General features: G+C 69.5%; 48 protein-coding genes and 1 other RNA gene (2 of these 49 cut by a window edge). 20 read left to right on the top strand and 29 right to left on the bottom strand.

What is annotated here, in order from left to right; all coding sequences use genetic code 11:
- From FZO89_RS16390 to FZO89_RS16370, 5 genes are all read left to right on the top strand, one after another.
- Positions 1-106, top strand: the final stretch of a protein-coding gene (locus FZO89_RS16390; protein WP_187471231.1) for a metallophosphoesterase. 782 nt of this gene lie to the left of the window's left edge; the window shows 106 of its 888 coding nt (coding positions 783-888); its start codon lies off the left edge, out of view; its stop codon occupies positions 104-106.
- Between the two features lie 9 nt (positions 107-115).
- The gene (locus tag FZO89_RS16385; protein WP_149104499.1) at positions 116-1240 is read left to right on the top strand and encodes a GNAT family N-acetyltransferase; all 1125 of its coding nucleotides are present in this window, start codon (positions 116-118) and stop codon (positions 1238-1240) included.
- 137 nt (positions 1241-1377) lie between these two features.
- Positions 1378-2124 (top strand): leucyl/phenylalanyl-tRNA--protein transferase, encoded by a 747-nt coding sequence (gene aat / locus FZO89_RS16380; protein WP_149104498.1) that lies wholly within the window; start codon positions 1378-1380, stop codon positions 2122-2124.
- Positions 2125-2231: 107 nt separating this feature from the next.
- On the top strand, positions 2232-2450 hold the full coding sequence (infA, locus tag FZO89_RS16375; protein ID WP_112926214.1) for a translation initiation factor IF-1: 219 nt from the start codon (positions 2232-2234) through the stop codon (positions 2448-2450).
- A gap of 127 nt (positions 2451-2577) precedes the next feature.
- Complete coding sequence (locus tag FZO89_RS16370) at positions 2578-4440, top strand: DUF885 domain-containing protein (protein WP_149104497.1); 1863 nt, start codon at positions 2578-2580, stop codon at positions 4438-4440.
- Positions 4441-5013: 573 nt separating this feature from the next.
- Here FZO89_RS16370 and clpA read toward each other — a convergent pair.
- Both clpA and clpS read right to left on the bottom strand, forming a co-directional pair.
- Entirely contained in the window at positions 5014-7296 is a 2283-nt protein-coding gene (clpA, locus tag FZO89_RS16365) for an ATP-dependent Clp protease ATP-binding subunit ClpA (protein ID WP_149104496.1), read from the bottom strand.
- A 77-nt stretch (positions 7297-7373) separates the two neighbouring features.
- The gene (gene clpS, locus FZO89_RS16360; RefSeq protein ID WP_149104495.1) at positions 7374-7694 is read right to left on the bottom strand and encodes an ATP-dependent Clp protease adapter ClpS; all 321 of its coding nucleotides are present in this window, start codon (positions 7692-7694) and stop codon (positions 7374-7376) included.
- A gap of 109 nt (positions 7695-7803) precedes the next feature.
- Between clpS and FZO89_RS16355 the strand changes: the two genes are divergently transcribed.
- From FZO89_RS16355 to hflD, 4 genes are read left to right on the top strand one after another with little or no spacing between them, the layout of a single operon-like run.
- Positions 7804-8283, top strand: coding sequence for a hypothetical protein (locus tag FZO89_RS16355; RefSeq protein ID WP_149104494.1), 480 nt, complete (start codon positions 7804-7806; stop codon positions 8281-8283).
- Between the two features lie 16 nt (positions 8284-8299).
- On the top strand, positions 8300-8779 hold the full coding sequence (locus tag FZO89_RS16350) for an NUDIX hydrolase (RefSeq protein WP_149104493.1): 480 nt from the start codon (positions 8300-8302) through the stop codon (positions 8777-8779).
- A complete protein-coding gene (gene mnmA, locus FZO89_RS16345) occupies positions 8776-9948 on the top strand; it encodes a tRNA 2-thiouridine(34) synthase MnmA (protein ID WP_149104490.1) in 1173 nt (390 codons plus the stop codon). The genes FZO89_RS16350 and mnmA overlap by 4 nt, the downstream gene beginning before the upstream one ends.
- The gene (gene hflD / locus FZO89_RS16340) at positions 9945-10547 is read left to right on the top strand and encodes a high frequency lysogenization protein HflD (protein ID WP_149104489.1); all 603 of its coding nucleotides are present in this window, start codon (positions 9945-9947) and stop codon (positions 10545-10547) included. The genes mnmA and hflD overlap by 4 nt, the downstream gene beginning before the upstream one ends.
- A gap of 48 nt (positions 10548-10595) precedes the next feature.
- On the opposite strand, the gene FZO89_RS16335 is transcribed toward hflD, so the two are convergent.
- The 4 genes from FZO89_RS16335 to FZO89_RS16320 form a co-directional block, all read right to left on the bottom strand.
- Complete coding sequence (locus FZO89_RS16335; RefSeq protein WP_149104488.1) at positions 10596-10916, bottom strand: DUF3817 domain-containing protein; 321 nt, start codon at positions 10914-10916, stop codon at positions 10596-10598.
- A gap of 158 nt (positions 10917-11074) precedes the next feature.
- Positions 11075-13666, bottom strand: a complete 2592-nt coding sequence (locus FZO89_RS16330) for a bifunctional aconitate hydratase 2/2-methylisocitrate dehydratase (protein WP_149104486.1) — start codon at positions 13664-13666, stop codon at positions 11075-11077.
- Positions 13667-13708: 42 nt separating this feature from the next.
- Positions 13709-14140, bottom strand: coding sequence for a type II toxin-antitoxin system VapC family toxin (locus FZO89_RS16325; protein ID WP_149104484.1), 432 nt, complete (start codon positions 14138-14140; stop codon positions 13709-13711).
- 9 nt (positions 14141-14149) lie between these two features.
- Positions 14150-14395: an AbrB/MazE/SpoVT family DNA-binding domain-containing protein gene (locus FZO89_RS16320; protein WP_149104483.1), complete on the bottom strand. Its 246-nt coding sequence runs from the start codon at positions 14393-14395 to the stop codon at positions 14150-14152.
- Positions 14396-14561: 166 nt separating this feature from the next.
- Between FZO89_RS16320 and acnA the strand changes: the two genes are divergently transcribed.
- The gene (gene acnA, locus FZO89_RS16315; RefSeq protein ID WP_149104482.1) at positions 14562-17342 is read left to right on the top strand and encodes an aconitate hydratase AcnA; all 2781 of its coding nucleotides are present in this window, start codon (positions 14562-14564) and stop codon (positions 17340-17342) included.
- A gap of 340 nt (positions 17343-17682) precedes the next feature.
- Here the strand turns inward: acnA and FZO89_RS16310 are convergent, their stop codons facing one another.
- Positions 17683-18102, bottom strand: a complete 420-nt coding sequence (locus FZO89_RS16310) for a nuclear transport factor 2 family protein (RefSeq protein WP_149104480.1) — start codon at positions 18100-18102, stop codon at positions 17683-17685.
- A 223-nt stretch (positions 18103-18325) separates the two neighbouring features.
- On the opposite strand from FZO89_RS16310, the gene FZO89_RS16305 reads away from it, so the two are divergent.
- Both FZO89_RS16305 and FZO89_RS16300 read left to right on the top strand, forming a co-directional pair.
- The gene (locus FZO89_RS16305) at positions 18326-19999 is read left to right on the top strand and encodes a long-chain fatty acid--CoA ligase (RefSeq protein ID WP_149104479.1); all 1674 of its coding nucleotides are present in this window, start codon (positions 18326-18328) and stop codon (positions 19997-19999) included.
- Positions 20000-20175: 176 nt separating this feature from the next.
- Positions 20176-21105 carry a crotonase/enoyl-CoA hydratase family protein gene (locus FZO89_RS16300; protein ID WP_149104478.1) on the top strand — a complete coding sequence of 310 codons (930 nt, stop codon included), beginning with the start codon at positions 20176-20178 and terminating at the stop codon, positions 21103-21105.
- Positions 21106-21147: 42 nt separating this feature from the next.
- Here the strand turns inward: FZO89_RS16300 and FZO89_RS16295 are convergent, their stop codons facing one another.
- From FZO89_RS16295 to prfB, 4 genes are all read right to left on the bottom strand, one after another.
- Entirely contained in the window at positions 21148-23298 is a 2151-nt protein-coding gene (locus FZO89_RS16295) for an ATP-binding protein (protein ID WP_149104477.1), read from the bottom strand.
- A complete protein-coding gene (locus tag FZO89_RS16290) occupies positions 23291-24349 on the bottom strand; it encodes a response regulator (protein ID WP_149104476.1) in 1059 nt (352 codons plus the stop codon). The genes FZO89_RS16295 and FZO89_RS16290 overlap by 8 nt, the downstream gene beginning before the upstream one ends.
- A 265-nt stretch (positions 24350-24614) precedes the next feature.
- Positions 24615-26138, bottom strand: a complete 1524-nt coding sequence (gene lysS / locus FZO89_RS16285) for a lysine--tRNA ligase (protein ID WP_149104475.1) — start codon at positions 26136-26138, stop codon at positions 24615-24617.
- Between the two features lie 239 nt (positions 26139-26377).
- A protein-coding gene (gene prfB / locus FZO89_RS16280) for a peptide chain release factor 2 (protein WP_149104474.1) occupies positions 26378-27506 on the bottom strand; the annotation gives its coding sequence in 2 pieces (ribosomal slippage) (positions 26378-27430 and positions 27432-27506; 1128 coding nt in all).
- Between the two features lie 83 nt (positions 27507-27589).
- On the opposite strand from prfB, the gene FZO89_RS16275 reads away from it, so the two are divergent.
- Positions 27590-29482 (top strand): GGDEF domain-containing protein, encoded by a 1893-nt coding sequence (locus FZO89_RS16275; protein ID WP_149104473.1) that lies wholly within the window; start codon positions 27590-27592, stop codon positions 29480-29482.
- 65 nt (positions 29483-29547) lie between these two features.
- Here the strand turns inward: FZO89_RS16275 and FZO89_RS16270 are convergent, their stop codons facing one another.
- The gene (locus FZO89_RS16270) at positions 29548-30426 is read right to left on the bottom strand and encodes a LytTR family DNA-binding domain-containing protein (protein WP_149104472.1); all 879 of its coding nucleotides are present in this window, start codon (positions 30424-30426) and stop codon (positions 29548-29550) included.
- Positions 30427-30576: 150 nt separating this feature from the next.
- Between FZO89_RS16270 and FZO89_RS16265 the strand changes: the two genes are divergently transcribed.
- The gene (locus FZO89_RS16265; protein WP_149104471.1) at positions 30577-31803 is read left to right on the top strand and encodes an acyltransferase family protein; all 1227 of its coding nucleotides are present in this window, start codon (positions 30577-30579) and stop codon (positions 31801-31803) included.
- 88 nt (positions 31804-31891) lie between these two features.
- Here the strand turns inward: FZO89_RS16265 and recJ are convergent, their stop codons facing one another.
- From recJ to carA, 5 genes are read right to left on the bottom strand one after another with little or no spacing between them, the layout of a single operon-like run.
- A complete protein-coding gene (gene recJ, locus FZO89_RS16260; protein WP_149104470.1) occupies positions 31892-33634 on the bottom strand; it encodes a single-stranded-DNA-specific exonuclease RecJ in 1743 nt (580 codons plus the stop codon).
- On the bottom strand, positions 33631-34578 hold the full coding sequence (locus FZO89_RS16255; protein WP_149104469.1) for a phosphoglycerate mutase: 948 nt from the start codon (positions 34576-34578) through the stop codon (positions 33631-33633). Before FZO89_RS16255 ends, recJ begins: the two co-directional genes overlap by 4 nt.
- Before the next feature lie 7 nt (positions 34579-34585).
- The gene (gene greA / locus FZO89_RS16250; protein ID WP_187471230.1) at positions 34586-35050 is read right to left on the bottom strand and encodes a transcription elongation factor GreA; all 465 of its coding nucleotides are present in this window, start codon (positions 35048-35050) and stop codon (positions 34586-34588) included.
- A 27-nt stretch (positions 35051-35077) separates the two neighbouring features.
- Positions 35078-38329, bottom strand: coding sequence for a carbamoyl-phosphate synthase large subunit (carB, locus tag FZO89_RS16245; protein WP_149104467.1), 3252 nt, complete (start codon positions 38327-38329; stop codon positions 35078-35080).
- Entirely contained in the window at positions 38329-39465 is a 1137-nt protein-coding gene (carA, locus tag FZO89_RS16240; RefSeq protein ID WP_149104466.1) for a glutamine-hydrolyzing carbamoyl-phosphate synthase small subunit, read from the bottom strand. The genes carB and carA overlap by 1 nt, the downstream gene beginning before the upstream one ends.
- Positions 39466-39647: 182 nt before the next feature.
- Here carA and FZO89_RS16235 point away from each other — a divergent pair, with 182 nt between their 5' ends.
- Complete coding sequence (locus tag FZO89_RS16235; RefSeq protein WP_149104465.1) at positions 39648-40139, top strand: hypothetical protein; 492 nt, start codon at positions 39648-39650, stop codon at positions 40137-40139.
- Positions 40140-40145: 6 nt separating this feature from the next.
- Here the strand turns inward: FZO89_RS16235 and dapB are convergent, their stop codons facing one another.
- The 6 genes from dapB to hrcA all read right to left on the bottom strand — a co-directional run bounded on the left by dapB (position 40146) and on the right by hrcA (position 47282).
- Positions 40146-40859, bottom strand: coding sequence for a 4-hydroxy-tetrahydrodipicolinate reductase (gene dapB, locus FZO89_RS16230; RefSeq protein ID WP_149104464.1), 714 nt, complete (start codon positions 40857-40859; stop codon positions 40146-40148).
- 62 nt (positions 40860-40921) lie between these two features.
- Entirely contained in the window at positions 40922-42229 is a 1308-nt protein-coding gene (locus tag FZO89_RS16225; protein WP_187471229.1) for a sensor domain-containing phosphodiesterase, read from the bottom strand.
- Between the two features lie 168 nt (positions 42230-42397).
- Positions 42398-43519: a molecular chaperone DnaJ gene (gene dnaJ / locus FZO89_RS16220; protein ID WP_149104462.1), complete on the bottom strand. Its 1122-nt coding sequence runs from the start codon at positions 43517-43519 to the stop codon at positions 42398-42400.
- 123 nt (positions 43520-43642) lie between these two features.
- A complete protein-coding gene (dnaK, locus tag FZO89_RS16215; RefSeq protein WP_149104461.1) occupies positions 43643-45562 on the bottom strand; it encodes a molecular chaperone DnaK in 1920 nt (639 codons plus the stop codon).
- A 107-nt stretch (positions 45563-45669) separates the two neighbouring features.
- A complete protein-coding gene (gene grpE, locus FZO89_RS16210) occupies positions 45670-46176 on the bottom strand; it encodes a nucleotide exchange factor GrpE (protein WP_149104460.1) in 507 nt (168 codons plus the stop codon).
- A gap of 44 nt (positions 46177-46220) precedes the next feature.
- The gene (hrcA, locus tag FZO89_RS16205) at positions 46221-47282 is read right to left on the bottom strand and encodes a heat-inducible transcriptional repressor HrcA (RefSeq protein ID WP_149104459.1); all 1062 of its coding nucleotides are present in this window, start codon (positions 47280-47282) and stop codon (positions 46221-46223) included.
- 249 nt (positions 47283-47531) lie between these two features.
- On the opposite strand from hrcA, the gene recN reads away from it, so the two are divergent.
- Complete coding sequence (recN, locus tag FZO89_RS16200; protein WP_149104458.1) at positions 47532-49202, top strand: DNA repair protein RecN; 1671 nt, start codon at positions 47532-47534, stop codon at positions 49200-49202.
- A 137-nt stretch (positions 49203-49339) separates the two neighbouring features.
- Here recN and FZO89_RS16195 read toward each other — a convergent pair whose 3' ends face one another.
- On the bottom strand, positions 49340-49744 hold the full coding sequence (locus FZO89_RS16195; RefSeq protein WP_149104457.1) for a Fur family transcriptional regulator: 405 nt from the start codon (positions 49742-49744) through the stop codon (positions 49340-49342).
- Positions 49745-49862: 118 nt separating this feature from the next.
- Between FZO89_RS16195 and FZO89_RS16190 the strand changes: the two genes are divergently transcribed.
- A complete protein-coding gene (locus FZO89_RS16190; protein WP_262378766.1) occupies positions 49863-50252 on the top strand; it encodes an outer membrane protein assembly factor BamE in 390 nt (129 codons plus the stop codon).
- Here the strand turns inward: FZO89_RS16190 and FZO89_RS16185 are convergent.
- The gene (locus FZO89_RS16185; RefSeq protein WP_149104455.1) at positions 50249-50518 is read right to left on the bottom strand and encodes an RnfH family protein; all 270 of its coding nucleotides are present in this window, start codon (positions 50516-50518) and stop codon (positions 50249-50251) included. The genes FZO89_RS16190 and FZO89_RS16185 overlap by 4 nt on opposite strands.
- Position 50519: 1 nt before the next feature.
- Positions 50520-50948, bottom strand: coding sequence for a type II toxin-antitoxin system RatA family toxin (locus FZO89_RS16180; protein WP_149104454.1), 429 nt, complete (start codon positions 50946-50948; stop codon positions 50520-50522).
- Between the two features lie 40 nt (positions 50949-50988).
- On the opposite strand from FZO89_RS16180, the gene smpB reads away from it, so the two are divergent.
- A complete protein-coding gene (smpB, locus tag FZO89_RS16175) occupies positions 50989-51483 on the top strand; it encodes an SsrA-binding protein SmpB (protein WP_149104664.1) in 495 nt (164 codons plus the stop codon).
- A gap of 272 nt (positions 51484-51755) precedes the next feature.
- Here smpB and FZO89_RS16170 read toward each other — a convergent pair whose 3' ends face one another.
- Positions 51756-53972, bottom strand: a complete 2217-nt coding sequence (locus tag FZO89_RS16170) for a CHASE domain-containing protein (RefSeq protein WP_187471228.1) — start codon at positions 53970-53972, stop codon at positions 51756-51758.
- Between the two features lie 125 nt (positions 53973-54097).
- On the opposite strand from FZO89_RS16170, the gene ssrA reads away from it, so the two are divergent.
- Positions 54098-54450, top strand: a transfer-messenger RNA (tmRNA) gene (gene ssrA, locus FZO89_RS16165).
- Between the two features lie 355 nt (positions 54451-54805).
- Complete coding sequence (locus tag FZO89_RS16160) at positions 54806-55573, top strand: hypothetical protein (RefSeq protein WP_149104452.1); 768 nt, start codon at positions 54806-54808, stop codon at positions 55571-55573.
- 72 nt (positions 55574-55645) lie between these two features.
- On the opposite strand, the gene FZO89_RS16155 is transcribed toward FZO89_RS16160, so the two are convergent.
- The gene (locus FZO89_RS16155) at positions 55646-56353 is read right to left on the bottom strand and encodes an SAM-dependent methyltransferase (RefSeq protein ID WP_149104451.1); all 708 of its coding nucleotides are present in this window, start codon (positions 56351-56353) and stop codon (positions 55646-55648) included.
- A protein-coding gene (locus tag FZO89_RS16150) for an APC family permease (protein WP_149104450.1) crosses the window boundary here: on the bottom strand, positions 56350-57671 show its 3' portion. 40 nt of this gene lie beyond the right edge of the window; 1322 of the gene's 1362 nt are visible here — the last part of the coding sequence; its start codon lies beyond the right edge, outside the window — the gene reads right to left on this strand; it ends in the stop codon at positions 56350-56352. The genes FZO89_RS16155 and FZO89_RS16150 overlap by 4 nt, the downstream gene beginning before the upstream one ends.

Genomic DNA, 57671 nt, shown 5'->3' with positions numbered 1-57671 from the left:
GGATGGCGAGGTTCGCGTCTTCACCACCGCCGGGGTCGGCGAGATCGGCCTGCCGATGCGCCTGTTCAACCCACCCACGATCGACGTGCTGCACCTGCGTCCCTGACCTCCGACCATGGCCGCCGTCCGACTGCTCGACACGCTCGCCACCGTCGCGCCCCGGGACTGGGATGCGCTGCGCGGCAACGACGATCCCTTCGTGTCGCACGCCTTCCTGCACGGCCTGGAAGCCCATGGCTGCCTGCGCGAGGACTGGGGCTGGAACCCGCACCATCTCACCCTGTGGGAGGGCGACGCGCTGGTGGCCGCGGCGCCGGCGTACATCAAGACCAATTCGCACGGCGAGTTCGTGTTCGACCACGCCTGGGCGCACGCTTACGCGCGGCACGGGCTCGACTATTTCCCGAAACTGCTGTGCGCGGTGCCCTACTCGCCCGTCACCGGTCCGCGACTGCTTGCGCCCGATGCGGCGCGACGGCGCGCGCTTGCCGATGCGCTGGTGGCGGAAACCCGGCGACTGGACCTGTCGTCGGCGCACGTCAATTTCCATGGCGCGGCCGATGACGACGCCTTCGGCGAGGACTGGCTCGCGCGCATCGACCTGCAGTACCACTGGCGCAACGAGGCCGGATGGCGCACGTTCGACGACTACCTCGCGGCGATGGACCACAAGCACCGCAAGAACATCCGCCAGGAACGCGCGAAGGTGTCGCGCGCGGGCATCGCACTGCGCACCGTGCACGGTGCCGACGCCAGCGAGGCGGACCTGGCGACGATGCACCGCTTCTACCTGCAGACCTTCGCCGAGTACGGCAACTCGCCGGCGCTGACGCTGCCGTTCTTCCGGCACCTGGCCAGGGCGCTGCCGCGGCAACTGGTGATCTTCCTCGCCGAACTCGATGGCGAGGCGATCGCGGGCGCGCTGTGCCTGCGCAGCGGCGACACGCTCTACGGACGCTACTGGGGCGCGGCCGTGGTCGCGCCCGGGCTGCATTTCGAAACCTGCTACTACCAGGGCATCGACTACTGCCTGCGCGAAGGCCTGCGCGCGTTCGAGCCGGGCGCCCAGGGCGAACACAAGATCGCGCGCGGCTTCCTGCCGACCCTGGTCCGCAGCCGCCACTGGATCGCCGATCCGCGGTTCCGCGAGGCGCTGGCGCCCTGGTGCGCCGAGGAGCGGGGCGTGGTCCAGCGCAACCAGGCCTGGCTGGACCAGCGCTCACCGTTCCGGGAGCCGTAGCGACACCTCCAGGCGCAGTCCGGGACGTCCGGCGAGCGGAACACAGCCGCACTCGCTCGATTCCGGCATCACTCCGCCCTGCTCCTTTCGCGAGGCAGGCTTACGCCCGGGCCTGAAGGCGCTCCTACAATGCGGAGATGACCCTCCGCGTGCCGCGACTGGATGCAGACCCGAGCGCCCCGTTCCCGGCGGCCGACAGCGCATTGCGCCGTCCCGACGGCCTGCTCGCGCTGGGCGGCGACCTGTCGCCCGCGCGGCTGCTCAACGCCTACCGCCACGGCATCTTTCCCTGGTACTCGGAAGGCCAGCCGATCCTGTGGTGGTCGCCGGATCCGCGGCTGGTGTTCCGCACGGATGGCGTCCGCCTGTCTTCCCGGTTCCGCCGCACGCTGCGCGGCTCGCCCTGGGTGGCGCGCGCCGATACCGCGTTCGCGCAGGTGGTCGAACGCTGCGCCGCCGCGCCGCGTCGCGGGCAGGCCGGAACCTGGATCACCCCGGCCATGCAGGCAGCCTACCGGCGCATGCACCAGCTGGGGCATGCGCACAGCGTCGAGGTGTTCGATGGTCCGTCGCCCGATGCGGCGCTGGTCGGCGGCATCTACGGCGTCGCCATCGGGCGGATGTTCTTCGGCGAAAGCATGTTCAGCGATGCCTCCGGCGGCTCCAAGGCGGCGCTGGCCGCGCTCGCGCACTGGCTGCATGCGCGCGGCTGGCCGCTGGTCGACGCGCAGGTCGAGAACGCGCACCTGGTCGGCCTGGGCGCGGAGCGCATGCCGCGCGCCCGCTTCCTGGGCGAACTCGCGCCCCTGGTCGCGGCGCCGGCGGATCCCGGCCCGTGGACCGGGGCCTTCGGCATGCTTCCGGTCTCGCGCCTGTCTGAATGACCCGAGGGTCGGCCTGCCGGCTTTTTGCATCGGCCCGGGCTGCGTGGCAGAATGGTCTGCTTCATTGCGGCACAACCGTCGCACCCTCCACACCGGCAACAGGACGCATGGCGAAAGACGACGTCATCGAATTCGAAGGCACGATCTCCGAGACCCTCCCGAACACCATGTTCCGGGTGAAGCTGGAGAACGGCCACGAAATCATCGCGCACATCTCCGGACGGATGCGCAAGAACTACATCCGCATCCTGACCGGCGACAAGGTCAAGGTCGAGATGACGCCCTACGACCTGACCAAGGGTCGCATCACCTACCGCATGAAGTAGGTCGCGCGCGGGCGCGCCACGCCGCCCGACGCCCCGCCCGGCCCGGCCCGGCGCATGTGCTGATCTTCACATGCGCGACCAACGCAACGGACCTATCCTTCGGGCACCTGAGCCCGGAGATTCCCGAATGCGCGTTCCCGTAGCCGCCCGAACCCTCGCCCTGTCCATTGCCCTCGCACTCGCGGGCGGCGGCGTCCTGGCGCAGGATGCGCCTGCTCCCACGCCCGCTGCGGACAGCGCCACGTCGCAGGCGCAACGCCTCGATGCCTGGTTTGCAGAGAAATACCAGGAGCAGTTGCGCTTCAGCCCGATCACGATGACCTTCCTCGGCCGCAAGGAGCTGTACGACCAGCTCGACGACATGTCCGAGGAGGCCGAAGAACGACAGCTGGCCTGGCGCAAGGCCAGTGTCGAGGAGCTGGAGAGGAGCTTCGATTACGACACGCTCGACGACGAGGCGAAGCTGTCCTACGACCTGTGGAAGCTGCAGTACGAGGTGGCCCGCGACACCGCGCAGTTCCGCGACAACGTGTACGTGTTCAACCAGATGCAGGGCGCGCAATCGTTCCTGCCGACCTTCCTGATCAATTTCCACAAGGTCGAGGACGAGTCCGACTATCTCGCCTACCTCAAGCGCGTCGAGGCGGTGCCGCGCGCCTTCGGCCAGATGCTCGAACGCGCGAAGCGCAACGCCGAAGCCGGCTACCGCATGCCGCGTTTCGCCTACGACGGCGTGCTGACCGAGGCGCGCAAGGTCGTGAGCGGGGCGCCGTTCGGCGAGGGCGCGGATTCCGCGCTGTGGGCGGACCTGCAGACCAAGGCCGACGCGCTGGTCAAGGCCGGCAAGATCGATGCCGCGCGCGCGGACGAGCTCAAGTCGCAGGCCCGCGCCGCGCTGGTGGCGCACGTGCAGCCGCCGTACGCCGAGCTGATCGCCTGGGCCGAAGCCGATCGCAGCAACGCGGCCGAGAACCCGAGCGGCGTCGGCAGCACCCAGCCCAATGGCGCCGACTACTATCGCCATCAGTTGCGCATGCACACCACCACCGACCTCACCGCCGACCAGGTGCACCAGATCGGCCTGGATGAGGTGAAGCGCATCCACGGGGAGATGGAGGCGCTGAAGGACAGGGTCGGCTTCGACGGCGACCTGCAGGCGTTCTTCGCCCACATCTCGACCGACCCGAAGTTCAAGTTTCCCGACACCGACGAAGGCCGCCAGGCCTACATCGACGAGGCCACGGCCGCGATCGGCAACATCAAGAAGGTGCTGCCGCAGTACTTCGGCCTGCTGCCGAAGGCGGACCTGGTGGTCAAGCGGGTCGAACCGTTCCGCGAACAGCCGGGCGCGGCGCAGCACTACTTCCCCGGAACGCCGGACGGCTCGCGCCCGGGCGTGTACTACGCGCACCTGGCGGACATGAACGCCATGCCCAAGCCTGAGCTGGAGGTCATCGCCTATCACGAGGGGCTGCCGGGCCATCACATGCAGATCTCGATCGCGCAGGAGCTGACCGGGATCCCCGAGTTCCGCACCCAGGCGCGCTCGACCGCCTATTCCGAGGGCTGGGGCCTGTATTCGGAATGGCTGGCCAAGGAGATGCCGGGCACCTACCAGGACCCCTACTCCGAGTACGGCCGGCTGAGCTCCGAGCTGTGGCGCGCGGTGCGGCTGGTGGTCGACACCGGCCTGCACGCCAAGGGCTGGACCGAGCAGCAGGCGGTGGACTACTTCAAGGCCAACACCGCGATCCCGGAAGCATCGATCCGCTCCGAGGTCCAGCGCTACATCACCTGGCCGGGCCAGGCGACGGCCTACAAGATCGGCATGATCCGGATCCAGGAACTGCGCCGGAATGCGGAATCGGAACTGGGCGAGCGCTTCGACATCCGCGGCTTCCACGACGCGGTGCTCGGCGGCGGCGCGCTGCCGATGGAGCTGCTGGAACGGCGCGTGGACCAGTGGATCGAGGCGCGGAAAAAGGCCTGAGGCGTGGACGGCGCCCGGGCTTTTTCTCGGGCCCCTGTCCCGGGTGCAGTCTGAAACGCCGGAGCCGCGGCGTCGGATGGGCCGCAGCGCCCCGCCCCAGGGTCGCGCACCGCTCGGGCAGACGTCCTTGTCCGCACTCGCGGCCGCGGCACATCCCTGTACCGCTTGCGCGACCCTGGGGCGGGGCGCTGCGGCATGGCATTTAAGGCACACCTCCTTCGGCAACAAGAGCGATGCTCCTGACTTGAAGTGGCCTCAGGTGACCCTCGTCGAAAATCCAGGGAGCCGGGATCTACGCCTCGGCGGTTTGTAGTGGGAGACGCCGGAGACGCGCAAGCGAATCGGCGATGAGACTCGTTCCGGCGGCAGGGGGCCGCGACGAGCGCGCCATGGATGGCGCGCGCCCGAGTCAGGGCAGGAGCCCTGACCGAGGGAAAAGCGGCCCCCTGTCGCCGGAACGAGGCGTCAGCCCGGCGCCACGGATAGGGGTCGACGCAGCTGGATGCTGCCAAGACACGCCCGGAATCAAAATGGGCGGCCAGCGGCCGCCCTTTGCCTATCGAAAGAGACGCGTTACTCGACGGTGGCCGGCAGCAGCTTTTCCGGCTCGGCGAACGCCTCGACGACCAGTTCGTCGTCGCGCACGTCCACGGTGACGCGGCCGCCGTTGACCAGCTTGCCGAACAGCAGCTCGTCGGCCAGCGGGCGCTTGACCTTGTCCTGGATCACCCGCGCCATCGGCCGCGCGCCCATCAGCGGGTCGAAGCCGTGCGCCGCCAGCCAGTCGCGCGCCGCCGGCGTCGCCGACAGGCTAACGTCCTTTTCGTGGAGCTGCGCTTCGAGTTCGATCATGAACTTGTCCACCACGCGCAGGATGTGGTCCATGCCCAGCGCCTGGAACTGCACGATCGCATCGAGCCGGTTGCGGAACTCCGGCGTGAAGCCCTTGCGGATCACTTCCATCGCATCGGTGCTGTGGTCCTGACGGGTGAAGCCGATCGAGCGCCGCGCCGCCTGCGCCGCACCGGCGTTGGTGGTCATCACCAGGATCACGTTGCGGAAGTTCGCCTCGCGGCCGTTGGTGTCGGTGAGCACCCCGCGGTCCATGACCTGCAGCAGGATGTTGAAGATGTCCGGGTGCGCCTTCTCCACCTCGTCCAGCAGCAGCACGCAGTGCGGCGTCTTGACGATCTTCTCGGTCAGCAGGCCGCCCTGGTCGAAGCCGACGTAGCCCGGGGGCGCGCCGATCAGGCGCGACACCGAATGCGGCTCCATGTACTCGGACATGTCGAAGCGCACCAGCTCGATCCCGAGCTGCAGCGCGAGCTGCTTGGTGACCTCGGTCTTGCCCACGCCGGTGGGGCCGGCGAACAGGAAGTTGCCGATCGGCTTGTCGGGATTGGCCAGCCCCGAGCGCGCGAGCTTGATCGCCGAAGTCAGCGTCTCGATCGCGGGATCCTGGCCGAAGATCACCATCTTGAGGTTGCGCTCGAGGTGCTCGAGCACGTCCTTGTCCGAGGCGCTGACCTGCTTGGTCGGGATCCGCGCCATCTTGGCCACGATCGCCTCGACCTCCTCGACGTCGATCAGCGTCTTGCGTACATCGTCGGGCAGCAGCCGCTGGCGCGCACCGGCCTCGTCGATCACGTCGATCGCCTTGTCCGGCAGCAGACGGTCGCCGATGTGCTTGACCGACAGATCGACCGCGGCGCGCAGGGCATCGTCCTCGTAGAGCACGTCGTGGTGCTCTTCGTACTTGCCCTTCAGGCCGCGCAGGATCTCGTAGGCCTCGCCCACCGTCGGCTCGACGATGTCGATCTTCTGGAAGCGGCGCGCCAGCGCGCGGTCCTTCTCGAAGATGCCGCGGTATTCCTGGAACGTGGTCGAGCCGATGCAGCGCAGGTCGCCCGAGGCGAGCGCCGGCTTGATCAGGTTCGAGGCGTCCATGGTGCCGCCGGAGGCAGAACCGGCGCCGATGATGGTGTGGATCTCGTCGATGAACAGGATCGCGCCGGGATGCTTCTTGATCGCGCTGAGCACCGCCTTCAGGCGCTTCTCGAAATCGCCGCGGTACTTGGTGCCGGCGACCAGCGCACCGAGGTCGAGCGAATAGATCGTCGCATCGGCCAGTACTTCCGGGACTTCGCCGTCGACGATGCGCCGCGCCAGGCCTTCGGCGATCGCGGTCTTGCCCACGCCGGCCTCGCCGACGTAGAGCGGATTGTTCTTGCGCCGGCGGCATAACACCTGGATGGTGCGCTCGATCTCCTCGGCGCGCCCGACCAGCGGATCGATGCGCCCTTCGTTCGCCAGCGCATTGAGGTCGGTGGCGTAGTCGCCGAGGGCGTCGCCCTTGGCCTCGCCCTCGGCGCCCTCGCCGCGCGCGGCCGCGTCCTCGCCGGGATGGCCCGGGTCTTCGCCGCCGCTCTTGGCGATGCCGTGCGACATGTAATTGACCACGTCCAGCCGGGTGACGTCCTGCTGGTTGAGGAAATAGACCGCGTGCGAGTCCTTCTCGCCGAAGATCGCCACCAGCACGTTGGCGCCGGTGACCTCCTTCTTGCCCGAGGACTGGACGTGGTAGACCGCCCGCTGCAGCACGCGCTGGAAGCCGAGCGTGGGCTGGGTGTCGCGGCCGTCGTCGTCGGGCAGCTTCGAGACCGAAGTCAGGATCGCCTGCTCGAGGTCGCTGCGCAGGCGGTGGAAGTCCGCGCCGGTGGCCTTGAGCACGGCTTCGGCGGACGGGTTGTCGAGCAGTGCAAGCAGCAGGTGCTCGACCGTCATGTACTCGTCGCGCGCCTCGCGGGCGCGCTTGTAGCACTGGCCGATGCTGTACTCGAGATCCTTGCTGAACATGGGGAGGCAACCTCCGGGGAACTGCGACCTAGATGGGGCCGCGTTCCGGCTTTTCCATGCCCCGGCCTGGCTCCCTTTTAGGCCTTTTCCATGGTGCAGAGCAAGGGGTGCTGGTTGAGCCGGGAATATTCGTTCACCTGCGCGACCTTGGACTCCGCCACCTCGCGGCTGTAGACCCCGCACACCCCCCGCCCCCGGGTGTGGACGTGGAGCATGACCTGGGTGGCCTTCTCCAGGTCGAGGGCGAAGAACCGGACCAGGACGTCGACCACGAAGTCCATCGGGGTGTAGTCGTCGTTCAGCAGCAGGACGGAGTACAGCGGCGGCCGCGCCAGTTCCGGCTTGCCGGTTTCGACGACGGTGCCGTGTTCGTGTTCGGGGGCGTGCTTGCGGGTCATCGGCCCATTATACGAAGGGCGCATGAGCGGGGGTCCACGCCGCATGGCATGGACGATCCGGCGTCCGGCGCGAGACAATCCGCGCTCCAAGACCCTGGGGATCCCATCGATGCATCGCCGCACCCGACTGACCGCCTGCTGCCTGCTGCTGACTGCCCTGCCCCCCTTCCAGGCCTGGGCCGAGGATCCGGCGGTCGCCTCGCGGCTGGACGCGCGCGGCATCCAGTACACGGTCGACGAGGATGGCGACTACCGCGTCACCTACAACTACGCGGACGAAGGCCGGACCCAGCTCGCCTTCGTGGCCGGGCGGACCGAGAGCATCGCCGGCTTCCAGGTCCGCGAGGTGTTCGCCCCCGCGGCCTGGGTGGGCAAGGACGGGATCGACGGCGCCCGGGCGCTGGCGCTGCTGGAAGAGAGCCGGCGGCAGAAGTACGGAAGCTGGGAGATCGGCGGCGACGTGCTGTATTTCGTCATCAAGCTGCCCGACAACGTCGACGCCACGCAACTGGAAGCGGCACTGGACATCGTGGCCGAGGTCGCGGACAACAAGGAAATCGAGCTCAGCGGCGACCGGGACGAGCTGTGACCGGATACCGGCCCGGATGAGCTACCGCGAAGGCCGCTTCTGGCAGCCCGACGTCACCGTGGCCACGGTGGTAATCGACGACGGCCGGCTGCTGTGCGTGGAGGAACGCGTCCAGGGCCAACTGGTGCTGAACCAGCCTGCCGGCCACCTCGAGCCTGACGAGACATTGCTGGATGCCGCGCTGCGCGAAACCCGCGAGGAAACCGGCTGGGACGTACGGCTGACCGCGTTCATCGGTGCCTACCAGTGGAAGGCGCCTGCGCGGCCGGGGGAAGACGAGGGGCGCCACTACCTGCGCTTCGCCTTCGCCGCCGAGCCGCTGGCGCATGATCCGGCGCAGCCGCTGGACGAGGGCATCGTGCGCGCGGTGTGGATGACGCCCTCGGAACTGCGCGCCGCCGCCGACCGCCACCGCAGTCCGCTGGTGTGGCGGGCGGTGGCCGACCACCTGGCCGGGCGCCGCCACCCGCTGTCGCTGGTCTCGCAGCTGGAATGAGCTCGCCGGAGGTCATCGTCGGCATGTCGGGCGGGGTTGACTCCTCGGTCGCCGCCCTGCTGTTGCGCGATGCCGGCGAATCGATCGCCGGCCTGTTCATGCAGAACTGGGCGGACGACGATGCGCAGGACAGCGCGAGTGCCGCCGCAGGCAGGACGCCGAAAGCGGCCGGCAGCGGCGAGTGCCGCGCCGAGGACGACCGCCGCGACGCGGTCGCGGTCTGCGGCCGGCTCGGCATCCCGATCCATTTCCGCGATTTTTCCTCCGAGTACTGGAGCGGGGTGTTCGAGCATTTCATCGCCGAATACGCCGCCGGGCGCACGCCCAACCCGGACGTGCTGTGCAACCGCGAGATCAAGTTCAAGCACTTCCTCGAGGCCGCGCGCGGTCTCGGCGCGGAGCGCATCGCCACCGGCCACTACGCGCGCATCGCGCACGCGGACGGGCGCTGGCAGTTGCTGCGCGCGGCCGACCGCGGCAAGGACCAGAGCTATTTCCTGCACCAGCTCGGCCAGGAGCAGCTGGCCGCGACGCTGTTTCCGCTCGGCGACCTGCCCAAGGCCGACGTGCGCGCGATCGCGCGCAGGGCCGGCCTGCCGACGGCGGACAAGCGCGATTCGACGGGCATCTGCTTCATCGGCGAGCGCGATTTCCGCGAATTCCTGTCGCGCTACCTGCCCGCGCGCGAGGGCGAGATGCGCGCGCCCGACGGCCGCGTGGTCGGGCGCCATCCCGGCGTGTTCTACTTCACGCTCGGCCAGCGCGAGGGCCTGCAACTGGGCGGCGTGCGCGGCTTCGACGCCGCGCCGTGGTACGTGGTCGGCAAGGACGTCGAACGCAACGTGCTGGTGGTTGACCAGGGCAGCGACAGCCCCCATCTCATGTCGACGCGGTTGTGGAGCGAGCCGGCGCACTGGATCGGCGGCACGCCGCCGGCGCGCAGGTTCGAGTGCACCGCCCAGACCCGTTACCGGCAACCGGAGGAACCCTGCCAGGTGAGCATCGATGAATCCACGGGACGTCTCGCGATCGTGTTCCGCAATCCGCAACGTGCGGTGACCCCGGGCCAGTCGGTGGTGCTGTACGACGGCGAGGCCTGCCTCGGCGGCGCTGTCATCGCCGAAACCGACGCCCCGCTGGAACGGCAACTGCGCGGGGCGGCGGCATGAACGACGACCGCGTCCTCGCCCTCGCCGGCCTCGTGCAGGCGCTCAAGCAGGTGCGGCGCATCGCCGAAACCGGACAGGCCGACGCAACCGTGCTGACCACCTCGCTCGAGAGCGTGTTCCGCATCGACGCCGCCTCGCCCGAGGAGGTCTACGGCGGCGCGTCCAATGTCCGCCCCGGCCTGCTGCTGCTGCGCGACTACCTCGACAACCAGGGCGACGACCCGCAATTGCCGAAGCTGGCGCTGTCGGTGACCCAGCTGGAACGCCGCTTCGTGGCCAGCGAAGCCGTCGCCGACCGCGTGCACGAGGGCATCCTCGAACTCAAGCCGAAGGCCGACCAGCTGGGCAGCAGCCACCCGGAGGTGTTGTCCGCCCTCGGCAGCCTCTACGCCGAAACCGTCAGCCACCTGCGTCCGAAGGTGATGGTCCAGGGCAATCCGCACTACCTCGGACAGGCCGGCGTGGTCGCCGAGATCCGCGCCATCCTGCTCGCCGCCCTGCGCTCTGCGGTGCTGTGGCGCCAGCTCGGCGGCAGCGTGTGGGACCTGTTCCTGCGCAAGCGCGCGCTGCAGCAGTCGATCGAGGGCTGGCTGGACTGAGCCAGCCACTCGCCGGCCACTCGCCGGCGACCGCAACGGCTCGACCGCTCAGGAGTCCGACAGCAGCCCCCGGCGGCGGAACCAGTACTCGACGGGCAGCGTCGCCAGCGGCGGCACCGCCGCCGCCAGCGCCACCAGCAGGGCCCAGAGCGGCCAGCGCAAGCGCAGGCCCGCGACGACGGAGACCCCCACGTAGAGCATGAAGGCTGCGCCATGCAGCCGGCCGAACAGCCAGACACCGAGATCGGTGGTCGCGGTGACGTACTTGAGGAACATGCCGAGCAGCAGGCCCGCCCATGTCGCGGCCTCGATCAGCGCGACGGCCGCGAAGGCCTTTCCGGCCGGTGAGAGCGCATGTATCGGCTTCATGGGTCCTGGCGTGTTCCGCGACGAGGGCGGCATGGCAACCCGTACGCGCCGCTGTGGTTCTTGCGTCACCGGGCGTCGGGGATACGCAGGCAGCGCGTTGGCGGGCGACGGCGAGGCGAATGGCCGGGAAGCGCCTTCGCTTCCCGGCCCGGTGCCGCCTACGCGGCGGCAGGCTCGGCGGTGCCGCGATACTCCTCGATCTGGTCGAAGTTCATGTAGCGGTAGATTTCCGCGCCCTGGTCGTTGATCACGCCGATGTCGGCCATGTACTCGGCCCTGGTCGGGATCCGGCCCAGGCGCGAGCAGATCGCCGCGAGTTCGGCCGAGCCGAGGAACACGTTGGCGTTGCGGCCCAGCCGGTTCGGGAAGTTGCGCGTGGAGGTGGAGAACACCGTCGCGCCCTCGCGCACCTGCGCCTGGTTGCCCATGCACAGCGAGCAGCCCGGCATCTCCATGCGCGCGCCGGCGCTGCCGAAGGTGCCGTAGTGGCCTTCCTTGGTGAGCTCGCTGGCGTCCATCCGGGTGGGCGGCGCGACCCACAGACGCGTGGGAATGTCGCGCTTGCCTTCCAGCAGCTTCGCCGCGGCGCGGAAGTGGCCGATGTTGGTCATGCACGAACCGATGAACACCTCGTCGATCTTCGTGCCCGCGACCTCCGACAGCGACTTCACGTCGTCCGGATCGTTCGGGCAGGCCAGCAGCGGCTCGTGCACGTCGGCCAGGTCGATCTCGATCACCGCCGCGTACTCCGCGTCGGCATCAGGTTCGAGCAACTGCGGGTCGGCCAGCCACTCCTCCATCTTCGCGATGCGGCGCGCGAGTGAACGCGCATCCGCATACCCTTCGGCGATCATCCACTTCAGCAGGGTGATGTTGCTGGTCAGGTATTCGATGATCGGCGCCTTGTCCAGGCGCACCGTGCAGCCGGCAGCCGAACGTTCTGCCGAGGCGTCCGACAGTTCGAAGGCCTGCTCCACCTTCAGCTGCGGCAGGCCCTCGATCTCGAGGATGCGGCCGGAGAAGACGTTCTTCTTGCCCTGCTTGGCGACGGTGAGCAGGCCGGCCTTGATCGCGTAGTACGGGATCGCGTTGACCAGGTCGCGCAGGGTCACGCCCGGCTGCAGTTCGCCCTTGAAGCGCACCAGCACGCTTTCCGGCATGTCGAGCGGCATCACCCCGGTGGCGGCGGCGAAGGCGACCAGCCCCGAACCTGCCGGGAACGAGATGCCGACCGGGAAACGCGTATGCGAGTCGCCGCCGGTGCCGACGGTATCGGGCAGCAGCATGCGGTTGAGCCAGCTGTGGATCACGCCGTCGCCGGGACGCAGCGAGATGCCGCCGCGGGTGGAGATGAATTCCGGCAGGGTGTGGTGGGTCTTCACGTCCACCGGCTTGGGATAGGCCGCGGTGTGGCAGAACGACTGCATCACCAGGTCCGCGCTGAAGCCGAGGCAGGCGAGGTCCTTGAGTTCGTCGCGGGTCATCGGGCCGGTGGTGTCCTGCGAACCGACCGACGTCATCCGCGGCTCGCAGTAGGTACCCGGGCGCACGCCCCGCCCTTCCGGCAGGCCGCAGGCACGTCCGACCATCTTCTGCGCCAGCGAATAGCCCCTGCCGCTGTCGGCAGGCGGCTGCGGCTGGCGGAACAGATCCGTGGCGGGCAGGCCCAGCGACTCGCGCGCCCGGGCGGTCAGGCCCCGGCCGATGATCAGCGGAATTCGGCCACCGGCCCGGACCTCGTCGAACAGCACGTCGGACTTGACCTGGAACTCGGCGATCACCGCGCCGTCCTTCAGCGCCTTGCCCTCGTAAGGACGCAGCTCGACGACATCGCCATGTTCCATCCTCGACACGTCGAGTTCGATCGGCAGCGCGCCGGCGTCCTCCATGGTGTTGTAGAAGATCGGCGCGATCTTGCTGCCCAGGCAGACGCCGCCGTAGCGCTTGTTGGGGATGTACGGGATGTCCTGCCCGGTCCACCACAGCACGCTGTTGGTGGCCGACTTGCGGCTGGAACCGGTGCCGACCACGTCGCCCACGTAGGCCACCAGGTGACCTTTCTCCTTCAGCGCCAGGATCTCGCCGATCGGGCCGCGCCGGCCGTCCTCCTCCGGCACGAACGGTGCGTCGGGACGCCGGTTCTTGAGCATCGCCAGCGCGTGCATCGGGATGTCCGGGCGGGTGGTCGCGTCCGGCGCGGGCGACAGGTCGTCGGTGTTGGTCTCGCCCGGCACCTTGAACACGGTGATGGTGAGCGACGCCGGCACTTCCGGCTTGCCCGTGAACCATTCGGCCGCGGCCCAGCTCTCGAGCACCGCGCGGGCGTTGGCGTTGCCGGCCCTGGCCTTCTCCTCGACGTCGTGGAACGCGTCGAACACCAGCAGGGTGTGCTTCAGGCCCTCGGCCGCCACGGGCCCGAGTTCGGCATGGTCGAGCAGTTCCACGAGCGGATGGATGTTGTAGCCGCCCAGCATCGTGCCCAGCAGTTCGGTCGCGCGCCGCGGCGTGATCAACGGGGTCTTCTCGGTGCCGAACGCAACCGCGGCCAGATACGAGGCCTTGACCTTCGCGGCATCGTCCACGCCGGCGGGCACGCGCTGGCTGAGCAGCTCGACGAGGGCATCGCCCTCGCCCGCGGGCGGCTGCTTGACCAGTTCGATCAGCTCGGCGGTCTGCTGCGCTGACAGCGGCAACGGCGGGATGCCGAGCGCGGCGCGCTCGGCGGCATGGTGGCGATAGGCTTCCAGCATGATGTGGTTCTCCGGATAAAGGGGGCGGGAGTCAGTTGGCAATCAGGCGGCGGGCTTGGGCGCGATCACCTTCAGGCCCTTGAAGTAGTCGCGGAAGAAGCCGGCGTCGCGGGTGATCAGGCCCGCGCATTGCAGCAGCGCGTGCGCGCCGACGATGAAGTCCGGCACCGTGCGCGGCGATACCTGCCCGCCCTGCCCGGCCGCGCGTCGCCGCTGGTTGAAGCGGCGCTGCATCTCGCCGGCGCGGATCGCGGCGCGGCGCTCGACCGGCAGGTAGCGCATGCCCATCTCCTCGACCACGTCCATGATGTCGGTACCGTGGCCGAGGCCGGCGGTGATTTCGCTCACCACCACGTCGCAAAGCACCACCGGGCCCTGTGCCAGCGCGTCGCGCACGCACTGCTCGGCGGCATCGGCCATGCGCGCATCGTCGCCGAGCAGGTCGATCAGGATGGAGGTGTCGATCGCGATCATGGGCCGCGGTCAGGGGTCGACCGGGTCGCCCGGCGCGCGGCCGCGCAGCTCGCGCATCACGTCGTCGGTGCTGACGCCCTCGGGCAGCCGGAAGCGGCCGCGGGCACGCGAGATCGCGTCGTCCACGTTCTTGCGCAGGATGATGCGCCCGCCCTCGAGTTCGACCTTGAGCAGCGTGCCCTTGGTCAGCCCCAGCGCGTCGCGCACCGCCTTGGGCAGGGTGATCTGGCCGCGCTCGGCAACGGTGGCTTCCATGGCGGACTCCATGAGCGAAACGGTATGGATGAATTATACATACTTGGCGAGGCATACCGACGTCCGCATATCGGCTGCGGATGCCATTCCGTCTCGGGGTCGCGACATGAACCGGCGTAGACTCGATGGCAACCCTGCAGCCCGCAGCCACAGGAACCCCTGCCCCATGGCCGATACCTTTTCCACCCGCACCACGCTCCAGGTCGGGGACAAAGCCTATACCTACGCCAGCCTGCCGAAGCTGGGAGAGCGCTTTGAAATCAATCATTTGCCTTATTCCCTGAAGATCCTGCTGGAGAACCTGCTGCGGCACGAGGACGGCGTGTCGGTGCTGCCGCAGCACATCGAGGCGGTTGCGAAGTGGGATCCGGCGGCAGAGCCCGGCACCGAGATCGCGTTCATGCCGGCACGGGTGGTGCTCCAGGATTTCACCGGCGTACCCTGCGTGGTCGACCTGGCGGCGATGCGCGACGCGGTGGTCAAGCTGGGCGGGAACCCCGACCAGATCAACCCGCTGATCCCCTCCGAGCTGGTGATCGACCATTCGGTGCAGGTGGACGTCTTCGGCCGCGCCGACGCGCTCGACCTCAACGGCAAGATCGAGTTCGAACGCAACAAGGAGCGCTACGGCTTCCTGCGCTGGGGCCAGAAGGCGTTCCGCAACTTCCAGGTGGTGCCGCCGAACACCGGCATCGTCCACCAGGTGAACCTGGAACACCTGGCGCGCGTGGTCATGACCGGCGACCACGACGGGCAGGCCTGGGCCTACCCCGACACGGTGTTCGGCACCGACTCGCACACCACCATGATCAACGGCATCGGCGTGCTCGGCTGGGGTGTGGGCGGCATCGAAGCCGAAGCCGCCATGCTGGGGCAGCCCTCGTCGATGCTGATCCCCGAGGTCGTCGGCTTCAGGCTCGGCGGGCGCCTGCCCGAGGGCGCGACCGCCACCGATCTCGTGCTCACCGTCACCCAGATGCTGCGCAAGCACGGCGTGGTCGGCAAGTTCGTCGAGTTCTTCGGCGACGGCCTGCAGCACCTCCCGCTCGCCGACCGCGCCACGATCGGCAACATGGCGCCCGAGTACGGCGCCACCTGCGGCATCTTCCCGATCGACGCCGAGGCCCTGCGCTACCTGCGCCTGTCCGGCCGCGGCGAGGAGCAGATCGCACTGGTCGAGGCCTATGCCAGGGCGCAGGGACTGTGGCACGAACCGGGTGCCGCGCAGGCGCGCTACAGCGACGTGCTGCATCTCGACATGGGCGACGTGCGCCCGTCGCTGGCCGGCCCCCGGCGTCCGCAGGACCGCGTGCTGCTGGAGGACGTCAAGCAGAATTTCCACGACAACGTGGGCGCCCTGGTCGCGAACCGCGACGGCAACGGCGACGGCACCCGCGACCCGCAGATCAACCGCTTCGAGCGTGACGGCGGCGACCAGCCACAGGCGCAGCACCTTGCTGCCAGGCCGATCTCCAGGATCAGCCTGGCCGACGAGGAACACGAACTGACCGACGGCTCGGTGGTGATCGCGGCGATCACCTCGTGCACCAACACCTCGAACCCGGCGGTGATGCTCGGCGCCGGCCTGCTGGCACGCAATGCCGTGGCGAAGGGGCTCAAGGCCGCACCCTGGGTGAAGACCTCGCTCGGCCCGGGCTCGCTGGTGGTCACCGATTACCTGAAGAAGGCCGGCGTGCTCGACGACCTCGAGAAGCTCGGCTTCTTCGTGGTCGGCTATGGCTGCACCACCTGCATCGGCAACTCGGGACCGCTGCCGGAGGCGGTGTCCAAGGGCATCGCGCAGAACGATCTGGCGGTGGCCTCGGTGCTGTCGGGCAACCGCAATTTCGAGGGCCGGATCCACGCCGAGGTGAAGATGAACTACCTCGCCTCGCCGCCGCTGGTGGTGGCCTATGCCATCGCAGGCACGGTCGACATCGACCTCACCAGCGAGCCGCTCGGCACCGGCAGCGACGGGCAGCCGGTGTACCTGCGCGACATCTGGCCGAGCAACAGGGAAATCGGCGACTTCATCGCCAGCACCATCGGCCCGGAGATGTTCAAGCAGAACTACGCCGACGTGTTCAAGGGCGACACCCGCTGGAACACCATCGAATCGCCCGACGGCGAGCTGTACGCCTGGGACGACGGCTCCACCTACATCAAGAACCCGCCCTACTTCGAGGGCATGACGATGGAGGTGGGCGGTATCGCCGATCTCCATGGCGCACGCGTGATGGGGATCTTCGGCGATTCGATCACCACCGACCACATCTCGCCCGCCGGCAACATCAAGAAGGATTCACCGGCCGGGCGGTTCCTGCAGTCGCGCGGGGTGCAGCCCACGGACTTCAACAGCTACGGTTCGCGCCGCGGCAACGACGACGTGATGGTGCGCGGCACCTTCGCCAACATCCGCATCAAGAACCTGTTCTTCGACGGCGAGGAAGGCGGCAACACGCTTTACTTCGGCAGCCCCGGATCGACTTCGCAACCCGAGAAGATGTCGATCTACGACGCGGCGATGAAGTACATCGCCGGAGGCGTGCCGACGGTGGTCTTCGCAGGCAAGGAGTACGGCACCGGTTCGTCGCGCGACTGGGCGGCGAAAGGAACCAACCTGCTCGGCATCCGGGCGGTGGTCGCGCAGAGCTTCGAGCGCATCCATCGCGCCAACCTGGTGGGCATGGGCGTGCTGCCGCTGCAGTTCCGCGAGGGCGAGAACGCGCAGTCGCATGGACTGGACGGCACCGAGGTCATCGATGTCACCGGGCTCCAGGACGGCCAGGCGAAGACGGCCACGGTGCTCGCCACCCGCGCCGACGGGACGAAGAAGACGTTCGAGGTGGACGTGCTGCTGCTGACGCCGAAGGAGGTGGAGTACTTCCGTCACGGCGGCCTGCTCCACTACGTACTCCGCCAGCTCGCCGCCCGCAAGGCTGCGTAGGCTCCCGACGCGGAAGTCCTGCCCGCCGCAGCGCGGCGGGCGTTCGCACGGACCGCGCGGCAGTGCCGCGCAAGCGGTCCGTACTCACCCGCCACGGCGGCCTGCTCCACTACGTGCTCCGCCAGCTCGCCGCCCGCAAGGCTGCGTAGGCTCCCGTAACGCGGAAGTCCTGCCCGCCGCAGCGCGGCGGGCGTTCGCACGGACCGCGCGGCAGTGCCGCGCAAGCGGTCCGTACTCACCCGCCACGGCGGCCTGCTCCACTACGTACTCCGCCAGCTCGCCGCCCGCAAGGCTGCATAGGCTCCCGTAACGCGGAAGTCCTGCCCGCCGCAGCGTCCGTCTACAACGCGGGCTTCCAGCTGGCGCTGGCCAGTTTCCAGTCGCCATCGTCGAGTCGCCAGCCCGTTTCCACCTCGTAGACACGCGCGGCGTCCGGCAACAGTCGACCGGAACCCCCGCGCAGCATGGCAGTGAAGCGCACGACGGCATGGGTATCGGCCATGTCGACCTGCAGGGGACCGGCGTTGATGCCGATGTCGCGATGGCGCAGCAGGTAGGCCGCCGTCATCCGGCGGGCGCCGTCGCGATCGAGCCCGTCGTTGCCGATGAAGTCGTCCGCGAGATGTTGCTGCATCGCAGCAGCATCGCGCTGTTCGAGCGCAGCCTGCATGTCCGTCACCGTCTTTCGCAGCGCGGCCTCCGGATCGTCTCGAACGCAGCCGGCGCACAGCAGCAGCGTGGCGAACCCCACTGCCGCCATCGCGCGGATGCATGCGCGCACCCAACCCGCGCCCCCTGCACCGGTACCGGCTGCGAACCCTGCGATACCTGTTTCCATGGCCCGTACTCTACGGGAAGCCCGCACGCGGCGCGCTCCTCACGGCCCCTGTGCGCGCCTTGCCAGTCCCTGGAGCCTATGCTCCAATCCATACTGAACGGTATCGCCCAGAATGCCGGCCTCACAGCTCCGTGGAGGGGATGGAATGACGACGCAACGCCCTTGGCTCGCGCAGTATCCGGCCGGAGTTCCGCATCAGATCGACGTCGACGAATTCGCGTCGATCCCGGCCGTGCTCGAGCAGTCGATCCGCCAGTTCGGCGACCGACCGGCGTTCACCAGCATGGGCAAGGCGCTGACCTACGCGCAGGTCGACGAGCTCAGCCGCCAGTTCGCCGCGTACCTGCTCGGGGAACTCAAGCTCAAGAAGGGCGATCGCGTCGCGATCATGATGCCCAACTGCCTGCAGTACCCGATCGCGACCTTCGGCATCCTGCGCGCCGGGCTCACGGTGGTGAACGTCAATCCGATGTATACCGCGCGCGAGCTCAGGCACCAGATGGTGGATTCGGGCGCCAGCGTGATCCTCGTGCTCGACAACTTCGCCAGGACCGTGCAGGAGGTGCTGGCCGACACCGCGTTGCGGCATGTCGTCACCACCGGCCTGGGCGACATGCTCGGCTTCCCCAAGGGCGCGATCGTCAACTTCGTGCTGCGCAACGTGAAAAAGATGGTGCCCGACTACGACATCCCGTCGGCGGTGCGCTTCCGCGACGCGCTTGCGCTCGGCAGCAAGCATGAACTGCCCGACGTCTCGATCACCCACGAGGACATCGCCTTCCTGCAGTACACCGGCGGCACCACCGGCGTGGCCAAGGGCGCCATGCTCACCCACCGCAACCTGGTGGCCAACATGCAGCAGGCCTCGGCGTGGATCGGCACCAACGTCAAGCTCGGCCAGGAAGTCATCGTCACCGCGCTGCCGCTGTACCACATCTTCGCCCTGACCGCGAACGGCCTGGTCTTCATGAAGTACGGTGCGAAGAACATCCTGATCACGAATCCGCGCGACATGCCGGGCTTCGTCAAGGAGCTCAAGCGCGAGCCGTTCACCGCGATCACAGGCGTCAACACCCTGTTCAACGGGCTGCTGAACACCCCCGGCTTCGACGAGATCGATTTTTCGAAGCTTCACCTCACCCTCGGCGGCGGGATGGCGGTGCAGCGCGCAGTGGCCGAGCGGTGGAAGAAGGCCACCGGCGTCACCCTGGTCGAAGCCTACGGCCTGACCGAAACCTCGCCCGCCGCCTGCATCAATCCGATGGACCTGGCCGACTACAACGGCGCGATCGGCCTGCCGGTGCCGTCCACCGACGTCTGCGTCAAGGACGAGGACGGCAACCAGTTGCCGGTCGGCGAGGTCGGCGAGCTCTGCGTGAAGGGCCCGCAGGTGATGAAGGGGTACTGGAACCGGCCGGAGGAGACGGCCGCCGCGATCGATGCCGACGGCTGGCTGCACACGGGCGACATGGCGAAGATGGACGAGAAGGGCTTCTTCTACATCGTCGACCGCAAGAAGGACATGATCCTGGTGTCGGGTTTCAACGTCTACCCGAACGAGATCGAGGACGTGGTCGCGATGATGCCCGGGGTGCTGGAAGTCGCCGCGGTCGGGGTCCCGGACGACAAGTCCGGCGAGGCGGTCAAGCTGGTGATCGTGCGCAAGGACCCGGCGCTGACGGTGGAACAGGTCAAGGCCCACGCCCGGGAGAACCTGACCGGCTACAAGCAGCCCAAATTCGTCGAATTCCGTGACGAACTGCCCAAAACCAACGTCGGCAAGATCCTCCGACGGGCCCTGCGGGACGAGGCGGCGTGAACCCGGGGTGAGCCTGCCCGGTCCCCCGCGCGGCACAAACTGCCGCTGCCGGGCAGAAATTGCTTGCATACCGCGCGACATGGGTGCATAGAATCGGGCGGTCGGACGCACTTCACATTTTCCGGCCGCCAACACCCCTGGTCCGACGTGACCCTGGCGGCCCCCAGGGGACCCTCATGACCAACGTCGAGCTGCTGCACCGCGACCACTCCTTCAATACCATCCGCGTCGAACACGATGCGTCCAACGACACCCACTGGTGCTACATGCATGCCCAGCAGGCGTTCGCCGACGCGTCCTACCGGGCCTGCTTCTCGCCGAAAATGCTGCGCGAGCTCCGGTTGTTCGCCCGCCATGCGATCGACACCATCGATCAGGCCGCGAAGGAGTCGCCCACGCATCTCGCCCACGTCGTGCTGGGCTCCGATACCCACGTCTTCAACCTCGGCGGCGACCTCGCGCTGTTCCTGAAGCTGATCCAGGCGCGCGACGGCGACGGACTGCTGCGCTATGCCAGCGAGTGCGTCGACAGCATCCACCTGCTGCACAGCCGCATCCACCCCAACGCGCACACCATCGGCCTGGTCGAGGGCGATGCGCTGGGCGGCGGCTTCGAGCTCGCCCTGGCCTGCCAGACCATCGTCGCCGAGAAGGGCGTGCAGATGGGCTTCCCGGAAGTGATGTTCGGCCTGTTCCCGGGCATGGGCGCCTACTCGCTGCTGACCCAGCGGGTCAGCCCGAAGGTCGCCGAGGACATGATGCTCTCCGGGGTGATGTACAGCAGCGACGAGCTGCATCGGATGGGCCTGGTCGACGTGCTCGTGCCCAAGGGCGAAGGCGTGCGCGCGGTGCACGAGATCGTCCGCCAGAACCGGCGCTCGGCCGGTGCGAGGCTGGCATTGCACCGTGTCCGCGAGGGCGCCAACCCGGTCACCCACGAAGAACTGATGCGGATCACCCGGATCTGGGTCGACACCGCGCTGCAACTCGGCGACCGCCAGTTGCGGATCATGGAGCGGCTGGTGCGCGCCCAGCTCAAGCGCCCGTCGGAGCCCGACGAGGCCGTGATCGGCAACGAGGGAACCGGCAGCACCCGGATGGGCTGACCCGCGTCCGGGCCCGGGCCGGGCTCGGCCGCAGCGCCAGCGTCAGGCGTCGGCGTCGGCCTCGAGGGGAACCAGATCGCCCTGTTCGCGCAGGGCGGAGAGCGCGTGTTCCAGCTGCTGGCGCATCCGGTTGCTCATGCCCTGCCACTCGCGGACGAGCTGTTCCACCGGCATGCGCATGCCGGCCGACGCCGTCTCGCTCAGGCGCATCGCGCCCATGTTGGCGGCGGTGCCCTTGAGCGCATGGCAGACGTCGCGGAACTCGTCCCACCTGCCCTCGCCGCCCGTCGACTCGATGTCGGCGATGCACTTGCGCGCATCGCGGGCGCACTCGGCGAGGAACCGCTGCACGAATTCTTCGCCGAGCCCCATCTCCCGCAACTCGTCGAGGATGTGCTTGGACACCACCGTCTGAGGCGCTTCGCCCGCGGCCGGCGCCTGCGCGGCCGGGAGGGTGACGTCGGCATTGCCTTCGGCGATCTCGGCCAGCTTCTGCAGCAGGCGATCGACCGCGATCGGCTTGGTCAGATAGGCGAACGCACCGGCCCGCTCGCACTCGGCCTGCGCTTCGCTGGTGGCATCGGCGCTGAGCACGATGAACGGCGTGCGCCTGCGCCCCGCCTCCATGAAGCGGGCCTGCTTGATCACTTCCAGGCCGCTGATGCCGGGCATGTGCAGGTCGGTGACGACGGCGTCGAACTGCTGGTTCTCGATCGCGTCGAGGATGTCCTCGCCGGCGTTGACGATGAAGGCCCGGTGCCCGGCTTTCTCCAGCAGCTTGCGCATCACCATCAGGTTGGCGGGCTGGTCGTCGCCGACCAGGATGCGCAGCGAGCGCACGCGCGCGCGGTGACGCACGAACGGATCGGCGAAGGCGATGACGTTGTCCTGTCCGCGCCCCTCCGGCACCGCCTGCACCTCGGCAAGGCGCAGCGGCAGGTCCACGCGGAAATGCGAGCCCGCGCCCACCTCGCTTTCCGCGGCAATCGTTCCGCCCAGCAGTTCGGTCAGGGCCTTGGCGATGGTGGTGCCCAGGCCGGTGCCGCCGAAGCGACGCCCGCGGCCGGACTCCACCTGCTCGAACGCGTCGAAGATGCGCTCGAGTGCCGGCGCCGGGATGCCGATGCCGGTGTCGCGTACCGAGAAGCGCAGCGTCGCATGCTCGCCCGCAGGTTCCTGCAGCAGGGACACGTCCAGCGAGACCCGCCCCTCCTCGGTGAACTTGATGGCGTTGGAGAGCAGGTTGAGCAGGATCTGGCGCAGGTGGTTGGCGTCGCTGTGCAGCAGGTCCGGCACGTCCTTGCCGACGTTCAGCTCGAGCGCCAGGCCCTTGGACTGGGCGCCGGGCAGGAGCATCACGTGGATGCCCTTGAGCTGCTCGCGCAGCGAGAAGTCGGTGTCGATGCGGTTGAAACGGCCCGCCTCGATCGCGGACAGGTTGAGCACGTCGTCGACCAGCAACTGCAGCGAGCGCGCGGAGGTCTGGATGACCTGGGCGCTGTCGCGCTGGTCGACGTCGAGCTTCGAGGACATCAGCAGCTCGGACATGCCGACGATGCCGTTCAGCGGCGTCCGGAATTCATGGCTCATGTTGGCCAGGAAGCGGCTCTTGGCCTCGCTCGCGGCCTTGGCCGCCTCGGTAGCCTCGATCAGGGCGCGTAGCAGCGAGATCAGGTACAGCGGCACCGCGACCAGGCCGATCACCAGGCCCCATCCCAGCCACGCGTTGACCTGCCAGTAGGGGGTGTAGAGCACCACGGTCGAGAAGGTGAACGCGGCGAAGCCGATCGCGGTGTAGAGATAGCGTGGGCCGTAGCGCAGGCCGTTGCCGATCGTGACCCACAGCAGGATGACGTACATCGGCGCGAGCTTCTCGCCGAGCAGGTACATGCCGGTGCCCATCAGCACGTTGTCGATCACCATGCCCAGCACGCGGCGCGGGTGCGACACGCCGGGACTGGCGACGATCCAGGCGAGAATGCCGAAGGCGATGACGAAATCCACCACCAGGATGGCGTGCGAGGTGGCCAGCGGGCGCGCCAGTGCGGGGTCGGAGCCGAACGCGAAATGCAGGTACAGGTACACCACCGCCAGCATCACCACGCGCACGCTGGCCTGGCCGTGCTCGCTGTCCGGGCGACCGGCCAGGCGACCCCGGATCAGGTCGAACAACGGGACGACACCCTTACTCAACGCCGGGGACCCTCGTCGCGGCAGGATAGCGCTGGCAGATATCGTCGATCCGGTCGCGGCTCCGGAGCAGGGCCGCCGCGCATGCGGGATCGAACAGCTTGCCCGCCTGCGCCTCGATGTACTCCAGCGCCTCGTCGACGCTCCAGGCTCGCTTGTACGGCCGCTTCGACACCAGCGCATCGAACACGTCGGCGACCGCGACGATGCGTGCCTCCAGCGGGATCTGGTCGCCGGCAAGCCCGTCGGGGTAGCCGCTGCCGTCGAAGCGCTCCTGGTGGCGCAACGCGATGGTCGCCCCCATCTGGATGAAGCGGTTCTGGCTGCCGGTGAGCAGTTCGTAGCCGATCCGCGGGTGCTCGCGCATCAGGGCCGTTTCGGTTTCGTCGAGCGGGCCGGGCTTGAGCAGCACCGAGTCCGGGATCGCGATCTTGCCGATGTCGTGCAGCGGTGCCGCCAGCTCGATCATCCGCACTTCGTCCTCGAACATCCCCAGCTGTTCCGCGACCAGGCCGGCGATCGCGGCCAGTCGCGCGAGGTTGGCGCTGGTGCCGGAATCGCGGTATTCGATCGCGCGGGCGAGCCGGTGCAGGGTCTCGCGTTCGCGCTCCTCCACCTCGTGCATGCTCGACAGCAGCCGCTGTTCGAGCGAGAGCGCGCGCTGCTTGATCGACTCCGACTGTTGCCGCAACTGCAGCAGGTTGCGGCAGCGCGCCCGCAGTTCGCGCGGGCGCACCGGCTTGACCAGGAAATCGATGACGCCGGCATCGAGCGCCGCCTGCCGGATCGGCTCGTCGCCGACCACGGTGACGAGCACGATCGGCACGTCGCGATGCAGTAGCGGCTTGCGGAAACGGCGGGCGAACTCCAGCCCGTCGATCACCGGCATGCGGTAGTCGAGCAGCAGCAGGTCCGGACGGTTCTCCTCGCACCAGCGCAGCGCCTGCTGCGGGTCGCCGAAGTCGAGCACTTCCAGCTCGGGACTGATGTCCTCGAGGATGTGCCGCAACATCGTGCGGGCGGATGTCTGGTCGTCGACGATGACGATGTTCATGTGCTCGGCGGGTCCCGGGGGCGACGGGTCGGGTCGTCCGCTTTCGGACCGCCGCCTGATGGAATAGTCGTAAGCAAGTCCTGTGCCCAAGTCGGATCCCTCCCGTTCTGCGACCTGGTTTACGAAATGAACGGGAATCCGCCCGTCCGCAGGTCACAATCTGACCGAATCATGCCCTAAATGCGCAGGTTTTGCGCCGCCCTTCCGGGGCCGCCGGCGGCCCTCGCCAGCGCACCGTATCGTCCGTCAGAGGCGCGGAATCGCCTCAGGAAGCGCCTTCCGGCCGCATGTAGGGGAACAGCAGGACGTCGCGGATCGAGGATGAATTCGTGAACAGCATCACAAGACGGTCGATGCCCACCCCCAGCCCGCCGGTGGGAGGCAGGCCCACCTCGAGCGCACGGATGTAGTCGGCGTCGTAGTGCATCGCCTCGTCGTCGCCGCCCGCCTTGGCCTCGACCTGGGCGCGGAACCGCGCGGCCTGATCCTCGGGATCGTTCAGTTCGGAGAAGCCGTTGGCGATCTCCTTGCCGCCGATGAACAGTTCGAAGCGGTCGGTGATGCCCGGTTCCGTGTCGGACTCGCGCGCCAATGGCGAGACCTCGACCGGATAGTGGGTGATGAAGGTCGGCTGCACCAGCCCCGGTTCCACCGTCTTCTCGAAGATTTCCAGCAGCAGCTTGCCCCAGCCGTACGACGGCCTGACCGGAATCCTCAGGGCGGCGCAGTGGCGCGCCAGCGCCTCGCGGTCGCGGCAGTCGGCCTGGCCGATCGCGGGGTTGAGCTCGCGCACGGCCTCCTCGAGCTTCCATCGCCGGAACGTGGGACCGAGCTCGATCTCGTGGCCGTCCCACTGCAGCGACGTGGTGCCCAGCGTCTCCATCGCGACGTCGCGCACCAGGCCTTCGGTGAGGTCCATGACTTCCCCGTAGGCCACGTAGGCCTCGTACAGCTCCAGCATCGTGAACTCGGGGTTGTGGCGGGTACTGACGCCCTCGTTGCGGAAGTTGCGGTTGATCTCGTAGACCCGTTCGAAACCGCCGACGACCAGGCGCTTGAGGTACAGCTCCGGCGCCACCCGCAGGTACAGTTCCAGGTCGAGCGCGTTGTGGTGGGTCACGAAGGGACGCGCAGTGGCGCCGCCGGCGATGTAATGCATCATCGGCGTCTCCACCTCGAGGAAGCGGCGCGCGTCGAGCCAGCGGCGGATCGCGGCGACGATCCGCGAACGCTTGACGAAGACCTCGCGCGCCTCCGGCGAGACGATCAGGTCGACGTAGCGCTGCCGGTAGCGCTGCTCCACGTCGGCCAGGCCATGCCACTTGTCCGGCAGCGGTCGCAGCGACTTGGTCAGCATGCGCAGGGTTTCCGCCTTGACCGACAACTCGCCGGTCTTCGTCCGCATCAGCATGCCTTCGACCGCGACGATGTCCCCCACGTCCCAGGTCTTGAACGCGTCGTAGGCGGCGCCGAGCGTCGCCGACTGCAGGAACAGCTGGATCCGCCCGCTGACGTCCTGGATCTGCGCGAAGGCGGCCTTGCCCATCACCCGCTTGGCGAGCATGCGCCCGGCCAGCGTCACCCGCCGGCCCGTGGCCTCGAGCGCATCGCCGGTCCAGCGTTCGGCATCGGCATACTCGGCCTGCAGGTCGCCAGCATGGTCGTTGCGCCTGAAATCGTTCGGGAACGCGATCCGCTCCGCACGGATCGCCCCCAGCTTCGCGCGACGCTCCGCGATCAGGGCGTTCTCGTCGGCGTGCACGTGCGGGGACTGGGCTGGATCGGTCATGTGGGGTGGTCTGGAATCGGGAATCGGGAATCGGGAATCGGGAATCGGGAATCGGGAATCGGGACAGCCTAATGGTTTGTCATCCCGGGCGGAGCGAGGGATCCGGTTTCGGCTGCATCGAGGCAGTCCGGCCCAGGATCCCTCCCTGCGGTCGGGATGACAGATGCATGGCCCCCTGCCAGTGGTTCGGCCCCTGCCGGCTTCAGCGCCTCCGACAGACCATCACCCGCCGCCATGGATCACACGGCGTCGATGCGTTTGGAACCGGCCTCGAGGCCCGATTTCAGGCTGGCTTCCACGAACTCGTCGAGATCGCCGTCGAGCACCTTCTGGGTATCGCTGCGCTCGATCCCGGTGCGCAAGTCCTTGATCCGGCTCTGGTCGAGCACGTAGTTGCGGATCTGGCTGCCCCAGCCGATGTCGGACTTGGTGGCCTCCACCGCATCGCGCTCGGCGTTGCGCTTCTGGATCTCCAGCTCGTAGAGCTTCGCCGCCAGCATCTTCATCGCCGTGTCGCGGTTGGAATGCTGGCTGCGCCCGGTCTGGCAGGCGACCACGATGCCGGTCGGGACGTGGGTGATGCGCACCGCCGATTCGGTCTTGTTGACGTGCTGGCCGCCGGCGCCCGAGGAACGGTAGACGTCGGTCTTCAGGTCGGCCGGGTTGATCTCGATATCGATGTTGTCGTCGACTTCCGGCGACACGAACACCGAGGTGAAGCTGGTGTGGCGGCGGTTGTCGGAATCGAACGGCGACTTGCGCACCAGGCGATGCACGCCGGTCTCGGTCTTCAGCCAGCCGTAGGCGTAGTCGCCCTCCACCCGCACCGTGGCCGACTTGATGCCCGCCACTTCGCCGCCGCTGACCTCCATCAGCTCGGTCTTCCAGCCGCGCGACTCGGCCCAGCGCAGGTACATGCGCAGCAGCATTTCCGCCCAGTCCTGGGCCTCGGTGCCGCCGGCGCCGGCCTGGATGTCGACGAAGGCGTTGGTCGCGTCCATCTCGCCGGAGAACATGCGCTGGAATTCCAGCTTGTCGACCTCGCCGGCATGGCGCTCGACGTCGTCGGCCACCGCCTGCGCGGTGTCCTCGTCGTCCTCCGCCTCGGCCATGTCGAGCAGTTCGCCGGCGCCGGCGAGCCCTTCGGTCAGGCTGCGGATGCCGTTGACGGTCTTGTCGAGCAGCGAGCGCTCGCGGCCCAGCGCCTGCGCGCGCGCGGGATCGTTCCAGATGTCGGGGTTCTCGAGCTCGCGCTCGACTTCCTCGAGGCGTTCGCGCTTGACGTCGTAGTCAAAGAAACCCCCTGAGCGCATCCAGCCGGCCGGTCAGGTCGGCGATGCGCTGGCGCACGGGATTGAGTTCGATCATGTCGGGCAGGTCTGCATTGCGTAAAGAATGAGATTCTAGCAATCTTGCCCCGAGAGCCGGGCCACTCACCGAACTGGGTCACGATGCAACGGACCGTCCTCCTCCCTGGCACCTGGCTGCTGCTCCTGACGCTCGTGCTGGCCCCGCTGCGCGGCGACACGCAGCCCCCCTACGAGCTGGATCCCGACGCCCGGCGGTGCTACCAGCTGCGCCACAGCGATCAGGCGGCGGCGATCAGGCTGGCGGACGAGCGGCTCGAGTCGGGTGGACTGGCGCCGCCCGACGCGCTGGTGTTCGAGGCGTGCAGGGCCATTTCGCACGCGATCATGGGCAACGCGGACGCGGCCCGGGCGGGGGTGGATGCCGTCGAGGCCCTGCTGGCTTCGCAGCCGATGCCGGCCGGCTTCGAACTCCGGGCCTTGTCCAACGCGGGCGCGACGCTGCAACTGGCGGGTGACATCACCGGTGCGCTCCAGGCCTACGAGCGCGGCCTGCGCGCGGCCGAGCGCGAGGATGCCTGGGAAGCGCAGGTCACGACGCTGATCAACATCGCGATGATCCACGGCGACGAGCTGGCTGCCTACGAGGAGGCCGAGGAGCTGTTCCGCCGCGCCGCGGAAATCAATGACGCGAACGCGACGCGCAAGGCGGTGCTGTCCTACAACCGGGGGCTGAACCTGCTGCGGATGGGCCGTCGCGAAGAAGCGCCCGCGCAGATGGAGCTGGCGCTGGCCACCGCACGCGCCACCGGGGATGCGGTCACGGCCGCGCGCTCGGAAGCGGAGCTGGCGGCGCTTTCGGCGGCGCCGGACGCGCGCGCGCGGCTCGGACGCCTGTTTGCGCAGCAGCGCTCCGGCGGCGACGTGTCCGGGGCCGCGCGCAGTGCGGTCCTGCAGGCGCAGCTGGCACTGGACGAAGGCGACACCGGACGCGCGCTCGCCGACGTGGAGCGCGCGCTCGGACTGCTGCCCGACGGTGCCTTCCCGTCCGAACGGCGGGACGCGCTCGAACTCAGGATCGCGGCCCTGCTCGCGCAGGGCAACTGGCGCGAGGCCTACCGGACGAGCGCCGGGATGCACGACCAGCAGTGGCGTCGTCTGCGCGCCATCCAGCTCGGCAGCATCGCGAGGGTGCAGGCCACGCTGGTGGACGAACACAACCGCGACGAACTCGTGCTGGCCCGCCAGCAGGGTGCGCTCAGCGCCCTGGAGGCCTCGCACGAGCGCCGGCAGCGCAACCTCGCCATTGCGGCGCTGGGCCTGCTGGTGGCGCTTGCCCTCGGATTCTTCGTGTACCAGCGCCGGATCACGCGCCGCCTGCGCAGCCTGAGCACCCGGGACAGCCTCACCAAGCTGCTCAACCGCCACGCCGCCGGCAAGCGGCTCGATGCCATGGTGCCGGCGCGGGTCGATGCGGGCGACGCGCGCGCGGTGGTGTTCCTGATCGACATCGACGGATTCAAGGGCATCAACGACCGCCAGGGCCACGGCGCCGGCGACGCCGCGCTGGTGACGGTCGCCAGGACCCTGGCTGCCGCCTGCAGTGCGGACGCGGTCGTGGCCCGCTGGGGCGGCGAGGAATTCCTGGTCGGCGAACGCGGCCTGGATCGCCAGCGCGCGGCGGAAGCCGCGGAGCGGCTGCGGCTCGCGATCTCGGGCGCAACCTTCGGCGGCGGCGTCGGCACGGTCACGGTGTCGATCGGTTTCGCGGGCGCGCCGGTATTCCCGCCGGCGGGCGGGGCGACGGCGGGGGCCGCATCCGGCCACTGGCCGGATGCGGTCATCCTGGCCGACCGCGCGCTCTATGCCGCCAAGCGCGGTGGGCGCAACACCTGGGTCGGGTTGTGGGGGCGCAGCGGCGCGCAGGCGGCGATCGACGATGTGCTGGAAGACCCGAGTGCGGCGATCGCGGGCGGCGATGTGCTGGTGTCCGCGGGACATCCCGGATTCGCCTGGCCGCGCGGCGCTCCGGAGTAGCGCGTGCGCCGATTGCAAGGCGCGAGGAGGTGGCGACCACCGGCGCGCCTCGCATCGGCGCGACCTCATCCTTCGCCCAGCCGCTCGCGAAGCTCCGCGCGATAGCGTCGGCTGGCCGGCAGCACGGTGCCGTCCCTGAGGTGCACGCGCGCGTCGCCGGTGTCCAGCGGCTCGATCGAGGCCAGGTGGTCGAGGTTGACGATATAGCTGCGGTGGATGCGCAGGAAGCGTCCCGGATCGAGCCGGGCCTCGATCCCGGCGACGGTGCTGCGCAGCGGGTAGTCGTGGCCGCGCACGCGCAGGTTCACGTAGTTGCCCGAGGCCTGCAGCCACTCGATGTCGTGGGCGGCGACCAGGAACTCGCGTCCGAGCTTGCGCACCAGGAAGCGGTCCGGACGTTCCACCGATTCCACCGGGGGCGCATCGTCGGGCGCGTCGAGGAAGCTGGCCTCGCCCTGCAGGCGACGCAGCAGCAGCCGGTAGATCTCGATGATCAGGACAATGCCGGCGTACGAGCGCACGTCCTTGAGGTACTCGTAGACCAGTTCCCGCGGCCACGGGCCGAACTCGTAGTCCATGCCCTGCCAGCGGTACGCGAGGATGCGCAGGCCGACCATGCCGAGCACGTGCGCCACGCACACCGCCGCGCTGGCGGCCAGGTGCAGCGGCAGGCGCTGCCGCCAGTTGTCCCAGTGGGTCGGCCAGCGCCAGGTGAGCGCGGCGATCAATGGGATGAGCAGCGCCCACAGCAGCGCGCTGCTGCCCTCCCAGACCGCAGGCTCCCACAGCGGCACCCTGCCCGGCTGTGAGCGGTTGAGGTCGATCCAGGTGGTGACGGTATTGCCCACGGCGTTGGAGACGAGGATCGCCGCGAACGCCCCGATCTCCACCCAGGGCCGCCAGGGACGATAGCGTTCGTAGGCGGTCCGCGCGGTGGATGGCATGCGCGCATTCTAAGGGCGCGTGACGAAGGGGTGGCCACGGTTCGTCCCGGCGGGCCGCCATTCGTCCCCGCGGCCGGTCGCACGATCACTGCGGCCTTGGCCTGCCCGCCGCGATGCGGATGCTGGTGGCGACTTTCCAGGGAACCCGCCATGCCACGCCGCCACGATCTCGACTGGGTCCGCGTCCTCGCCTTCGCCCTTTTGGTGCTCTACCACGTCGGCATGTACTACGTGACCTGGGAATGGCACGTCGACAGCCCGCACGCCAGCCCCGCGCTGGAGCCCTTCATGATGCTCAGCTCGCCCTGGCGCCTGGCGCTGCTGTTCCTGGTCTCCGGCGCGGCGACGGCGTTCCTGCTGGGCAAGGCGCGCGCGGCCGCCACCCGCGACGGCAGCCGCCTGCGCTTCCTGGGGGCGCGCTCGTGGCGGCTGCTGGTGCCGCTGGCGTTCGGCATGCTGGTGATCGTGCCGCCGCAGTCCTACTACGAAGTCGTGGACAAGCTGCCGGGCGGCTACCACGACGGCTATCTGGCGTTCTGGGGCCGCTACCTCGCGGCCGACGACAGCTTCTGCAGGGGCGACGACTGCCTGATCCTGCCGACCTGGAACCACCTATGGTTCGTCGCCTACCTGTGGGTCTACACGGTCGCGGTATGGCTGCTGGCACGGTTCGCTCCCCGCGCGCTCGCGGCTGCCGGCGAGCGGCTGGCGAACGGCCTGTCGTCGGGCGTCGGCATCCTGCTCTGGCCGATCGCGTTCTTCGCCCTCGCCCGGGTGGCGCTGATCGGCCGGTTCGAACCCACCCACGCGCTGGTCGACGACTGGTACAACCACGTCCAGTACTTCGCGATCTTCCTGCTCGGGTTCGCGATCGCGCGCGCCGAGGGCGTGTGGGAGGCGATGGTCCGCCGGCGCTGGCTGGCGCTCGCACTGTGGCTCGCGAGCTGGCTGGCGGTGATCGCCTACTTCCAGCATTTCCGCGAAGTCGAGCCGCCGCAGGCCCTGCGCCTGGCGATGCGCGCGGCCTGGGGACTGAACCAGTGGTGCGCGATCGTCGCCATCCTCGGCTTCGCCCGACACCTGGCGCCGTCCGACAGCCCTGCCCTGCGCTACCTGACCCGGGCCATCTTCCCCGTCTACATCCTGCACCAGACCATCATCGTGCTGCTGGCCTACCATGCCAGGCCGCTGGACCTGCCGCCGCTGCTGGAAGGCCCGCTGCTGGTGGTGCTGACCTTCGGCCTGTGTTTCGCCGGGTACGAGGCGATCCGTCGCATCCCGCCGCTGCGCCCGCTGTTCGGCCTGAAGTATCGCGACCCGGCGCGGTCGGAGGCGGCAACCACGTCCCCGGCCCGAAGCGTGACCGCGGAGTCCTGAAACATTCACCGGCCGATGGCACGCCTCTCCGTCGCTGGACAGGAGAGCATGCCGCCCCGGCACGCGCCTGGAACGCAGCGCCACCGCGCTAGGCCGGCTCGCGATGCTCGACCACCAGCTGGATCGCGCGCGGTCCGCGCCAGTCGTCCGGTGCCAGGCGGAAGGCGATGCGGCAGCGCGCCGGAGGCGGCTCGCCGCTCCAGCCGCCGAAATGGATCGCGTTGAGCGGACCGCACGCGCCGGGGCCGCGCAGCACCATCCTGAGGTGGCGCTCGCCCACCAGGCGCCACTGCGACACGTCGAACAGGCCGTCGAACAGCGGTTCGGGAAAGCCCTGCCCCCACGGACCACCGTCGCGGAGCGCGTCCGCGTGGCGGCGATCGAACTCGTCCGGCGCCAGTTCGCCATCGCTGAGCAGTTCCGCCTGCAGCAGCGCCGGGTCGAGCATGGCGCGCACCACCTCGCCGAAGGCCCGCTCGAAGGCGGCGAAACGATCCCGCTCCAGACTCAGGCCCGCGGCCATCGCGTGCCCGCCGAAACGCCCGACCAGCCCGGGATGCAAGGCATCCACCGCGGCCAGCGCATCGCGGATGTGCAGGCCGGCGATCGAGCGGGCGGAACCGCGCAACTCGTTGCCGTCGGGCTCCGAGGGCGCGAACGCGATCACCGGCCGATGCAGGCGTTCCTTGAGCTTCGACGCCACCAGCCCGACCACGCCGGCATGCCAGCCTGGATCGAACAGGCACACCGCCACCGCCGCGTCGCCTGCGGCGGGCGGCGCCATCGCCGCCAGCGCCGCTTCGGCTTCATCGACCATCGCCTGCTGGACACCGCGGCGCTCGGCGTTGATCCGGTGCAGTTGCCCGGCCAGCTCGCGTGCGTGCGGCGGATCGTCGCTGAGCAGGCATTCGATGCCCAGCGACATGTCCTGCAGCCGGCCCGCGGCATTGAGCCGGGGCGCGACCGCGAAGGCGATGTCCGCCGCCGTCAGCGTCGCGGCCGTGCGCCCGGATACCTCGATCAGCGCCTGCAGGCCGGCGCAGCCCTGCCCCGCACGCAGTCGCCGCAGGCCGGCGGCGACCAGCGCCCGGTTGGTCGCGTCCAGCGGCACCAGGTCGGCGACGGTCCCCACGGCGACCAGGTCGAGCAACGTCGACAGGTCGGGAACCTCGCCGGCGAACGCGCCGGCGTCGCGCAGCTGCCGGCGCAGCGCCAGCAACACGTAGAAGATCACGCCGACCCCGGCCAGCGCCTTGCAGGCGAATGCGTCGCCGCGCAGGTTCGGGTTGACGATCGCGTCCGCGGGCGGCAACGCCTCGCCCGGAAGGTGGTGGTCGGTGACCAGCACGCGCCAGCCACGTGCCTTCGCCGCGGCGACGCCCGCGAGGCAGGCGACGCCGTGGTCGACGGTGACCAGCAGGGCCTGCCCCGGGCCTGACCCGGGGTCGGGGGCCAGCGGTGCGAGTTCCTCGACCAGCGCCGGCGACAGACCGTAGCCGTGCACCATCCGGTTCGGCACCGCGTGAACCACGTCGCGCGCGCCGAGCATGCGCAGGCCGCGCACCGCGAGCGCGCAGGCGGTGGCCCCGTCCGCGTCGAAGTCGCCGACGACGAGGATGCGGGCGCCGTGCGCGATCGCATCCGCCAGGAGCGCGACCGCGGCTTCGAGACCGCCGAGCGCATCGGGCGGCAGCAGTTGCGCGAGCTTCGGTCGTGCCAGTACGGGGTCGTCGACCCCGCGCGCGGCATAGACGCGCCGCAGCAGCGGCAGCACGTCGTCGGGCCAGTCGCCGCGCACGTCGACCGCGCGCCGGCGGATGCGTGGCGTCATCCGGCGCCGAAACCCGGCCGGGGTCGACGCCAGAAGCGCCAGCGCTGGCTGCGTGCGATCGTGAACACCACCCCGTCGGCGGTGTCGAGACGCAGCGTGCCGATCCCGCCGATGCGCACGGAGGCCAGCGCAGGTTGCAGCCAGTCCCGCTCCAGCGCGGCGCAATCGCGCGCGGCGACCAGGTCGAACACCGCATCGGCGTCCGGCGGTGCGAACCTGGCCGGCAGCGGCCGATGGATGCCCGCGGCGGCGGCGAACGCGGTGCCGAGCTCCTCGTCGCTGTGGAAGGCCGCATGCGCGGACAGGACATGGTCGGGCAGCACGCCGCCGCCCCAGAACCACAGCGAGTTGATCGGCGGCTTGCCCTCAGCCTCGCGCCGTGCGTTCCACGGATGGTTGTGCAGCACCACCTGGGCCTCGCTCAGCAGGCTGCGCCAGCGGCGTCCTTCCGGCCCTTCGGCCAGGTGCTCGAACAGGTCCGCGCCCAGCGCCTCGTCCGGCTCGCTGAACCCGGGGAGCCTGGACCCGGGCGGCAGCCGCAGGTACCAGCGCGACGGGGTCGGCGCGTCGATCGGGAATCCGGCGTCGCCGAACAGCGGCCGCAGCGCCGGCAACAACTGGGCCACGTCCGCGGCTTCCACGCCCAGCGCTGCGCCGACGCCGAGCAGCCGTGCCCCGTTGATGTCGGGCTGGACCCGGCACGGATCCGCGCGCAGCCATGTCGATCCGGCCGCGTCGCCCGCGTCGAACTGCCGCGTCAGCGCCGCCACCGGCCAGTGGTTCGGGACCAGCCGAAGGTACCGCAGCAGTTGCGCGCGACGCCCGGCATCCAGGCCCTGCGCGACATCGGCACGCCCCAGCGCGGTCGCGACCGGCGCCGACAGCGCCTGCGCGCCGAGCCGGCGCGCGGCCGGCAGCAGCAGCGTGGCGGAGGCCGGCGTCAAGGCAGGCTCAGCCGCCGTAGCTCACGCCGACGATCTCGAATTCCCGCGCGCCGGCGGGCGCCTCGATGGTGACGCTGTCGCCTTCGTGCTTGCCGATCAGCGCCCGCGCCACCGGCGAGGAGATCGCGATCAGGCCCAGCTTGATGTCGGCCTCGAGGTCGCCGACGATCTGGTAGCGCCGTTCCTCGTCGGTCTCGACGTCGGCGATGGTCACGGTGGCGCCGAACACCACCTTGTCGCCGGCATCGAGCTTGGACACGTCGATGACGTCGGCGTGCGACAGCTCGCCCTCGAGCTGCTTGATGCGGCCCTCGATGAAGCCCTGCTGCTCGCGCGCGGCGTGGTACTCGGCATTCTCCTTGAGGTCGCCGTGCGCGCGCGCCTCGGCGATCGCGTTGATCACCGCTGGGCGCTTGACCGACTTCAGTTCCTCGAGCTCGGCGCGCAGGCGTTGCGCGCCGGCCATGGTCATGGGTGCTCTCATTCGATTCCGTCCCTCTCAGCCGTCCGTGCGCAAGGTTTCGTGCAGTTCCTGCAGCGCCCACACCGGGCCGCTGCCGCGATAGTCCAGAGAATGCAGCAAGGCCCGGGCACCGGCAACCGTGGTCGAATAGGTGACACGCTGCTGCAGCGCCTCGCGCCGGATCGAGAACGAGTCCGCGATCGCCTGGCGCCCCTCGGTGGTGTTGACGATGTAGGAGATCTCGCCGTTCTTGATCAGGTCGACGATGTGCGGCCGGCCCTCGAGCACCTTGTTGACCTGCTCGCAGTCGATGCCGTGCTCGCGCAACCAGCTGGCGGTGCCCGCGGTGGCGACGATCGCGTAGCCACGCTCCACCAGGTCGCGCGCCACCGGCAGCACCCGCTGCTTGTCCGGATCGCGTACCGAGACGAAGGCCTTGCCGCCGGCCGGCGGGGCCTTGATGTTGGCCGCCTCCTGCGCGCGCGCGAACGCGGCGCCGAAGTTCCGGCCCACGCCCATCACCTCGCCGGTCGAACGCATCTCCGGGCCGAGGATCGGGTCGACGCCCTGGAACTTGGCGAACGGGAAGATCGCCTCCTTGACCGAGAAGTAGTCGGGCACGATCTCGCGCGTGGCGCCCTGCTCGGCCAGGGTCTTGCCGGCCATGCAGCGCGCCGAGATCTTGGCCAGCGCCAGGCCCGTCGCCTTGGACACGAACGGCACCGTGCGCGATGCGCGCGGATTGACTTCCAGCAGGAAGATCACGTGCTCGCCGTCGTCCCCGAGCTGCACCGCGAACTGGGTGTTCATCAGCCCGATCACATCCAGCGCGCGCGCGAGCGCGACCACCTGTTCGCGCAACTGCGCCTGGACTTCGGCGGGCAGCGAGTACGGCGGCAGCGAGCACGACGAGTCGCCCGAATGCACGCCGGCCTCCTCGATGTGCTCCATCACGCCGCCGATCAGCACGTTGCCTTCACGATCGGCGATCACGTCGATGTCGACTTCCACCGCGTTGTCGAGGAAGCGGTCGAGCAGCACCGGCGAATCGTTCGACACCTTGACCGCGTCGCGCATGTAGCGGGCGAGGTCGACATCGGCGTGCACCACCTCCATCGCGCGGCCGCCGAGTACGTAGCTCGGGCGCACCACCAGCGGGTAGCCGATCTCCCGCGCCAGCACCAGCGCCTCGTCTGCGCTGCGGGCGGTCCGATTCGGCGGCTGCCGCAGGCCGAGCCGTTCGACCAGCTGCTGGAAGCGCTCGCGGTCCTCCGCCAGGTCGATCGACTCGGGCGAAGTGCCGATGATCGGCACGCCGTTGGCTTCGAGCGCGCGCGCGAGCTTGAGCGGAGTCTGGCCGCCGTACTGCACGATCACGCCCTTGGGCTTCTCCAGCTCGACGATCTCCAGCACGTCCTCGAGCGTGAGCGGCTCGAAGTACAGGCGGTCGGAGGTGTCGAAGTCGGTCGAGACGGTCTCCGGGTTGCAGTTGACCATGATGGTCTCGTACCCGTCCTCGCGCAGCGCCAGCGCGGCGTGCACGCAGCAGTAGTCGAACTCGATGCCCTGCCCGATCCGGTTCGGTCCGCCGCCCAGGACCATGATCTTGTCGCGATCGGTCGGCTCGGCTTCGCACTCGTCCTCGTAGGTCGAGTACAGGTAGGCGGTGCTGGTGGCGAACTCGGCCGCGCAGGAGTCGACGCGCTTGTACACCGGGCGCACGCCGTGCGCGCGCCGCAGCGCCCGCACCGCCTGTTCGTCGCTGCCGACCAGCTGCGAGAGCCGGGCGTCGGAGAAACCCATGCGCTTGAGCGCGCGCAGGCGCGCGCCGCCGAGCGCGTCGATCCCGGCCGCCGCCACTTCGCCCTCGACCGCGATGATCTCCTCGATCTGGTCGAGGAACCAGGGATCCACGAACGACAGCGCGTGCACCTCTTCCACCGACAGCCCGGCGCGGAACGCGTCGGCGAGGTAGAACAGCCGCTCCGGGCCAGGCTCCTTCACCTCGCGCCGCAACGTCGCCAGGTCGGTCTCGTCGGCCAGGTCCAGGCCGGTGGGATCGAAGCCGACCTTGCCGGTCTCCAGCCCGCGCAGCGCCTTCTGCACCGACTCCTGGAAGGTGCGGCCCATCGCCATCACCTCGCCGACCGACTTCATCTGCGTGGTCAGGCGCGCATCGGCCTGCGGGAACTTCTCGAACGCGAAGCGCGGGATCTTGGTGACGACGTAGTCGATAGACGGCTCGAACGAGGCCGGGGTGCGGCCACCTGTGATCTCGTTGCGCAATTCGTCGAGCGTGTAGCCCACCGCCAGCTTGGCCGCGACCTTGGCGATCGGGAAGCCTGTGGCCTTGGACGCCAGGGCCGAGGACCGCGACACGCGCGGATTCATCTCGATCACGACCACGCGGCCGGTCTGGGCGTTGATCCCGAACTGCACGTTGGAGCCGCCGGTATCCACGCCGATCTTGCGCAGCACCGCGATCGAGGCATCGCGCAGGCGCTGGTATTCCTTGTCGGTCAGGGTCTGCGCCGGGGCGACGGTGATGCTGTCGCCGGTGTGCACGCCCATCGGGTCGAGGTTTTCGATCGAGCAGACGATGATGCAGTTGTCCGCGGTGTCGCGGACCACCTCCATCTCGAACTCCTTCCAGCCCAGCACCGATTCCTCGACCAGCACTTCGCCCACCGGCGAGAGCTCGAGCCCGCGCTTGACGATGTCCTCGAACTCCTCGCGGTTGTAGGCGATGCCGCCCCCGGATCCGCCCAGGGTGAAACTCGGGCGGATGATGGTCGGATAGCCGACGCGGGTCTGGATGTCGACCGCCTGCTCGAACGAGCGCGCCACCTCGGCCTTCGGGCATTCCAGGCCGATCTCGCCCATCGCAACCCGGAACAGCTCGCGGTCCTCGGCCATCATGATGGCCTCGCGCTTGGCGCCGATCAGCTCGACGCCGTACTTCTCCAGCACGCCGTTGTCGGCCAGGTCGAGCGCGCAGTTGAGCGCGGTCTGCCCGCCCATCGTCGGCAGCAGCGCGTCGGGCTTCTCCTTGGCGATGATCTTCTCGACCGTCTGCCAGTTGATCGGTTCGATGTAGACCGCGTCGGCCATGTCCGGGTCGGTCATGATCGTGGCCGGGTTGCTGTTGACCAGGACCACGCGGAAGCCTTCCTCGCGCAGCGCCTTGCAGGCCTGCGCACCGGAGTAGTCGAACTCGCACGCCTGCCCGATCACGATCGGCCCGGCGCCGATGATCAGCACGGTCTTGATGTCGGTGCGCCTGGGCATCAGTTGCTTCCTGCGGAGTGGTTCGACATGGACGCCACGAAGCGGTCGAACAGCGGTGAGACGTCGTGCGGGCCCGGCGAGGCTTCCGGGTGGCCCTGGAACGAGAACGCGGGCGCGTCGGTCAGCTCGATGCCCTGGTTGGTGCCGTCGAACAGCGAGCGGTGGGTGACGCGCACGTTGGCCGGCAGCGTCGATTCGTCCACCGCGAAGCCGTGGTTCTGCGAGGTGATCATCACCCGGCCGCTGTCGAGGTCCTGCACCGGATGGTTCGCGCCGTGGTGGCCGTGCGGCATCTTCGAGGTCCTGGCGCCCGCGGCCAGTCCCAGCAACTGGTGGCCCAGGCAGATGCCGAACAGCGGCACCTTCCGCGCGACGAACGTGCGGATCGCGGCGATGGCGTAGTCGCAGGGTTCCGGATCGCCAGGACCGTTGGACAGGAACACCCCGTCGGGGCGCATCGCCATCACTTCTTCGGCCGGCGTCTGCGCGGGGACCACGGTGAGCTCGCATCCGCGTTCGGCGAGCATGCGCAGGATGTTGTGCTTCACGCCGTAGTCGTAGGCGACCACCCTGAACTTCGGCGGCGTGGCCCCGAACGCGTTCGTGTCGAGATCCAGCGAGCCTTCGGTCCAGGCATACGTCTTCGCGGTGCTGACTTCCTTCGCCAGGTCCATGCCCTTGAGGCCGGGGAACTTGCGCGCGGCCTCCAGCGCCTTGTCCACGTCGACCTCGCCGGCCATCAGCGCGCCGTTCTGCGATCCGCGATCGCGCAGCAGGCGGGTGAGCTTGCGGGTGTCGATCCCCGAGATCGCGACCAGCCCGCGCGCGCGCAGCCATTCCGGCAACGCGACCTCGCTGCGCCAGTTGCTGGGCCGGCGCGGCACGTCGCGCACGATCAGGCCACAGGCCCAGACCTTGCGGGCTTCGTCGTCCTGGTCCGTGCAGCCGGTGTTGCCGATGTGCGGATAGGTGAGCGTCACCAGCTGGCGCGCGTACGAGGGATCGGTGAGCACTTCCTGGTAGCCGGTCATGGCGGTGTTGAACACCACCTCGCCGACCGACAGGCCGTTCGCGCCCACGGAAACGCCCTCGAATACGGTGCCGTCTTCGAGGACGAGGATTGCGGTTTCGGTCACTGGCTTCGCCTACGTGAGGTTGCAAAAAACCGCCGGAGCGGGCGGAACCGGTCCGGAGGCGGGGGGAATCAGGCGAGCGGGAATGATACCGGGCGACGGCCGAAAAGGAAAACCCGCTGTACAAGCCCCGGGACGCAGGCTAAGTTGATTCCGGCGGCGAAAGCCGTGCGCCCGGGGGGGCCATGAACGACAAGACCGTGTATGCCAAGACGCCCGCCGGGCAACAGGAAATCGGGGAGCGCAAGGCGGGCCTGGACATCCGCCAGCGGCGGTTGCTGATCCTGGTCGACGGCCAACGCAGCGTGGCCGAGCTGCGTGGCGTATCGGGGTTCCCGGACGCCCTGGCGCTGCTGGAAGGGCTGCAGGCCCATGGCCTGGTGGTGTCCACCGGCGGTCCTGCGGCGGCGGCCCCCGCCCCTGCCGCATCGAAACCCGCCGCCGTGCCGGCCGGGCCGCCCACCACCACCGCCGACCTGCGCGAACGTGGCCGCCGGGCGGCACGCGCGGTCAGCGATCTGCTCGGACCGATGGGCGAGGACCTCGCGATGCGGCTGGAGGAAGTGAAGTCGGCCGAGGCGCTCGAGGACCTGCTCACGCGCTCGCGGCGGATGCTGGGCGAGGTCCGCGGCAAGTCCGCGGTCGCACGCTTCGAGCAACTGCTCGAACAAGACTAGTCCGGCTCAGTCGAACAGCAGCTGGCGCAGCCCGTAGCGTCCCGGGGGGCGCCGCACCAGCCTGATCGCCGCCTGCAGCGCGCCCTGCGCGAAGATGTCGCGGTTGCCTGCGCGATGGACCAGCTCGATCCGTTCGCCCATGGTCGCGAACTGCACCAGGTGTTCGCCGACGATGTCGCCCGCGCGCAGGCTTGCGTAGCGCGGCGTGGCACCGCCGCGAGACGCGGACGCGCCCAGCGCCAGCGCGGTGCCGGAAGGCGCATCGCGCTTGTGCGCGTGGTGCGATTCGACGATGTCGCAGTCCCAGCCCGGGAGCGCCGTCGCCGCGCGCTCGACCAGTTCGTCCAGCACCGCGACGCCGACGCTGAAGTTGGCCTGCCACAGCACCGGGATACGGCCGGCGGCGGCATCGAGCGCGGCGCGCTGTGCATCGGACAGGCCGGTGGTGCCGGACACCAGCGCCGCGCCGCGCGCCTCGCAAAGGGCGCGGACGGCATCGAAGCCTTCTGGCAGGCTGAAATCGACCGCGACATCGAACGCCGGCGTGCCCGCAAGCTCGGACGCGGCGAAATGCGGCGTCCCGTCGACCACGCGCTGGCCGACCGAACGCTGGACCGCGGCCACCACGCTCACGTCCTTCATGCCCGACGCAAGCCGCAGCAGCGCCTGCCCCATGCGGCCGGAGGCACCGTGGACCAGTATTCGTACGGGTTTGTCCATGGCCGCAGGCTAGCCGTGCGCGCCACCCGCCGACAAGCCCCTCGCTGCCCGGGCGAAGCCGATCAGGTCAGCTGCGGCGCCCCGATGAAGTAGCCCTGCCCGCACGCCACGCCGATCCGCCGCAACGTCCGCGACTCGGCGTCGGTTTCGACACCCTCCGCGACCAGGGTCGCCTGCGTGCCTTCGGCGAAGGTACACAGCGCCGCGATCAGCGACTGCAGCCGCGGACGGAGGTCGACGCCGCGCACCAGGCTCATGTCGAGCTTGATGATGTCGGGCGCGAGCGTGAGCACGTGTCGCAGGCTGGAGAAGCCGGCGCCGGTATCGTCCACCGCGATGCGGAAGCCGCGCGCCTGCAACGCCGACAGCCGGGCGGCAAGCCTCGGGTAGTCCTCGACCGCGGTGTGCTCGGTGATCTCGAGCACGATCCGGGCCGGATCGACATCGCCCAGCACCTGGTCGAGCGCGTCGCTGCACGCGACCTCGGGCGATACGTTCAACGAAAGGTAGGCGTCACCGGCCGGCAGCGGGTCGGCCAGCGCCGCGCGCAGCGCCGCCAGTTCCAGTTCCACGCTCCGCCCGCAGCGGGCGGCATCCCGGAACCAGGTGTCGGTCGGCAGGCCGTATTCCTCCGGAAACCTCGCCAGCGCTTCCCAGCCGACGACGGTACCGTCCGTCATGCGGACGATCGGCTGCCTCGCCACGCGCAGGCGACCGTCGCGCAGCAGCCGGGTCAGGCGCCGCCGGGCCGCTTCGTCCCCGCTGTCGCGATCGGCTCGGTTCCCCGCACCGGCGGCGACTTCCGCCTCCCGGCGCGAGGCTTCGACCGCACGATGCAGGCTGGCGCCGGCGAGCGTGGCCAGGTGCTCGAGCGCGAGCGTTTCCGCGGGGCCGAAACAATGCGGCTCGCGCGAGGCGACCTTGAGCACGCCGACGGGCTGGTCGCCGAACTGCAGCGGCACGACCACCATCGAGCGCAGTCCCACGCGCCGGCAGGCGTCGCGATCGACCCGCGCGTCCTGCTCGCTGTCGTCGCAGCGCAGCAAGCAGCCGCGCTCCATGCTCAGGCCCGACAGGCTGCCGGCGACGGGAATGCGCAGTCCCAGTTGCGCTTCCGCCATGCCGGAAGCGAACCAGTAGACCATCGCATCGCCGTCGCGGATCTCCAGGACGGCGCCTCCGGCGCCGGTCAGTTCCTGTGCGTGCAGGGTCAGCGCGGCCAGCACGTCCGACGGGCCGGGCCCGGAGGCCATGATCGCGCCCTGCGCCTCGACCACCCGCGTCAACAGCGACAGCGCCTCCGCATCCGACAGGCCGGTGCCCGCGTCCTGTGCGGCGCGCCGACGACGCTTTTCGACAAGCAACTGCATGGCCGCCTGCTTCCTTGGCATCCTCCGCCCCCCCTTGCGGGCGCCACGCATGCGGCGCCCATCGCGGACAGGCCGACCCTCCCACCGGCATGGTGGGCTGTCAAGTTGCAGGGCCGCATTGCCCGACTGCCGGCCGGTCGCCCCCGAACGCGGCGGGGAGACGCTGCATCAGGAGGTCATGCGCTCCCAGAAGCCGCGCACGCCGTCGACGAAGGTGCTGGATTTCGGCGAATGCCGACGCGCACCGTCGCCGACGAAGGTGGCCTCGAACCTGTCGAGCAGGTCGCGCTGTTCGGGCGTCAGGTTGACCGGCGTTTCGACCACCACCTTGCAGTACAGGTCGCCCGGCGCGCGGCTGCGCACCGACTTCACGCCCTTGTCGCGCAGGCGGAAGACCCGGCCGGTCTGGGTTTCGGCGGGAACCCGGATCTCCGCCTCGCCGCCGAGGGTCGGCACGCGCACCGCGTCGCCCAGCGCGGCCTGCGAAAAGCGGATCGGCACTTCGCAGTGCAGGTCGTCGCCGTCGCGTTCGAAGATCGGGTGCGGACGCACCCGGACCTCCACGTACAGGTCCCCGGGAGACGAACCGGCCGGGCCGGCCTCGCCCTCCCCCGCCAGGCGGATGCGATCGCCGTTGTCGACGCCCGCCGGGATCTTCACCGAGAGCACCTTCTCCTCCTCGACGCGGCCATTGCCGTGACAGGTCTTGCAGGGGTTGGCGATGGTCTGGCCGCGTCCGTGGCAATGCGGGCACGGTTGCTGCATCGAGAAGATGCCGCGCTGGAAGCGCACCTGGCCGCGTCCGTGGCAGGTGCCGCAGGTCTCGAGCTTGCGGTCTTCCGAGCCGGTGCCGGCGCAGTCGCCGCATTCGGCCAGGGTCGGGATCTCGATGCGCTTCTCCAGGCCGGCCACGGCTTCCTCGAGATCGAGTTCCATCACGTAGCCGACGTCGGCACCGCGCCGCGGCCCGCCACGCGCGCCGCCACCGCCGAAGATGTTGCCGAAGATGTCGCCCATGTCGGCGCCACCGAAGCCGCCGGGGCCCGCGTTGCCGCCGCCCATGCCGTGCTCGAACGCGGCGTGGCCGTGCTGGTCGTAGAGGCGGCGCTTGCCGCCGTCGGACAGCACCTCGTAGGCTTCCTTGCACTCCTTGAAGCGCATCTCGGCCTCGTGGTCGCCCGGATTGCGGTCCGGGTGGAACTTCATCGCGCAGCGGCGATAGGCCTTCTTCAGGTCCTCCTCGCTGGCATCGCGCGGGACGCCGAGGGCTTCGTAGTAGTCGCGTTTCATGGAGACGGGATTCGTGATTCGTTATTGGTGATTCGGAACGGCGAAAGCGGACTCCAGGGGATCGTGATGGAAAAAGCGGAGCCGAAACCCCGCTTCTTCCAATCACCAGTCACCAATCACCAATCACTGCTTCTTCTCGTCGTCCTTGACCTCGGTGAACTCCGCGTCGACCACGTCGTCGTTGTTCGACGCCGCCGGACCGCCGGCATCGGCGCCCGGCTGCTGTGCGGCCGCGGCGGCCGCGAACAGCGCCTGCGCGGCCTCTTCCAGTCCCCTGGTCTTGGCCTCGATCTGGCCCTTGTCGTCGCCCTTCATCGCGGTCTCGACCTCGGCGATCGCGCCCTCGACACGACCGATGACGTCGCCCGGCACCTTGTCGCCGTTGTCCTTGATCGCGCTGCGCGCGCTGTGGATCAACGCGTCGGCCTGGTTGCGGGCGCCGACCAGTTCCTGGAACTTCTTGTCCTCCTCGCGATGCGCTTCGGCATCGGCGACCATGCGCTGGATCTCGTCGTCCGACAGGCCGGAACCGGCCTTGATCTCGACCTTCTGCTCCTTGCCGGTCTTCTTGTCCTTGGCCGTCACGTGGACGATGCCGTTGGCGTCGATGTCGAACGACACCTCCACCTGCGGCATGCCGCGCGGCGCGGCGTCGATGCCGGTCAGGTCGAAGCGGGCCAGCGACTTGTTGTAGCGGGCCTGCTCGCGCTCGCCCTGCAGCACGTGCACGGTCACCGCGGACTGGTTGTCCTCGGCGGTGGAGAAGGTCTGCGAGGCCTTGGTCGGCACCGTCGTGTTCTTCTCGATGATCTTGGTGAACACGCCGCCCAGGGTCTCGATGCCCAGGCTGAGCGGGGTCACGTCCAGCAGCAGCACGTCCTTGACGTCGCCGGCCAGCACGCCGCCCTGCACCGCGGCGCCGATCGCCACGGCCTCGTCCGGGTTGACGTCCTTCTTCGGCTCCTTGCCGAAGAACTCGCTCACCGCCGCCTGCACCCGCGGCATGCGGGTCTGGCCACCCACGAGGATGACCTCGGCGATGTCGCTGGCGCGCAGGCCGGCATCGTTGAGCGCGACCTTGCACGGGTCGATGGTCTTCTTCACCAGGTCGTCCACCAGCGCCTCGAGCTTGGCCCGGGTGAGCTTGATGTTCAGGTGCTTCGGGCCCGACGCGTCGGCGGTGACGTACGGCAGGTTGACCTCGGTCTGCTGCGCGCTGGACAGTTCGATCTTGGCGCGCTCGGCCGCGTCCTTCAGGCGCTGCAGGGCCAGCGGATCCTTGCGCAGGTCGATCCCCTGGTCCTTCTGGAACTCCTCGACCAGGTAATCGATCACGCGCTTGTCGAAGTCCTCGCCGCCGAGGAAGGTGTCGCCGTTGGTGGCCAGCACCTCGAACTGCTTCTCGCCATCGACTTCGGCGATCTCGATGATCGACACGTCGAAGGTGCCGCCACCGAGGTCGTAGACCGCGATCTTGCGGTCGCCACCGGCCTTGTCCAGGCCGTAAGCCAGCGCCGCGGCGGTCGGCTCGTTGATGATGCGCTTGACGTCGAGGCCGGCGATCCTGCCGGCGTCCTTGGTCGCCTGGCGCTGGCTGTCGTTGAAGTAGGCCGGGACCGTGATGACGGCCTCGGTGACCTTCTCGCCCAGGTAATCCTCGGCGGTCTTCTTCATCTTCTCGAGAATGCGCGCGGACACTTCCTGCGCCGAGAGCTTCCTGCCGTCGCTGGTCGCGACCCAGGCATCGCCGTTGTCGTGCTCTATGATCGCGTACGGCACCAGGTCGAGGTCCTTCTTGACCTCGGCGTCGCCGAACTTGCGGCCGATCAGGCGCTTGACCGCGTAGAAGGTGTTCTTGGGGTTGGTGACGGCCTGGCGCTTGGCGCTCGCGCCGACCAGCACTTCGCCGTCCTTGGTGTAGGCCACGATCGACGGCGTGGTGCGGTCGCCCTCGCTGTTCTCGATGACCTTGGCCTTGCCGCCGTCCATGATCGCCACGCACGAATTGGTCGTGCCGAGGTCGATGCCGATGATCTTTGCCATGATGGTTCCCTCTGGAATCTGGTCTGGTGGGCGGCGCTGCCGCCGATGACGCGTATCTGGGGCTGCCGCGACGGCGCTTCAAGCGTCGCCGGGCGGATGTTTCAGGATCAGTCGTGCTTGGCCACGGCGACGAGCGCCGGGCGCAGCAGCTGTTCGTTGAGGATGTAGCCCTTCTGGAACACCTGGACGACCGCCCCCGGGGCCACGTCCGCGGTCTCGACCGCACTCATCGCCTGGTGGCGGTCGGGATCGAAACCGTCGCCGGGCGCCGGGGCGACCTCGACCAGGCCGGCGTTCTCGCAGACCCGCGTGAGTTCGCGCAGGGTCAGCACCACCCCGTCGCGCAGCGGGTCCTCGGCGGGGGCGGTGTTGAGCGCGGCCTCGAGGCTGTCGAACACCGGCAGCAGTTCGCCCAGCAACTGCTTGTTGGCGAAGCGGCAGGCGTTGCGCACGTCGCGCTCGAGGCGCTTGCGCTGGTTCTCGATGTCGGCGCGGTCGAGCAGCGACTGCGCGCGAAGCTGTTCAAGTTCGGCCTCGAGGGCCTGGATCCGGCCTTCGGCGCCGTGTTCTTCCTCGGCCGCGGTGGCGGCGTCCTGCATGGGTTCGGTGGTCATGTCCTGGCGTTGGCTGGGCGGTCGTCTGGCCGCCGACCCGCCAGCTATGGGGCCGGCGGTTCCGGATTCAAGGCGGCGCCGAGCACGTCGGCGGCCGCCTGCACCACCGGGATCACGCGTTCGTAGGCCATCCGTGTGGGGCCGATCACGCCCAGCACCCCCAGCACCCTGCCGCCGGCGCCGTAGGGCGCGGTCACCAGGGAGACACCCTCCAGCGGCGCCAGCCCGGTCTCCTCGCCGATGAAGATGCGCACGCCGGGCGCCCGGATCGTGCGCTCCAGCAACTGCAGGATCTCGCGCTTTCGGGCGAATGCCTCGAACAGCTCGCGCAGGCGGTCGAGGTCGGACAGGTCCTGCACCCCGATCAGCCGGGTCTGGCCGGCGACCAGCATGTCGTCGCTGTCGGCCGGGGCCAGGGCCTGCTCGGCCAGTTCCACCGTGTGCGAGAGCAGCGCTTCCATCTCGTCGCGCGCGGCCTGCAACTCGTGCACCAGGGTGGCGCGGATCTCGGCCACCGGCCGCCCGGCGAAGTGCGCATTCAGGTAGTTGGCGACCCGCTCCAGTTCGGAACCGTCGTAGGGGCGGCGGGTCTGGATGATGCGGTTCTGCACGTCATGGTCGGCGAACACCAGGATCGCCATCACCCGCTGCCCGTCGAGCGGCACGAAATCGATGTGGCGGAAGGCGAACTGTTCGCGCCTGGGCACCGACACCACGCCGACGAAATGGGTCATCGCCGAGACCAGTTCCGAGGCGCTGCCGAGCAGCGACTGGGTGGTCCCCGAACCGCCGGCCAGTTCGCCGCGCAGCCGCGCCATCTCCGCATTGGGCAGCGGCTGCACCTGCAGCAGCGAATCGACGAACACCCGGTAGCCCTGGGCGGTGGGGATCCGTCCGGCCGAGGTATGCGGCGCCGACAGCAGCCCCTGGTCCTCGAGGTCGGCGAGGATGTTGCGGATCGTCGCCGGACTCACGTCCAGTCCCGAATGGCGGGCCAGGGTCTGCGAGCCCACCGGCCCGCCGTCGCGGATGTGCCGCGCGATCAGCGTGCGCAGCAGTTGCCGCGCGCGCGGGTCGAGGTGGGTACGGGGCGGAGGGACGGCCATCGCCGCGATTAGATCGCCGATCGTCCGTGCGGAGCAAGCGACGGGGGATTCCGCCCTGCGCAAGCCGGCCGGCAGCCGGGCGGCCCGCGGCGAAGGTGCCACGGGTGCGCGGCAGGGCGAGGGCCGGAGTGCACGCGACACCCGGACGACCATGCGGCCTCGCCGCGCCGATCCCCGGTCCGGCGCGGACTGCGCGCTGCCCGCATTGCGTCTCGGCGGTTGAGAACGCGCGCACTACAATGCCCGACCATGCTCAGGCGCCTCACCCTTCGCGATTTCGCCGTCGTCTCGGCCTCCGAACTCGAATTCGGCCCGGGCATGACGGTGATTTCCGGCGAGACCGGCGCCGGCAAATCGCTGCTGGTCGACGCGCTCGGCTTCCTGTCCGGCCTGCGCGCCGACGCCGGCATGGTCCGGCATGGCGCGGCGCGCGCGGAACTGCATGCCGACTTCGACCCCGCCGACGCGCCGGCCGCGCTCGACTGGCTGCGCGAGCAGGAGTTCGACGACGGACAGGCCTGCACCCTGCGTCGGACCCTGCGCGCCGACGGCGGTTCGCGCGCGTGGATCAACGGCCGGCCCGCGACCCTGTCGCAGCTCTCGCAACTGGCGGGGCTGCTGGTCGAGATCCACGGCCAGCACGAACACCAGGCGCTGCTGGAAAAGTCCAGCCAGCTCGCCCTGCTCGACGCCTTCGGCCGTCACGACGCGCCCCTGGCGGCGGTGCGCGAGGCGGCCGCACGCTGGAGCGCCCTGCTGCGCGAGCGCGATGCGCTGTCCAGGACCGGCGACGTGTCCGAGCGGATCGACTGGCTGCAGCACCAGCTCGGCGAGCTCGAGCGGGAGGACCTCCGCCCCGAGGCGCTGGAGACGCTGGTCGCGGGACACCGCCGGCATGCGCACGCGGCCAGCCTGATCGCGGCCTGCGATGAAACGCTGTCGGGCCTGTCCGGAGACGACGAAGGCCCGTCGCTCGAGCGGCGCCTGCAGCAGCTGCGCGGCGGCCTGTCGCGCGAGCGTGCGCACGAGCCCAGGCTGGAGGAAGTCGACGCCATGCTCGAGTCGGCCGCGATCCAGATCGACGAGGCCGCGCTGCTGCTGCAGCGCGTGCGCGACGACCTCGACCTGGATCCGGTCCGGTTCGAGGCGATGGACGCCACCCTGGCGCGTCTGCACGAACTGGCGCGCAAGCACCGGGTCGCGCCGGAGGCGCTGGCCGACACCCGGGCCGCGTTCGCTGCCGAACTCGAATCGCTGCGCGAGGCCGGCACGCGGCTGCAGGTGCTCGATGGCGAGATCACGACCGCCGCCGGCGCATGGCGCGAGGCCGCCGACGCCCTGGGCCTGGCACGCGCTGCGACCGCCGGACGCCTGTCCCAGGCCACCACCGGGCTGATCGGCGAACTCGGGATGGGTGGCGGCCGCTTCGAGGTGGCGCTGGAGCCGGTCGATCGCGACCGCCCCGACCCGCAGGGCGGCGAGCGCGTCGAATTCCTGGTCTCGGCCAACGCCGGGCAGCCGCCCAGGCCGCTGCGGCGCGTGGCGTCGGGCGGTGAGCTCTCGCGCGTCTCGCTGGCGATCGAGGTCGCCGCGCTCGGCTCGGACGCGGTGCCGACGATGGTGTTCGACGAGGTGGACTCGGGCATCGGTGGCGCGGTCGCGGAGATCGTCGGCCAGAAGCTGCGTGCGCTCGGCGACAGCCGCCAGGTGCTGTGCGTCACCCACCTGCCGCAGGTCGCCGCCCAGGGCCATGCCCATTACCGGGTCAGCAAGGCCGACCGCGACGGCCTCACCCACAGTGCGGTGCAGCGCCTCGATGCGAAGCAGCGCCAGGAGGAACTGGCGCGGATGCTCGGCGGGGTCGAGGTCTCGAAGGAAGCGCGGGCGGCGGCGAAGCGGCTGCTCGGGAACGCCGGCTGAGGCAACCCGCCCGGCGGCTTTCCGCTGGCGTCGCCGCCGTCGGGGAATCCTTGCGGCGGGGGCGCCCGAGGGCGCGCCGTGGAACGGAATGACCGGGCCCGATGCGCCCGATGCGCGCGCTGCGTCCGGACCCGGGCTCAGCGCTTCCTGCGCACGTACAGCACCAGCGAATGCTCGTCGAGCGCATAGCCATGCTCGCCGGCGATCTTGTTGAGCAGGGCCACGATCTCGGGGCTCTCGAACTCGGTGATGTGGCCGGTGCCGACGTCGACCATGTGGTAGTGGTGGTCGCCGCGGTCGATCTCGTACAGGGCGTGGCCGCCCTCGAAGTTGTGCTTGACCACGAGGCCGGCGGCCTCGAACTGGGTCAGGACGCGATACACGGTGGCCAGGCCGATCTCGTCGCCCTGCTCGAGCAGCTGCCGGTAGATGTCCTCGGCGGTCATGTGCTGGCGCGGGGTCTTGAGTTCGAGCAGCTCGAGGATGCGCATCCGCGGATGCGTCACCTTCAGCCCGGCCTTGCGCAAATCCATCGATTCCATGGGGTCTCCGTTCACGGGCGGTTTAGCGCCAGCTGCCTGGACGCCGGTCGCGATGCGCGCGGTGGAGTGTATCATCGCGCCACCCCAGCCGATCCTCGCAGGCCCCTGCTTCATGCCCATGTCCCGCATCGCGCTCGCCCTCCTGATCGCCATGGCCACCGCCGGCTGCGGCATGCTCTACAAGCAGCCGATCTACCAGGGCAACCTCATCGAGAAGTCGGCCATCGACCAGCTCCAGGTCGGCATGGACAAGCAGCAGGTGCTGACCCTGCTCGGCACCCCGTCGATCGCCGATCCGTTCCACCACCAGCGCTGGGACTACACCGCGACCCAGCGGCTCAACCGCCGCGGCCACACCGAGGTCAGGAACATGACCCTGTGGTTCGAGAACGACCAGCTGGCGAAGTGGGAAGGCGAGTACTTCGCCGAGCAGGACAAGGAGTTGTCCGAGCGCATGCGCCGCTTCGGCAACCTGCCCAAGGAAAAGGGCAACCAGCAGCGCCGCTAGCGCGCCGGCTTGTCCGCCTGCGCACGGGCGCGGCGGCGCCGGTTGTCCTTCGGATCCGCCAGCAGCGGCTCCAGCAGTTCCAGCCTGTCCCCGTGGTGCAGCGGCGCGTCCCGCGTGGTGCGCTCGCCGTGGATGGCATAGCCCGCGAGTCCGGCCTGCGCGATCCTGGTCGCCGCCAGCGCGTCGGCGACGTTCGCGCCTTCCGGCAGATCGAGCTCCTGCGCTTCGAAACGCTCGCGCCAGGCCCTGATCACCTGTACGCGCACGTCAGGCCTCGGTGTCGGCCACGCGCACGAAGTCGTCGACCATGCGGTCGGCCAGCCCGCGCAGCCCCAGCGACAGCACCGGCAGCATCAGGCTGCTCTGCGGCTCGAAGTCGAGCGACAGCGAGACCTTGCACGCGGCCTCGTCCAGCGCGTGGAACTGCCAGCGTCCCCGCAACCGCCTGAACGGCCCGTCGTGCAGGTCCATGTCGATGTGGTGCGGCGGCGAGAGCGTGTTCTCGGTGGTGAACCAGGTCCGGAAGCCGCCGATCCCGAGTTCGAGCCTGGCGAGGACCCGCGCGTCCCCCGCCTCCAGCACCTCGGCGTGCTCGCACCATTCGAAGCGGCGGGGATAGGCGGCGATGTCGTTCACCAGGGCGAACATCCGGTTCACGGAGTGTTCCACCAGCGCGCTGCGTTCGATCGTGGGCATGTGGCTCGCGTACGTGACCGGCTTCGGGGACAATGGCGGCATGGCCAAGCAGAGCGGCAAGGATAAGGCAAACGGCGACCGCACCATCGCCCTCAACAAGCGCGCGCGCCACGATTACCACCTCGAGCAGCGATTCGAGGCGGGCATGGCCCTCCAGGGCTGGGAGCTCAAGGCGATCCGCGCCGGCCGCGCGAACATCGGCGAGAGTTACGCGGTCGTGCGCGACGGCGAACTGTACCTGTTCGGGGCCCAGATCACGCCGCTGATCCAGGCCTCCACGCACGTCGTCGCCGACGCCCACCGCACCCGCAAGCTGTTGTTGCACCGGCGCGAGATCGACAACCTGATCGGCCGCGTGCAGCGCGACGGCTACACCCTGGTGCCGACCGCGCTGTACTGGAAGGGCAACAAGGTCAAGGCCGAACTGGCGCTGGCGAAGGGCAAGCAGAGCCACGACAAGCGGCAGGTGGCGAAGGATCGGGACTGGGCCCGCGACAAGCAGCGCGTGATGCGGGCGCACAACCGGCACGCCTGACCTCGATTCCTGCAAGCGGGTATCCATGCGCGCGGCGGCGCGAGATGCATGCGCTGCCGCCCGGGGGTCGCGCGCGGCGCGGCCCGCGACAAGCAACGCGTGATGCGGGCGCACAACCGGCACGCCTGACCTCGATTCCTGCAAGCGGGTATCCATGCGCGCGGCGGCGCGAGATGCATGCGCTGCCGCCCGGGGGTCGCGCGCGGCGCGGCACACGGCAGGCAGGCGTGATTCACTTGCCGGCAAGCGCTTGCCTGAAGGCGTGGCGCCCCTCAGCCTTCCGCGTTCGCCGCCTCGGCCCGCGCCGGCAACGTGAACCGGAACGTCGCGCCCCGCCCCACCGCCCCCTCGGCGCGGATCGTGCCGCCATGGCGTTCGACGATCCGCTTCACCGTGGCCAGGCCGATGCCATGGCCTTCAAACTCGTCGGCGCCATGCAGCCGCTGGAACGGCCGGAACAGCTTCGACGCATAGGCCGGGTCGAAACCCGCGCCGTTGTCCCGAACGAAGAACTCCACCATGCCCGGCATGGCCCCGTCCCCGGCAGCGCGGCCGAATTCGATGCGCGCATGTTCCGTCCCGCCGGTGAACTTCCAGGCGTTGCCCAGCAGGTTCTGCAGCAGGTTGCGAAGCAGCGCCACGTCGCCGCCGGCCTCGAGCCCGGGTTCGACCACCGTCTCGACCCGTCGCGACGGATCGGACTGCTGCAGTTCGGCAAGGCATTCGCCGGCCAGGCCACTGAGGTCCACGTCGGTGCGCCGCAGCGGCTCGCGCGCGATACGCGATATCTTCAGCAGCGCATCGATCAGCTCGTCCATGCGGTTGGCGGCATTGCGCACCCGCGCCAGATAATCGATCCCGTCCGCGCCGATCGAGCCGCCGAACCGTTCTCCGAGCAGCCGGCTGAAGCCCTCCACGGTCCGTAGCGGCGCGCGCAGGTCGTGCGAGACGCTGTAGGCGAACGACTCCAGCTCGTGGTTGGCCAGGGTCAGTTCCCGCGTGCGTTGCTCCACCCGCGCCTCCAGCGTGCGGTTGAGCATGCGCACCTCGCGCTCCGCGCGCAGGCGATCGGTAACGTCGTCCACCTGCACCAGGGCGGCGACGTCGCTGCCGACATCGCCCGGCACCGGCGAATGCACCAGTTGCACGAGGCGGATATCGCCGTCGTTGCGGCGCAGCTGCAGGGTCAATGGCTCGGCGTGCCCGCCCGCGAGTACGGCGTCGGCGATCGGATCGACGAACTGCGCCGCGAACGCCGTACCGGGCAGGCTCTCCGGCGTGGCGCCGAGGGTGCGCGCCAGGGCCGGGTTCGCCTCGACGATGCGGCCTGCGCCGTCCAGCAGCGCGATGCCGCTGCCCGAGTAGAGCATCGCATTGCGGAAACGCTGCTCGCTGCGCCGGTACGATTCGCTCATGGCATCGGCCAGGCGCTCGGCCCGCGACTGGGTGTGCGCCAGCGCCAGCACCACCGCGAACAGCAGCAGCGACATGATCACGCCGGCGACGATGATCGCCTGGATGTTCGACGGGCGGCCCTCGGCTCCCGCCGGCGCTGGCTGCGACTGGAAATCGATGCGCCAGCGCCGGCCGTACAGGTCGAAGGTTTCGCTGTGACGCAGGCTGTCCGGGTTCGCTCCGTCGGTGAACCCGGCGTCCTCGTGGATCAGTGTCTCCCGCCCCTCGCCATCGCCGATGTCGACGATGCGCACGACCTGGCCTGCACCGAACGGCTCGAGCGCGCTGTCGATGAAGGTGCGGGCATGGAACGGCGCGTACACCCATCCGGAAATGGCCGTGCGCCTGGCCAGCGGGTTGCCCGGCTGGATCCCGTTGGCATAGACCGGGGCGTACATCAGCAGGCCGTTGCGGCGACCGTCGCCGCCGCGCTGGATCAGGTTGACCGGGGCCGTCAGGCGTACTTCGCCGGTGTCTCGCGCATCCGCCATCGCGTGGTGGCGGGTCGCCTCCGAGAACATGTCGTAGCCCAACACGCTGCGGTTGCCGATGGTCTGCGGCTCGAGCATCAGTACCGGGCCGTAGACCTCGCGTACGCCGTGCGGCCGGATCTGGAACAGCCCCTGTCCCTCCTCGCGCATGGCCAGTTGCAGCGCCTCCAGGTCCGACCGCCGCAGGTAGGGCACGTAGCCCAGTCCGAGCAGGCCGTGGAACTGGCGCTCGATGTCGAGACCACCGACGTAGTCGCGCCACTGGCGATGGGTGGGGCGCGACACCGACCAGTACAGCGACACGCCGCCACGCAGGGCGAGTTCGTAATGCAGCAGGCGCTGGCGCAGCAGCATCGCGATCTCGCCGCTCTGGGCGGCGAATTCGGCCTGCCGCGCACGCTGCTCGCGCGCGCCGGCCTCGCGCGCGTACAGCCAGACCATCAGCAGCGAGCCGACCAGCACCACCACCGCCAGCACGTAGCCGCGGCGCAGCGACGGACGGCTGCGATCGGCCCTGGCCTCCCCGGACGGACTACGCGACATGGCGCGCAGCATACCGTCCCGCCCGGCGCGGTCGCGCCTGAACGCGCGCCGCGACGCCGCCGGAGGCGCCTTGCATGGGCGCGGACCGCCCCTATACTGCCTTCGTCAGCGTGATCGACGCTCCCGGGGGTGCACTGGCTTCGACGGGGGTCGCGAAATCGCCTGGTGCATGCCGAGGGGGCAGCTTTCCTCGTTAATCCAGCGGCAAACACTTAGTTGCCAACGACGACAACTACGCTCTCGCCGCTTAAGGCGTAAGCCCCGAACCCACTTGTGCCCGTACTCGTGGATGTAGGGTCATCATTACGGGAACCAGCCGCGGCGGCCGCCTGTCTGCCGTGGTTGAACTCACAGGCTGGTTCCCTGGCGCGCTTCGCACGCCGTGCTGCCAGGGGACGAGATCCAACGGCGGGCTAAGCATGTAGGACCGGGGATGGAGTGCCTTCGGACGCGGGTTCGATTCCCGCCACCTCCACCATATATCTCCGTAAGACCGGACACTCGGGCCGCCTCGTGGCGGCCCGAGTCGTCTGTACGGTCAGGGATGCGAGTTCGTCCAGACGCATTGCGCATTGAGCGGCACGTCCACGATGATCCACGTCGCCGGGCGCGTTCACTTCCCTCTGCCGACCCAGCGCCTGGCTGCTCCACCACGTCGCGACTACGAGGGCACCTGGGTGCCCACTCCTGCCCCGTCCCCGGAGCGCTGGCGTACCGTCGGCAGACTGCCGCTTCGCGAGACCGCCCGCCGGAACACCGATGCACGCGGCGATCGACGACCGATGCAATCTCCGCTGGCATCATGACGCGATATCCATGACGCAGGCCCTGCAGTGACGAACGTGCTCGTCGTACTGGTTGTCGCGCTCCTGACAGCAGGCGACTCCCGCGAATCCACGTCCCGCACCGGGCCCGCCCGCCAGGCGATTGCGACGTCCGTCGCGTCCGGGCCCGGGTCGCACGCTTCCGCCAGCGCAACCGCAGCGCGCAAGCACGCTCGCAGCGAAAGCCTCGTGTTCCACTACACGAACCCGAACGCGAGGTTGACCGAAGGCGGCATGCGGTTGACCAGCACGGGCCCGGACATGGTGGCCGCAGGCTTCATCGAGACCCCGATCACCGGGCAAGCCTACGTCGAGGCCGTCGTGTTCCACGGCGGACGACACGCTGCGGGCATTTCCCTCTGGGGCGACCCTCCCGACCGCCTGGTCGACGATGCGCATCCGGGCCGCGCGTACGGCAGGCCGGGAGCGTCGGTGCAAGCCGTCTCCGCATGGTCGGTCGTGGCCTACGCGAACTATGGCCTACCGCTCGAGACGAAGGCTGCCGTGGGCTCGCTGACCGGCGAGCCTCGACAACGCGTCGTCATCCAGCTTGCCGTCGATGCGGCTAAACGCGCGGTGTGGGTCAAGCTCCCGACCGGCGGCGGCTGGGTGGGTGGGGGCAATCCCGCAACTGGCGAAAGCCCGACCCTGATTCTCGCCGGCACCAGCCCGATCCGCGTGGGTGGCAACGCATCCGATCCAGGCAACTTCGTGGAATTCCTGGCGCCGGCACACCATGTCGGATCTCCGCCATCGGGCTACGGGCCGCTGGGTTGAGATCACGCCGACGGATTGCGACCGTGTTCTTTGCGCGTGCTTCGACAGGCCGGCATTCCGTCGCCCGGCGGTTCAGCGCTCCGGCACCGTCCACAGGTGGATCACGCTGCTGTCGATGCGGCGGGTCTGTTCCGGCGGCCAGTCGTCGCCCATGTCGAAGGCGTGACTGACGATGCGGGTGCCGGGTTCGAGCTCGGCAAGCAGCCTGGGGCGCAGCTTGCGGTTCAGGCTGGGCAGCAAGTACAGCGTCACCACGGTCGCCTCGCTGAAGTCGGATTCGAACAGGTCCTCCTGGCGGAAGCTGACCCGATCGGTGACGCCGGCGGCACGGGCGTTGGCGTTCGCCTCGCGAATGCGCACCGGCTCGATGTCGATACCGACCGCGCGGATGCCGAACCTGCGCGCCGCCGTGATCGGGATGCGGCCGTCGCCCGAGCCCAGGTCGTAGAGCACGTCATCCGGGCCCACGCCGGCCAGCTCCAGCATCGCCTCCACCACCGGCTGCGGGGTCGGCACGTAGATCACGTCGGGCTCGCGATAGCCCGGTGGGCGCGCTTCGCGCGTGTAGGCGTCGCGATAGACGAGGCCGGGCGCGGCATCTTCCTGCGCGGCTTCGGCGAGGTCGTCGGGCGTGGCATCGGCGGTCTTACCGGCCGCCTCGACCGGCGCCGTCGCGTCGGGCGCCTGCGATGCCGGGATGGGGTCGGACGGTTCCTCCGCGCAGGCGGACAGCAGCGTCGCGTACAGCGCCAGAACGGCGAACGACTTCGGTATGGTCATGGCAAGGACTCCGGTTGCGGGTGCGGAGGGTCTACGAACGGTAGCAGCAACGCGCCCGTCGCCAGCACGGCGACGCCGACCAGGGCGCCCAGTCCGGTATGGGCGAGGCTGGCGTACAGCAGGAAGGCGCTGGTCGCGCAGAACAGCAGCGGCAGGACCGGATACAGCGGCACCCGGAACGGGCGCGGGGCATCGGGATCGCGCCGGCGCAGCACGAACAACGCGACCCCCACCAGCAGGAAGAACAGCCAGAACACCGGTGCGGTGTATTCCACCGCCATCCTGAAACCGTCCAGCGCGGTCGCGGCGAGCGCGACCAGCGCCAGAGACAGCCCGCCCTGCAGCAGCACCGCCGCCCGCGGCGAGCCGTGGCGCACGTCCCAGCGACCGATCGCGGCGAGAGCACGGACGTCGCGGCCCACCGCGTACACCCCGCGCGCACCGGTGATCAGCGTGGCATTGGCCGACGTGAGCGCGGCAACGACCACGATCGCACTCATCAGCGTCGCGCCTGGTCCGCCGAAGACCGCACGCATCATGTCCGCGGCCACCGCGTCGGATGCGGCCATGCCGCCCATGCCGAGGACCCGCAGGTAGGCGAGGTTGGCGAGCACGTACAGCGCCGCGATCACCACCAGGCTCAGGCCCAGGATGCGCGGCATCCACCGGCGTGCATCGCGCACCTCCGCGGTCAGGTACACCGCCTCGTTCCAGCCACCGTAGGTCAGCAGCACGAACACGAGGACCAGCCCGAGCGAGCCGCCATCCGCATCGGTCGCAACCGGCACCGCGGGGGCGTCCGGCGCGAACAGCAGGCCGGCCGCAATCACCAGGCACAGCCCGAGCACTTCGACCAGGGTCAGCAGGTTCTGCAGGCCGGTGCCCTGGCGCACGCCCCACCAGTTGCAGGCGGTCAGCAGCACGACCGTGGCCGCCGCGTAGACCGGGGACGACCAGGCACCGAGGTCGACGATCTGCCGCATGTAGTCGCCGACCACGTAGGCAAGCAACACGATCGAACCGGTCTGGATGACGGTCAGCCGCGCCCAGGCGTACAGGAACGCCAGGCGCCGTCCGTAGGCGCGATGCAGGTAGGCGTAGTCGCCGCCGGCCTGCGGGTAGGCGGTGGCAAGCTCGGCGTAGCACAGCGCACCGGCGAGCGAGAGCAGCCCCCCCGCGACCCAGGCCAGCAGCATCGCCAGTTCACCCGGCGCGGCACCTGCGACCAGCGATGGCGTACGGAAGATCCCCGCCCCGACCACGATGCCGATGGTGACCGCGAACGCCTCGCGCTTGTCGAGGACCGGGCGCGGCCGTC

The organism is Luteimonas viscosa, assembly GCF_008244685.1.
GTDB lineage: Bacteria > Pseudomonadota > Gammaproteobacteria > Xanthomonadales > Xanthomonadaceae > Luteimonas > Luteimonas viscosa.
This window is presented reverse-complemented; position numbering and strand designations above follow the sequence as displayed.

Excerpts from the sequence above, each read along its gene's own strand:
- FZO89_RS16385 (WP_149104499.1), top strand. The coding sequence starts at position 116 with ATGGCCGCCGTCCGACTGCTCGACACGCTCGCCACCGTCGCGCCCCGG.
- aat (WP_149104498.1), top strand. The coding sequence starts at position 1,378 with ATGACCCTCCGCGTGCCGCGACTGGATGCAGACCCGAGCGCCCCGTTC.
- infA (WP_112926214.1), top strand. The coding sequence starts at position 2,232 with ATGGCGAAAGACGACGTCATCGAATTCGAAGGCACGATCTCCGAGACC.
- FZO89_RS16370 (WP_149104497.1), top strand. The coding sequence starts at position 2,578 with ATGCGCGTTCCCGTAGCCGCCCGAACCCTCGCCCTGTCCATTGCCCTC.
- clpA (WP_149104496.1), bottom strand. The coding sequence starts at position 7,296 with ATGTTCAGCAAGGATCTCGAGTACAGCATCGGCCAGTGCTACAAGCGC.
- clpS (WP_149104495.1), bottom strand. The coding sequence starts at position 7,694 with ATGACCCGCAAGCACGCCCCCGAACACGAACACGGCACCGTCGTCGAA.
- FZO89_RS16355 (WP_149104494.1), top strand. The coding sequence starts at position 7,804 with ATGCATCGCCGCACCCGACTGACCGCCTGCTGCCTGCTGCTGACTGCC.
- FZO89_RS16350 (WP_149104493.1), top strand. The coding sequence starts at position 8,300 with ATGAGCTACCGCGAAGGCCGCTTCTGGCAGCCCGACGTCACCGTGGCC.
- mnmA (WP_149104490.1), top strand. The coding sequence starts at position 8,776 with ATGAGCTCGCCGGAGGTCATCGTCGGCATGTCGGGCGGGGTTGACTCC.
- hflD (WP_149104489.1), top strand. The coding sequence starts at position 9,945 with ATGAACGACGACCGCGTCCTCGCCCTCGCCGGCCTCGTGCAGGCGCTC.
- FZO89_RS16335 (WP_149104488.1), bottom strand. The coding sequence starts at position 10,916 with ATGAAGCCGATACATGCGCTCTCACCGGCCGGAAAGGCCTTCGCGGCC.
- FZO89_RS16330 (WP_149104486.1), bottom strand. The coding sequence starts at position 13,666 with ATGCTGGAAGCCTATCGCCACCATGCCGCCGAGCGCGCCGCGCTCGGC.
- FZO89_RS16325 (WP_149104484.1), bottom strand. The coding sequence starts at position 14,140 with ATGATCGCGATCGACACCTCCATCCTGATCGACCTGCTCGGCGACGAT.
- FZO89_RS16320 (WP_149104483.1), bottom strand. The coding sequence starts at position 14,395 with ATGGAAGCCACCGTTGCCGAGCGCGGCCAGATCACCCTGCCCAAGGCG.
- acnA (WP_149104482.1), top strand. The coding sequence starts at position 14,562 with ATGGCCGATACCTTTTCCACCCGCACCACGCTCCAGGTCGGGGACAAA.
- FZO89_RS16310 (WP_149104480.1), bottom strand. The coding sequence starts at position 18,102 with ATGGCGGCAGTGGGGTTCGCCACGCTGCTGCTGTGCGCCGGCTGCGTT.
- FZO89_RS16305 (WP_149104479.1), top strand. The coding sequence starts at position 18,326 with ATGACGACGCAACGCCCTTGGCTCGCGCAGTATCCGGCCGGAGTTCCG.
- FZO89_RS16300 (WP_149104478.1), top strand. The coding sequence starts at position 20,176 with ATGACCAACGTCGAGCTGCTGCACCGCGACCACTCCTTCAATACCATC.
- FZO89_RS16290 (WP_149104476.1), bottom strand. The coding sequence starts at position 24,349 with ATGAACATCGTCATCGTCGACGACCAGACATCCGCCCGCACGATGTTG.
- lysS (WP_149104475.1), bottom strand. The coding sequence starts at position 26,138 with ATGACCGATCCAGCCCAGTCCCCGCACGTGCACGCCGACGAGAACGCC.
- FZO89_RS16275 (WP_149104473.1), top strand. The coding sequence starts at position 27,590 with ATGCAACGGACCGTCCTCCTCCCTGGCACCTGGCTGCTGCTCCTGACG.
- FZO89_RS16270 (WP_149104472.1), bottom strand. The coding sequence starts at position 30,426 with ATGCCATCCACCGCGCGGACCGCCTACGAACGCTATCGTCCCTGGCGG.
- FZO89_RS16265 (WP_149104471.1), top strand. The coding sequence starts at position 30,577 with ATGCCACGCCGCCACGATCTCGACTGGGTCCGCGTCCTCGCCTTCGCC.
- recJ (WP_149104470.1), bottom strand. The coding sequence starts at position 33,634 with ATGACGCCACGCATCCGCCGGCGCGCGGTCGACGTGCGCGGCGACTGG.
- greA (WP_187471230.1), bottom strand. The coding sequence starts at position 35,050 with ATGACCATGGCCGGCGCGCAACGCCTGCGCGCCGAGCTCGAGGAACTG.
- carB (WP_149104467.1), bottom strand. The coding sequence starts at position 38,329 with ATGCCCAGGCGCACCGACATCAAGACCGTGCTGATCATCGGCGCCGGG.
- FZO89_RS16235 (WP_149104465.1), top strand. The coding sequence starts at position 39,648 with ATGAACGACAAGACCGTGTATGCCAAGACGCCCGCCGGGCAACAGGAA.
- dapB (WP_149104464.1), bottom strand. The coding sequence starts at position 40,859 with ATGGACAAACCCGTACGAATACTGGTCCACGGTGCCTCCGGCCGCATG.
- FZO89_RS16225 (WP_187471229.1), bottom strand. The coding sequence starts at position 42,229 with ATGCAGTTGCTTGTCGAAAAGCGTCGTCGGCGCGCCGCACAGGACGCG.
- dnaJ (WP_149104462.1), bottom strand. The coding sequence starts at position 43,519 with ATGAAACGCGACTACTACGAAGCCCTCGGCGTCCCGCGCGATGCCAGC.
- dnaK (WP_149104461.1), bottom strand. The coding sequence starts at position 45,562 with ATGGCAAAGATCATCGGCATCGACCTCGGCACGACCAATTCGTGCGTG.
- grpE (WP_149104460.1), bottom strand. The coding sequence starts at position 46,176 with ATGACCACCGAACCCATGCAGGACGCCGCCACCGCGGCCGAGGAAGAA.
- hrcA (WP_149104459.1), bottom strand. The coding sequence starts at position 47,282 with ATGGCCGTCCCTCCGCCCCGTACCCACCTCGACCCGCGCGCGCGGCAA.
- recN (WP_149104458.1), top strand. The coding sequence starts at position 47,532 with ATGCTCAGGCGCCTCACCCTTCGCGATTTCGCCGTCGTCTCGGCCTCC.
- FZO89_RS16195 (WP_149104457.1), bottom strand. The coding sequence starts at position 49,744 with ATGGAATCGATGGATTTGCGCAAGGCCGGGCTGAAGGTGACGCATCCG.
- FZO89_RS16190 (WP_262378766.1), top strand. The coding sequence starts at position 49,863 with ATGTCCCGCATCGCGCTCGCCCTCCTGATCGCCATGGCCACCGCCGGC.
- FZO89_RS16180 (WP_149104454.1), bottom strand. The coding sequence starts at position 50,948 with ATGCCCACGATCGAACGCAGCGCGCTGGTGGAACACTCCGTGAACCGG.
- smpB (WP_149104664.1), top strand. The coding sequence starts at position 50,989 with ATGGCCAAGCAGAGCGGCAAGGATAAGGCAAACGGCGACCGCACCATC.
- FZO89_RS16170 (WP_187471228.1), bottom strand. The coding sequence starts at position 53,972 with ATGTCGCGTAGTCCGTCCGGGGAGGCCAGGGCCGATCGCAGCCGTCCG.
- FZO89_RS16155 (WP_149104451.1), bottom strand. The coding sequence starts at position 56,353 with ATGACCATACCGAAGTCGTTCGCCGTTCTGGCGCTGTACGCGACGCTG.